Genomic DNA, 57,671 nt, shown 5'->3' with positions numbered 1-57,671 from the left:
AATTTCGTTCTAATATTAGCGTTGACCACAATATATAAAACAGGCAGCTGAATTCCCCACCTTGATAATAAATGAGATAAAAATAACTGGTGCCGGTATGCCTGGTCAAATGGATTTGGGAAATTTTCTATAATCCCCTCCTCGGTTTGACGTGCAAATTCATGAAATGCGGGTTTATAAAATAACGTACCGGAAATTTGTTTAACTTCGACAACGAGGAGAAATCTTGTCGTTATAATAAGGGCATCAATTTGATGAGAAAAACCCTTTTCATTTACACACTCAAAGTTATAAAAAATTTTATAGGGGCCAGGAAAATGATAATCTGCTAATGTTCTCTGCATTTTTAATTCGCCTGCAATTCCAGCTTGAACGCGATAATAAGCCTCCTGAATTGAAGTAAACTCTTCGTCGTTCGTTTGTAATCTGCTCACAAGCGCTTCTAAATACATAAAATTTTCAGATCGATACAATAAATCACCTCTACTCGGGCATTGAGACAAAAGCTCTATGACAGCAATTTATCCGAAAATCCCCTAGCGTGCAAATGACCTCGAAAAGTCATTTATTGCATAAATTCCTCTTCAAAAAGTAAAAATGAAACTAATCTTGTATACAAACCGTCTCATTAACGAAAAACTATAAATTTAGAGTTAATTTTCTTGTTGGGAAATAGTGTGATCTTGCCCTCGGGAATATCGTTTCAAACTGACATTATGCTATACTAAAAATACGAGTCATAACGCAGAACACATCTACTTCAGATGTGTTTTTCAAATGAAAAATGAAATAAGCCAAGCATACTCAAAACGCTTGATTCAAAGGATGAATGAATAAATGAAAATTGGTATTGTAGGAAATTACGGGAATGATAATAACGGAGATGAGGCGATTTTATTAAGTATTATTCGCCAGCTGCAGAAGGTATTTCAAATAGATACAAAAAATATTACGGTATTTAGTAATAATCCAAAACAAACTGCTGAACGTTATACTGTGCAAAGTTACCCTTTATACTACAAAAATGGTAATGCCGTGAAAACGTTCATGAAGACATACAAAGAGAATTCCAATGTCGTGAAAAACCTTGATTTTGTCGTAATCGGCGGCGGCGGTATTTTAATGGATCTTTATAAGCGTGAAGCACCACTATATGGTTCTTATGCGATGATGGCCAAAAATAATAATGTACCTTATGTTGTCTACGGCTGTGGTGCAGGTCCCCTTAACACAGGGTTAGGGAAATGGTTTATCCGCTATATGGCCAAGCATGCGCAAAACATTTCAGTGCGTGATCCGCAATCAGAACAGCTGCTTAAAACAATTGGTGTAAAACGTGATGTTCATGTTATTGGAGACCCGGCATTTAGTTTAGAAGTAGAACGTACAAATTATAGTGATAAACCTAAATCGGTTGGGGTTACAGCAGTCCCATACTATAATGCTTCATATTGGCCAACTGGCGATGAGGCAAAATACGAAAACTATATTGATGGTATGTCGAAAAACCTGGACCGTTTAATTGAAGAGCATAATGTAGATGTGACATTTTTTGCGACAAAATATCCGCAAGATGCTGATGTGACAAAGGATATTCAAGCTAAGATGAAGCATCCGGAAAACACAAAAATCATAGATGAAAACTTGCCGCCACAACGTATTTTACAAATTACGTCCACATTTGATGTGTTAATTGGTACAAGACTACATTCATTAATATTGGCAACGGATGCAAAAACGCCGATTATCGGTGTGTCGTATCATGTGAAGGTTAATGACTTTTTACAAATGGCAGGGCTTGGCAACTATTCATTGCCGATCGATTCGCTTCATGAATCAGACGAGAAGTTTGCAATGCTTTTTAACGATATGGCAGTAGATTGGAACGGTGCACAAAACTTAGCGGCTCGTACAAATGCGTCATTTAAAGAAAAATCAGCATTAGGAGAGCAGCTTTTAAAAGAAGGTGCTAAAAAGTAATGAAAAAAGTATTCGTCATTAGCAATATGTATCCATCTAAGGAACATTTAGCTTACGGCATTTTCGTAAAAAATCAGGTCGAGCAGCTGGAACGAGAAGGAATAGAGACAGTGCTCGCAGTTAATACGAATCCCGCGACAGGAAAGAAAAATGTTATTTTGAAATATTTAAAATGGGCGCAGCATTTTATGCGCGTTTTTCGTGCAAACAAGCGGAATATTTCGCTAACACATAGCCATTACGTTTTTCCGAGCGGGATGTTCAGCTACTATTTAAAAAAGCGTCACAATATCCCGTATATTGTGACAGCACATGGTGGCGATATTAATAAAATGGCCAAAAAGGGCGGGCAAATCCGTGAGTTTACGGAAAAAATTTTACAGTCTGCAGATCATGTCATTGCAGTAGGAGAAGAGCTTGCTACAACGATTGAAACAACATTCCATGTCAAAAGCGGTAAAATATCGGTGATGAGCATGGGGATTGATCGTACGGTTTTCAAAGAAGCGGAAGCTAAAAAACAACTTGCAAAAGAGTTGGGAATGGATCCTGATAAAACAAACTTTTTATTTGTAGGCAACATCATACGGGAAAAAGGCGTTACAGAACTTGTGCGTGCATTCAATAAAGTATCGGAATCTCTTCCGGAGCAAGCCGCTCTTTATTGTGTTGGTTCGACAAAAGATAGCAATTTTACTAGTAAAGTAAAAGAATTGGCTAAGGACAATACAGCAATTCACTTTATCGAACCGATGCCGCAGCAGGAGTTGGCAAGGTATTTCCAGGCGGCAGATGTTTTTGTACTGCCTTCTTATATTGAAGGACTGGGATTAGTAGCTTTAGAGGCAATGAGCTGCGGTACGCCGGTTATCGCGTCGGACGTCGGAGGACTGCATTATATGCTGGCGGATGGAGCGGGGGTATTAGTACCTCCTAAAGACGAGATTTTACTTCAGCTTGCACTTGAAAATGCAGTGAAAGACGGAATCGCAGTGAATGAAGCGCGTGTAGCCGAGCTGCTTCATACACATGATGCAAAAAATATTATTGTACGTTTAAAAGAGCTCTACACAACACATGCGAAATAAAGTAATTGTAATTAAAGGATTGTGATAAGCGTTGAAAGGAATTTTAAAAATAATAGGGGCCGTCGCGGTTATTAATATTTTAGCGCGTCTGGTCGGCTTTGCCCGTGAAACATATATCGGGATTGAATTTGGTACAACTGTATATTCAGATAGTATTATTAATGCTTATACAATTCCAAACTTTTTATATTTAGTCATTGGCGGAGCGTTTACGACGGCGTTTATATCCATTTACCATAAGACATCATCGAGTATCACTGAATATATACAGCGAACGTTTACAACAATTGTTGTTTCGATTACGCTCATTGTCATTTTATTTATGGCGTTGGCTGATCCGATATTAATGAAATTTTTTCAAGTTGAGGATCAGGCGGAATATGAAATGCTGCGCTCGCTATATTACTGGATGATGCCTTCGACGATTATGCTAGTTTTATCGACTTGGATGAGCGGTATTTTAAATGTCCAGGGCCGGTACCATTTATCCGCATTTTCGGTGCTTATTTATAACGGATCATTTTTAATCGTCTCGGTAATATTGTCTATTACGATGGGACCGATTGGAATGGGGATCGGGGCATTAGTCGGGGCAATTTGTATGTTCTTGTTCCTTGTATTCGGGGTTCGGAATGTGAAAGAAATGTCTTTCAAGCCGAACTTTAAACAGGCTGAAGATCAGAAAATGTTATGGAGAGTTGCGTTGCCGATTATGCTTGGCGGTGCGACTGCACAGCTTTATATTTTAATTCAGCGATTTTTCACGAATATGCTGGAAGCCGGTGTTCCGTCAGCGATGAACTACGCGACAAAAATGTCCCAATTCCCGCAGGCAATTTTAATGACTGCTGTAACGACCGTTATTTTCCCGTTACTCAGTAAAAAAGAGGGAGAAGGGGACACAGAGTCGGTAAAACAACTTTATGTTCGCGGGATGCGTTTATTATATTTACTCGTATTGCCTATTTCGGTGTTCTTTTACTTCCAGGCAGAAGGTGTTATTCGTATCGTCTTTGAATATAAAGAATTCAATGCCGAATCAACAGCGATTACAGCGCCATTGCTGCAAGTATTCAGTACAACGATGTTCTTCCTTGCCGCGAACACGTATATTACGCGTTTCTACTATGCAAAGGGCAATTCCGTATTACCGATGATTTTCAGTATTTTAACGGTATTCGGTGTAAATATTGCGGTCGTAATGGCGACTATTGATGAAATGGGCGCTAATGCGGTTGCTTTAGGGACATTAATCAGTGCCATCGTAAACTTCCTCTTGCTTGTCATTGTGCTGCAAAGTAAATATCAGTTAAAACTTTTGGACAAAAACATTGGTCAGCTATTTAAGTTAGTTATTATTGGATTAGTTTTTGTTGCCATTAACTGGGCGATTGCACAATGGATTGTAATTGATCAGAAATGGATTCATATAATTGTTACATTTATAGTTGCATCAATCAGCTATCTTGTATTGCTGTTTGCATTCAAAATGGATGAACTGCAGCAAATTACAGGTAAAGTAAAAGGAAAGATTTTTAGAAAAAAATAATATGATAAAGTGCGTATCCGGATTTAAAATTGGATACGCCTTTTTAATACATACTATTTAAACATAATATTAAAAAGAGAAATTTTCCCTTTTCGCTTATGTCCTTTATCCTTATAACAGGACAATTTAAGTGTAATGTTTTTTGATTATTGCTAAGTTATGTAAATTGGTTGCTGATATTAAGGAGAAATGTTAGTTATATGACAGAAAACTTTATTTTAAAAAAACTTTCCTATATAATCATAAGTGGAATAATTGGAATTTAATATATAATTTACTAAACATCTAAAATAGAGATAAGGGTGGAGAAGTATGGCAAGAGGACGACGTGTAAATTCGTGCGGTGAAAAAAGTAAAAAGTTATTATTGGAAAAAGCAATTGAGCTATTTTCTACATATGGTTATCATCAAACAAAAATCAGTGATATTGTGAAGTCGGCAAATTTAACACAACCGACATTTTATCTATACTTTCAAAGTAAAGAAACATTATTTAACGATTTAAATGAGAAATTCCACAATGAATTAACTGATATTTTTTCAAGTTCAGCAAATGACATAAATGAAGGTAAATTTGGAATCGATCTTATTCAGGGAAGTCTTACACATATTTTCAATTATTTTATCGAAAATCCTAACTTAACGAAAATCGGTTTTTATGAAGCAGAGCAGTCAACTGCCGTGAAGGAAATGCTCGTTTCTAAATTAATACATATTCTTAACACGCAATTAAAAGATTCCAACGTTGTAAAGCTGGTGGATGCTAATATTCTGGCAGAAAGTCTCGTTGGTTCGGTGGAACGACTAACATTGACAAATTTACTGACGAATAAATCGAATCCGGAACAGTTAGCAAAAGAGATTTGCATGATTTATTTTGCAACGGAGCTAAGTTTAGTACTTTCATAAAATTGAAATGAGACGATTGCCATTGTGCAAATCGTCTCATTTATGTTTACTGTTTTGTTGTTACATGTAAATAAACACCGGCTTTTAAATTTTTGCCTTTTTCGTTTTTTACTTTAGGATGAACGATAAGGGCATATTCTTTACCGGCCGTTAACTCTTTTGAAGGGGTAACAACTAGCTGTTGACCCGATAATTTGTACGTTGTTTTGACAGTATCCGCACCTAGCTCGACTAGTTCAACGGAAGAAGAAGCAAGCTCTTTCGCCAGTTTAGCAGAAAACTTGATCGTAAATGTTTTGTTTAATGGAACATTCTTTAATGCAGCAAGTTCTTTATAGTTTTTTAAGTTTGAAGCGATTGTATCGTAATGTGCTTTAAAGAGCGGTTCACTTACTGTTTTAATATGAGGTTTAACCCCAACTTCATTTATTTTCGTGCCGTTTGGACCATAAAAATGACCAACTGTTAATTTTAGAAAACTTCCATCTTCAAGCTCATAAAATGCCTGCATGGAACCTTTACCATAAGTTGTTTCCCCGTATAGCGTAACTGCTTTTTGATCAGCAAGGGCTGCTGCAGTCATTTCCGATGAACTTGCACTATATCTATTTACTAGCATTTTCGTATTTTCAGGGAATGTTGTCGATTGCTTCATCGAACGTACAATAGATGTCCCAGAAGTTTCCTTCAGCTTGTAGGCATAGGTGGCATTCGGGAACATACCGATAAGCTGTTCTGCTGCTGTTACATAGCCGCCTCCGTTATTTTGTAAATCGAAAATAAAAGATTTTGCCCCTTTATTTTTCAAATCACGAATGGCTTTTGATACGAGGCTTGCCGTGTCGTTTGAAAATGAATTCAACGAAATATAGCCCGTATTCCCGTATAAAAGCTTTGTTTCCACATTAGGCAATGAGAAAGCTTTACGTGTTAATTTTTTCGTTAATATTGTGCCATCTTCACGTGAAACCGTTATAGAAACCGTTGTATTTGCTGCTCCTTTTATACGGGTAGAAGCCTGGTCGATTGTCAGCCCTGCAACCGGTTTTCCATCGATCTCTGTTATGATATCGCCAACTTTTAAGCCTGCATTTTTTGCACTGCCCCCATCGATCAGCTCGGAAATTTGAATACCGCTTTCTACCTTTTCGATGACCACACCGATACCTACAGTAGTAAGGTCCACACCATTAATAAACTCATCGAATTCTTCCGGCGTAAAGTAAGCGGAATACGGATCAAGCATTTCTGCCAGTTGCTCGAGGCTTGTGGCCCGGTTGATGTCACCGTTAACATTCCCTACATAGTTTTCCTTAACAATCTGTTTTGCTTCATCTAAAGGAGCACCTAGTACCGTCAAAGGAACAGCCAGGCACATGATGAAAAACAGCATTGCTGATAAATGTTTTTTTAGCATGAGTCCACCTCATCAATTTTATTTTTCTATAATGTAATGCGTAATGCCATGATAGGGATATTACCATATTTTATCATGAAAGCTTCCCGAATTTATGGTAAGGATAAAAAATATTTTAAGCTATTTTTAGTCAATAAAAGAGGGTATATTACAAGTTTTTACACTTGTAACATACCCTCTTTAAAGTAATTAAACTTACTTCCGTTTTGCTAAATACATGATGTAGCCGATGACACCACCGACTAATGCAGGTACAACCCATGCGATGCCTTGCTCATAAAACGGGAAGACTGATAAAAATTTATCGTATGCTGCAATTTCAAAGCCGGCAGTTTTGATTCCGTCATAGATTGCAACAATACCTGTGAAAATTAAAGCCATACCATATACGCTCGGTGCGTGGTTGAATAAATTTCCGAATAGTGCAAAAATCATAAGCACGATTGCGAACGGATAAATTGCAACTAAAACAGGCAATGATAGATTAATTAAATCCGATAATCCAAAGTTTGAAACACCGAAGCTGAATAGCGCAAAAATTACTAAGTATACTTGGTAAGAAACTTTCGGGAAAATCTTATGGAAAAATGTTGCGTTTGCAGATAAGAGACCTACAGATGTTGTTAAACAAGCTAAAATGATAACGGCAGATAAAATAATCTTACCTGCTTGTCCATATAGTTGCTGTGCTGCTAAAGAGATAATTGTACCGCCATCTTCATGGAAGCCGATAGCTGATGTACTTGTTACCCCAATATAACCTAATGATACATAAACAAATGCTAAACCAATTGCAGCGACAATCCCTGCGAAAATTGTAATTTTAACTTGTTTTACTCTATCAGTTACGCCACGTGCAACTAATGATTGAACGATAACAATTCCGAAAACCAATGATGCGAGTACATCCATCGTTAAGTACCCTTGAATGAACGATTCACCAAAAGCATTATTAATATATGGACCCTGTGCTTCACCAGGTTCACCTAACGGAGTAATAACGGCTTTAATCGCAAGTAAACAAATAACGATTAAAAGAGCAGGTGTTAAAATTTTTCCGACACGGTCGACGATTTTTGTCGGGTTATAAGCTAAGTAGAATGTAATTCCGAAAAAGATAAGCGTTGTAATGAATAATGGAACCCAACTACCTTTCATTGCTTCTGTTAAAAACGGTTCCACACCGATTGAATAAGATACAGCGCCAGTACGCGGAATTGCGAAGAATGGTCCGATCGACAAGTAAATAATCGAAGTGAAAATTATACCGAAATATGGATTAATGCGGCCAGCCAATATTTCCAGGTCTCCGCCGTTCTTTGCAACGGCAATAATACCTAGTAGAGGCAAACCGACTCCTGTTATTAAAAATCCGATCATGGATATTACAATATTTTCCCCAGCCATTTGACCTAACTGTGGTGGGAATATGATATTACCTGCACCTAGAAATAATGCAAATAACATAAAACCTACCGCGATATTCTCACGAAAAAAACTTGACTTGCTATTCATGTTGATAAACTCCTTTAATTTGAAAATACAAAGTTTTCTAAAAATTTAAATCTTTTAACAAAAATTAATTCTATCATAAAATTATTAAAATACAAGCATATTTTCAGAAAACAATTATCGCTAAACCACTACCTGTGAAATGTTATTGAATTTCTATTACATGATATTAATATGTGAGTATAATATTAGGGAATAGATATAACCATCTGAAGAATTTTCTCATAAAAAGAGGGTTGTATACTCTATTGAAAATTAAGTAAAATAGAGTAAAAAATAGTTTCATTGAAATGGGGGAGTTTTCATATTGAATAATAAATGGAAGGTAGTGCTGACAAGTGCAACGTTTTCACTTGCACTATTCATCGCACCAGATGCCCAAGCATCCACCTATACGGTGAAACATGGCGATACGTTAACAAAAATTGCGAAAGCCCACAACACGACGATCAATCAGCTTAAACAATGGAACAAACTATCTCAAGATCGCATTTTTATCGCACAAAAACTTGTTATTGCGCCAGCAAAAAGTGCAGTAAGTGCAGTAAGTGCAGTGAGTAAATTACCGGTTGCAACTAAAACGACAGCAACGACCAAAACGACAGCTGTTTCAGTTGTTGAGGAAAAAGTCGAAAGCCCGCAAAATGCAGTTTCCCATACTGTTATTAAAGGGGATAATTTAACAAAGATCGCTAAAAAGTATAGTATATCGGTAGCGAGTATTAAACAGTTGAACAATTTGAAAACTGATGCAATTAAAGTTGGCCAAAAGCTGACAATTAGCCAGCAGTCGACTAAAGACTTAGCTGTTGAAGCTCCTTCTGCCAAAACAGTAGAAGCAGAAATTAATTTTAATCAAACAGCTGACGAAGAGATTGAAAAACAGTTAAAGAAGGAAGTTGCACTGCCAGGGAAAGTTTCGCAACAAACAGAGAGCCTCTATGGACAAGCTATCCAAGCGGCTAACGCAGTATTAGGTACTCCTTATAAATATGGCGGAACGACAATAGATGGATTTGACTGCAGCGGCTTTGTAAACTATATATTTAATTCTGTTGGTGTCCCAATGGATCGTAAAAGCAGTCTCATGTATTTCGAGCAAGATACGACGAAAGTAACGCAACCAGTACCGGGAGATTTAGTATTTTTCAAAAATACATTTATCCCTACGATTTCCCATATGGGCATCTACTTAGGAAACAATGAATTTATCCATGCTGGCTCAAAAGGGATTACAATTTCAAATATTGGGGAAAAGTATTGGTCGGAGCGCTTTGTCGCATATAAACGCATTAATAATTTAAAATAAAATATTGAAGAACTAATAAGTGTCGTTAAAAATCCGCTTATTAGTTCTTTTTTGTTACATAAATTCGTGATAATATTACAAATGTTACAATGAAAGCTATAAATATTGGTTAATATTACAATTAATAGCGGTAATTGTTTGGTCGATAGTTTAAAATCCCTATTTAAAATAGGTTCTTTGGCAATGTTTGAAGTTATTTGAAAGCGGGTAAATGTAACTTTGTTGTTACATAACTGTAATGTTATTAAATATAATCTCGTGTTAACCTAATATCAGTTAAGTTTTCAGAAAATTTATTGATTGGTTGGAGGAACACGATGGATTACTTGAAATTAATACGCAATATCGTACTAACTTTGGCAGCTGCCTTCGTAATTTTCTTCGCACCGGTGAATGAAAAGGAAGCTTCTGCAGAATCAGCTTACTCAATTGATGAGTTAAAAGAAGTCTCTTCAAAGTATTTAGGAGTTCGCTATTCATACGGCGGCACATCAGCAAAAGGCTTTGACTGCTCAGGATATGTACGTCACGTATTTAAAGAACTAGGCATCACATCACTGAATCGCACATCTTCAGAAATGTATACACAAGGTACGAAAGTTAAGAAAAGTGACCTTGAGCCAGGCGATTTAGTATTTTTCAACACATCAGGCAAACGCATCTCTCATGTAGGGATTTACATTGGTTCAGGAAAATTCATCCACGCTTCCACAAGCAAGGGTGTTATTAAAACAAGCATTAACGACAAATATTACTGGGGTAAAAAGTACGTAGGTGCTAAACGCATCGCTAACTTCTCAACGGCAGAAGCCCTAGTTGCAGACGCAGACGATTCAGATGTAGACAACACACCAGAAGAAGAATAATACATAGCTTATACACACTACTACATACTGCAAAATTCGTAATTACAATCTCTCACCATTTATAGGGTGGGGGATTTTTTAGTGCAGTTTGGGCAAGGGTATGGGGCTGAATGATAGTTTGGGTTTCTATTTTTGATATGGGGAAGCTAGGTTGTATGGGAGTTCTACTTTATGAGAAAAATGTTCTACATAAGTTTCGACGCCAACCACATTATGAACGCTTTATTCTACATTAGTGCTGAAATTTTCCACATTTGGCTTGGAACGTTCTATATTTACTGATTAAATGGTGAATAAAAAGTCGATGTTCTACTTTCTATGCGGAACTTTCTACATTCCAAGTGAACCGTTCTACATTGGCAGTGAAAGTTTCCACATTAGACCCGAAACATTCTACATTTCAAGACAGAATAGCGAATAAAGAATCGGCGTTTTACTTTTTAAACAAAACTTTCTACTTAAGCTCCGCAACATTCCTTTTTACCAGCGTTCCGTTCTACATTAGCAAAGAAACCTTTTACTTTTCCCAAAAAACCGGCAAAAAAGAAGCGTGCCCTGGATAAAAACGAGTGACACAAACAAAAAAACAGCACCCGAAAGTCAAAAATGATTCCGGATGCTGCATATTGAAACTATTGTGGTACGCGAGCTGTCCAGCGAGATAAATCAGCGCCATCAGCCGTTACTAATTCTTTAGGGAAGATGAATGTCCAAGGCTTTGTCGTATTAGGCTGTACAGTTAATACAGGGTCTAATTTGAACGATCCTTTTGCAACTAGGACATTGTGTGCATCCATAATTTCAAGTGGTAACTGTTCCAAGTTAATCGCTTTTTCGTGTCCATTACGGATGAAAATTGACGCGTGGAAGCTGCCGTCATCGTTTAATTTTGCTTGTAGTCCTGTGAAGTTTACTTCCGTTTTTCCTAACTTCGGTAAAGTTTTCACAATTTCAGCTAACTTTTCTTGCTGATCTTTCGGTAATTGTTTCTTCCATGTATCGTCCAAGTCTAATTGGTGCCCGCGTAATGAAAGTAAGTTAAATGAAATTTTCCAGCCTTCTTCAGGCACTTCGTCTGCTGTAATTGAAGATGCAGGGAATGTGAAAATCCATGGACGTGCACTTTCAGCAGGAATCACGCCTAGCTCTTTAAAATCAAAGTAATGTGAAGCAATGCGGTTATCATCTTTATCTAAAATTAATAGTTCGATTTCGCCTAATTCAATTGCTTCTGTTAATGAAGAACGGAAAAATGCTTTTACATTCCAAGAACCGTTTGCCATTGAAGGCTCAATATTAATTGCTGACAATGATAACTGATTTGGTTTCAATGGTGCCAAATCATTCGCAAGGAAGTTAAAAACATATTTTTGTTCCTGTGGTACATCCCATTCAGGATGGAACGATAATTTAGTAATTACGTCACGATTTGCACCTTTTTTAGAAGTATCACCAGATGTTTTTACGACTGATGAAGAATCAACAGCACTGTCTTTACCTACTTTGTCACCTTTTTTAAATAAATCGAATAAACCCATCTGCTATTCCTCCACGTTCATCGTAATGTTTTTCATAAATGTTACAAGTTCTTCTACTATTTTGCGGCGAAGTTCCTGATAGTTTTTACCGAATAATTCTAGTCCTTCACGTTGGTAAATACGCATTGGATCTTCCTGTTGGTAATGACGTAAACCAATACCTTCTTTTAAGTGAGCCATTTGTTCTAAATGTTTTATCCACATTTGATCGATGAAACTCAACATGACTTGCGGAATAATCGCCATAATTTGTTCGTTTTCTGCAAAGCCCTTGATAACTTCTGTTAATTCATTTACAGAAGGATCCATTGCGTCGAGCATTTTCTTCACTTTTGTTTCTTCACGGTTCACAGTAACAGGTGTTAAGAATAAAGAGTTTACTGTACGTTCCATTTTATCGAAATCCCACTCAAGCACATCTTTATCTTCCGGGGCATTTTCACGAACAGCAAAATCAACAGTTTCCTTCATCATCGTCACTAAATGTTCCAGAATATCTTCATTGCGTAATACTTTATCGCGTAAATCATAAACTACACGGCGTTGATCATTAATTACATCATCAAGTTTTAAGTTGTATTCACGCATAGAGAAATGAGCGCCTTCAACGATACGTTGTGTACGTTCAATCAGCTCTGACACTTCTTTGTTTTGAATGAGACCGATTTCGTCAGTTGTCATTTTCTTGCGGAATTTCTCTACATCATCTTTTGCGAAACGCTTGAACATATCGTCTTCAATCGAAAGGATGAATCGAGTTTCACCTACGTCACCTTGACGACCTGAACGTCCGCGTAACTGGTTATCGACACGACGACTTTCGTGCTTTTCAGTACCGATTACAAATAAACCGCCAAGATCTTCAACGCCTTCGCCTAAGACGATATCTGTACCACGTCCAGCCATGTTTGTTGCGACAGTTATACGATTTTTTTGTCCGGCTTCCGAGATTAACTCAACCTCTTGCTCGACTGTTTTCGCATTTAATAATTGGAATTGTAAGCCATGCTTTTTCAAGTAACTTGCTACTGTTTCTGATTGTAAAATAGAAGTTGTCCCGATTAATACCGGCTGTCCTTTTTCATGACGGCGCACTGCTTCCTGTGCCACATATTCGTATTTTTGCTCGATGTGTTCGAATACGATATCCGGCTGATCCAGACGTCGACGTGGACGGTTTGTCGGTATTTGAATAACACGCATACCGTAAACTTCTAAAATTTCTTTTTCCTGAGTTTTCGCAGTACCTGTCATCCCTGATAATGTCGGATACATACGGAAATAGTTTTGAATTGTAACTTGTGCCTGTGCTTTGTTTTCCTCGGTGATTGTTACGCCTTCTTTCGCTTCAATCGCCTGGTGTAAGCCATCAGAAAGTGAACGACCTTCCATAATGCGGCCTGTAAACATATCGACCAATTCAATTTTGTCATCACGAACGATGTAATCAACATCACGCTCAAACATCACGTGTGCACGTACTGCCTGAATTACGTAATGGTACAACGTTTGATGTTCCAAATCGTATAAGTTGTTGACACCGAATGCCGCTTCAACTTTCTCAATACCTTGATCTGTTAATGAAGTTGCTTTTGTTTCATCGTCGAAATCATAATCTTCTTCAGCTTTGAAACGCTTCGCAAGCATTGCAGCAATACGGTGCAGTTCTTCGTTTGCCCCCATTTTACCAGCAATGATTAACGGTGTTTTCGCTTCGTCAATTAAGACAGAATCTACTTCATCGATAATGGCAAAGTGATATGGTCGCTGAACTTTATCCCCAATTGTATGTGCCATATTATCACGTAAATAGTCGAAACCGAATTCCGTTCCAACACCGTATGTAATATCAGCATTGTACGCTTCCTTTTTATCTGCAGGTTCCATCATTGGAACATTCAATCCAACTGTTAACCCAAGGAAACGGTGGATTTGACCGATTAATTCGAAGTCACGTTTTGCAAGGTAATCGTTTACCGTAATAACGTGTACACCTTTACCTTCCAATGCACGAACGTAAGAAGGAAGTGAGGCAACAAGTGTTTTACCTTCACCAGTCGGCATTTCGGCAATATTACCTTCAGTCAGTACTAGACCGCCGATTAACTGCACATCAAAGTGGCGCATGTTTAATACACGTTTAGAAGCTTCACGGACAACAGCGAATGCATCAGGAATAATATCAACTAGCTGAGTTCCGTTTTCTAAACGCTCTTTAAATGTAAATGTCATATTTCGAAGTTCTTCGTCAGACATGGGACTATATGTTGCTTCGAGGCTATTAATTTGCTCTACCGTTTTGTAGTATCTTTTTAGCTCTCGAGCACTTGTTTGCTCTTTATTACGTTTGAAAATTGAGAACATTATTTTACTCTCCTTTGAAATTGGCTACTTTAATATAGTAGACACTCCGTTATTTTATCAAATAATGCACAAAAAGACTACTGACCAAAAGGGAATTCATAGGAACAATATAAATAAATTGGATGAGCTTTCTATTATATTAATAATTATTTGATAGGTTTGAAATATACTAGAAGAATGATAGATGTAAAATTTATGTGAGGTGAATAAATAGTGGAAGGAAATTAAGCTATATTTTATGTTTTGTTCATGCTATACTTATGGTGAATAAAAATGTAGAGTTTTTAATGAATCTCCAAAAGGCGATTTATTGTAATGCTTAATACTACAAAAATTAAGGAGGAGAGACATGATTTACGTGTCTTTAATCGTAGCTTTTATTGCTGCAATTATACTAACTCCGCTTGTGAAGCGATTGGCTTTTCGCCTTGGAGCTGTAGATGCCCCGAACTATCGTAAAGTGCATGCTCGCATTATGCCACGATTAGGCGGTTTAGCAATTTTTGGTGCGTTTATGATCGGGATATTACTTTTAAAATTTGTCACGAACTTCGAAAGTGACTACTTATACGCGATTTTAATTGCCGCGACAATTATCGTAGCAACAGGTATCGTCGATGATATGCGTGAAATTTCCGCTAAAGCTAAATTGCTTGGCCAAGTGATCGCTGCCTGTATTGTTGTATTTGTCGGCGGTATTCAAATTGACAATATTAACTTACCGTTTGGTGGGGAACTGGAATTCGGCTGGTTAGGAATTCCGTTCACAATTATTTGGATTGTAGGTATTACAAATGCAATTAACTTAATCGATGGTCTTGATGGACTAGCTGCAGGTGTATCAACAATTGCTTTAATGACATTGGCTGTAATGGCAATGATCATGGGGAATGGTATTGTTATCGCAATGGCTGCAATTTTGGCTGCTGCAACAATCGGTTTCCTGTTTTTCAACTTCCACCCTGCGAAAATTTTCATGGGGGACACAGGTGCACTGTTTTTAGGATTTATGATTTCGGTGCTCGCACTTTTAGGATTTAAGAACGTAGCGGTTATTTCGTTCGTTATCCCGGTTATTATGTTAGGAGTTCCAATTTCCGATACATTCTTCGCAATCGTGCGTCGTTTGCGTAGCGGTAAAAAGTGGTCAGATCCGGATAAATCGCATTTACACCACCGTTTATTGGATTTAGGATTCTCACATCGTCAAACCGTGACGATTATTTATGCGATGGCTGCAATGTTCGGTCTCGCTGCTGTCATCTTCTCGATGGCAAAAGTGTGGGGCGCAATTTTACTCATTGCCGTTATATTAGTAGCCATTGAGCTGTTCGTAGAAATTATCGGCCTCGCCGGCAAAAACTATAAACCTTTGCTTAACCTCGTAAGAATATTTAATAAGTGAAAAGATCGAAACAAGTAAATGGCATTGAGCTGTTTGCTTGTTTTTTTTATGTTGGGGAATTTTTGACCGATTTTAGGTGGAAAGTAGAAAGTTTGGCGGTTAAAGTGGAAACTGTTCGTAGAAATGTGGAACGGACCGGCTAAAAAGTAGCACGGGAGAATTTATTAGCAGATTAGCGGGAAAATTGGACCGGAATGAAGTGAAAGTAGAAAGTTCAGAAGCAAAAGTAGAAGCTTCTCATGGAAATGTAGAACGAATATCTGAAGAAGTAGAACCTGCGAATAGTATTAGCAGGTTTGCTAGGAAAAGTGGAACGAAATGAAGAGAAAGTAAAGAGTTCAGAAGCAAAAGTAGAAATTCCTCATGGAAATGTAGAACGAATCCCCGAAAAAGTAGAACCCGCAATTTTATTAGCAAATTCCTGGGGTAAAGTAGAACACCCGTTTATTATAGGTAGAAACCCCAAATAAAAAAACCAACCCCCGCATCATTCGCGGAGGTTGGCTCAACTTATTGTGTATCAGTATCTGTTCTTGTTGTATAAGCTGAATTTGATTGAGAGCTTGTGCCAGAAATATTTGTCGATTCCGGAGTAAGTCCTAAATGACTTTTTAAGATATGACTTGTTTCTGCAAGCGCTTCTTCATCAAGTTTGTAATAGTAAACACCTGTTGACATGTCGTCATAGCCTTCCAACGTCAATGTGTCAATTCGAGGCATGCCGTTTGTTAAATAGCTGAAGAAAGATTTCATTTCAGTGAACGTCATATCTGTCTTCATATTGTTTCCTACAGCAGATAAAATATCATCGTATTTTGAGATGGATGTAAATGATGCTGCTTTAGTTGCGATTGCCTGAATGATTTCCTGTTGGCGTTTACCGCGTTCAATATCATTGTCCTGTTTACGTGTACGGGCAAGGGCCAATGCTTCACGGCCACCTAATGTTTGCAATCCTGGCTGCAAGTTGACAGTATTGCGGTCGAACTCGTCTTTTTCAAGCATTGCGTAAGGAACTTCTGCTTCAATGCCGCCTAATGCATCGACAATATCGATGAAAGCATTGAAGTTTACACGTAAATAATAGTCAATTGGAATATCAAATAATTCTTCTACAGTTTCAATTGAAGCAAGTGTTCCACCGCGCGCATGCGCATGATTGATTTTATCGTTATATCCGATATGAGGGATGTAAACATATGAATCACGTGGAATACTTACTAGTTTAACTGTTTTTGTTTTATTGTTTAAAGTGGCAAGCAAAAGGGCATCTGTGCGGGAATTGTCTGCACCTTGATCGCGCTTTTCACTATCATCGACACCTAAAATTAAAATAGAAACATTATCTTGGGCAGGCTCAACTTTTACTTCTCGCTGGTCCGACATTTCTCGGTCCTCGATTACTTCATATGCACTGTCAGCAGCATGTTCGGCTTGCTTCGTCAAATAGACACCGTATGCTGTTGCACAAATTACGAGCGAAAGAGTCAGAAGCATCGAAACTTTAAGAAACAATCTGAATTTCGATGAGCCTTTCTTTTTATTTTGCCTTGTTTTCATAAAGATTCTCCTCTAGGTTAGGGATAGGTTACTATATTAACTGGTATATTATAGCTACTTTGTAATCTTATCTAATATACTACAATCTACTTTTGTCGTAAAGTAACGATATCGTGCTTTTTCATGACAAATATTTCGACACGATTACTTCGGAAATTCCATAAAAAGCGCGTCTTCATTTGTAATGACCGCCTGGCCGTTTGTCAGCTCAGTGATCCAGTCAATAAAAGTTTGCTCTTCCTCTTTTAAAACGTGTACATAAATTTCTACATTTTCAGCATACTGAATATCATGAAGAGGGTAGTGGGAACCGCGTATCTCATTTTCTAATTTCCCTAACCACACATAATCAATCCCGATTTTCATTAAATAATGCAGTTTTCGCTCAACAACTTGAGCAGCTGTAATACCTTCTGTTGTTGCTTTACTATAGGCGCGAATCAAACCGCCACCGCCAAGCTTAATCCCGCCGAAATAGCGAGTGACGACAACAACCGTATCTTTTAAACCTTGTTTTTTAAGTACTTCTAACATAGGGACGCCTGCAGTACCGCTTGGTTCCCCGTCATCATTCGCTTTTTGGATCTGATCATGCTCCCCGATCATATAGCAGGAGCAGTTATGGGTTGCCGATGCATGCATCTTTTTTATTTTATCAATAAAGAGAAACGCCTCTTCTTCTGTCTCAACGCGTTCTACATAAGTTAGAAAACGTGATTTGGATATGATGATTTCTGATTCTCCGTAACCTTTTACTGTAATGTAGTTATTTCTCATTATCGATTCTCCTTAATATTACAATTTGATTTCAAATTTGTGGTTATAATTTAACTTAAAAAATGATTTACTAATGATATAATATGTATGTACTATATTAGTAGGTTGCAAAGTAAAAAGATAGAGTAGTTCGCATTCTGACTAAGTAAGGTGGGGAAAAAGTGCTAGAAAACAATCAAATAGACATCGCCTCGCTTGATGTAATATTTAATCGAATGTTGGAAACTATTACAAGTTCGAAAGATGATGTATTTATTATAAGCGAACAAAGCCGCAGAAACTTTGAAGAGATGCAACAAGAGCTGGAAGTTGTGCGTCATGAAATTAAGATTATAATAGATGAAAGTGATAACTTGGAAAAGTTGCTTCAATTATCTAGACAGCGATTAGTCGTTGTAAGTAAAAGTTTCAATAATCATTCAGAAGAGCAAATACGTGCAGCTTATGAAAATACAAGTAATTTACAATTAAAGGTTTCTCTTTGCCGAGAGCGTGAAAAGCAGCTAAGAGATAAGCGTGACGATTTGGAAAGACGCCTGCGCACACTTTATGATACGATTGAAAGAGCGGATCATATCGTGAACCAAGTGAATGTTGTTATTAACTTTTTGACGACCGATCTGAAAAATGTCGGGGCAGCACTTGAACAGGCTAAGATCAAACAGGATTTTGGTATACGTATTATCGCAGCCCAGGAAGAAGAACGGAAGCGTTTATCGCGTGAAATTCATGATGGGCCTGCACAAATGATGGCGAATGTGCTGATGCGTTCTAATTTAATTGACCGCACTTTCCGAGAAAAGGGAGCCGACGCCGCTTTAAAAGAAATTCATGACTTGAAAATAAGCGTTCGCAACGCCTTATCCGAAGTACGCCGCATTATTTATGATTTACGTCCAATGGCACTCGATGACCTAGGTATTGATCCGACATTGAAAAAGTATTTATCTACGATTATGGAATATAATCCGGGTGTTGAGATTCAGTTCCTTTCATATAATAACGAGCGCAGAATCCCTTCAGATTATGAGGTGGCTGTTTTCCGTTTAGTGCAGGAAAGTGTAAACAATGCATTGAAACACGGAAAACCAAACCTGATTATTGTTAAACTTGAGTGGTTATGTGACGAAATTAATGTTGTAGTAAAAGATAACGGAGTTGGATTTGATACAGAAAGCGTTCGTGAAGGATCTTTCGGTATTATAGGGATGAAAGAAAGAATTGATCTGCTGAAAGGTTCTTTGAAAATTAGCAGCAGCATCGGTAAAGGAACAACTATTTTAATGAAAATTCCATTGCCGACAAAAGATGAAGAGATAAGATAGCAGAATTCCAGGGGGTTTCAAAATGACAAAAATTATTATTGTAGACGATCACCAATTATTCCGTGAAGGGGTAAAACGTATTTTAGATTTTGAAGACACATTCGAGGTTGTTGCTGAAGGTGATGACGGCACAGATATCGTAAACTTATATGAACAAAACGAACCGGATGTTGTATTAATGGATATTAATATGCCGGGCAGAAACGGTGTAGAGGCGACAGCTGATTTAATTGCTGTACATCCGGATGCAAAAGTAATGGTTTTATCGATTCATGATGATGAATCATATGTAACACACGCATTAAAATCAGGTGCACTTGGCTATATGCTGAAAGAAATGGATGCCGATGAAATCGTTGAAGCGATCAAAGTTGTTTCTAACGGTGGTTCTTACCTGCACCCGAAAGTAACGAAAAATTTAGTTGCGGAATTTCGTCGTCTATCAGAGCACGAAAACAAAGGTAATTTCCATCAAACAGAAATTCGCCGTCCATTCCACTTATTAACGAAGCGTGAATGTGAAGTGCTTCAATTATTAACAGATGGCCAATCAAACCGTACAATCGGGGAGACATTATTCATCTCGGAAAAAACGGTTAAAAACCATGTATCAAGTATCTTACAAAAAATGAATGTTAATGACCGTACACAAGCAGTAGTAACAGCAATCAAAAACGGCTGGGTAGAAGTACGTTAATTACATATTAAACGTTAAAACAAGGATTCGATTTTCGTATCCTTGTTTTTATTTTTACATAATATTACCGATTAATAAATAGTTTTAGCCATGTATTCTATGAAACATCTGTGAACAAGTTTCGTCCTAATGTTTTGAAGGCGATAGCAAATAATTCGAATATCGAATTTTATGTTGATAAGGAAATTATCGGTCTTTAATGATATTTGTATAAGAAAAAACATCATCACATGCTAATTTGTACGAGATGGGTTTTTCCAATATTGTGTGCTAAAATGTTTTGCGGGAGGTTGTAAAATGATGAAAAAATGGTTGGTAGCTGTACTTACGGTTTTTGTACTGGCAGCTTGCGGGGATAAACAAGAAGCTTCACCTGAAAATCTGCAGAAAACGATCGACGAAGGTACTGTAGGCTTTGAAATGATGGGTGATTCAATTCAGGAAGAGGCAGATGTCCCGGAAGCAGAAAAAAATAATATTATATCTGCTTTTAATGAATATATTGCAGCCTTTAATGAAAAAGATTTAGAACGTTATAAAAATATAATATCAAAAAATGCGACAGGTTTTAATTATGATGAAGATATCGAAGCGGTTTCCGACGTGTTTAATCAATATGATGTGAAACGCACGGCTGAAGATATTACGATTGTAAAATATAGTGGTGATGAAGCCCAAGTATTTTCCAATTTAACAACAGAAACGAAAGAAATCGATACAGGTGCAGAACTATCCGGTGTTGGCCGCCAAGTAACGGTATTGAAGAAGGAAGACGGTTGGAAAGTTTCGAGCATCTATTATATCGGCAGTGAATAAAAACTTATCTTCTATAATATATAGTAAAAACATCTTGCATAAATTGATGCCAAGATGTTTTTTTCATATAGCGATGAGGGCGTGAAAGTGCGGAGTTCCCTATAAGAAAGGCAAATTACCGTTCACAATTATAGTGAGTTCATGTAAACTAGTGAACATAGGAGAGTGGGAGAGCGATGAAAACAGCAATTGTTACAGATAGTACAGCCTATTTAACACTTGAAGAACGAAATTCGTACAATGTCCATATGATTCCTCTAAGTGTTAACATTGAAGGAACATTTTACGATGAAGAAATTGATATTACAGCTTCAGAATTTTACGATCGTGTGCGCGGTGCAGCGGAGTTTCCGAAAACAACGCAACCGTCTGTCGGAAAATTTGTCGAGCTTTTTGAAACTTTAGGAAAAGATTATGAAGAAATTGTAACGATTCACCTATCAAGCGGAATCAGCGGAACTTTCCAAGGTGCTGTCCAAGCGGGCGCAATGGTGGAAGGCGTAAACGTTCACGCATTTGATTCAGAAGTTGCCGCCTATTTGCAAGGATTCTATGTAAAAGAAGCAGCGAAACTAGCTTCGGAAGGCGCTTCAGGCGAGCAGATAATGGCGCACTTGAACGATCTGAAAAATACAATGGATGATTACATTATTGTAGACGATCTACAGCATCTGCAGCGCGGCGGTCGCTTATCAGCAGCAGCAGCATTAATCGGCGGATTACTTCAAGTAAAACCGATTTTAACATTCAAGAACAAAGTCATCGTGCCATTCGAAAAAATTCGTACACGCAAAAAAGCATTACGCCGAGTAGAAGAGCAACTCGCTTCAGCAGTCGAAAAACACGGTAATCTTCAAGCAACAGTTATTCACGCCAACTGTGAGGAAGAAGCACGCGAATGGATGAAGTCTCTGGAAGCAGCTTACCCAACAGTCGATTTCACACTAAGCTACTTCGGTCCGGTCATCGGTACACACCTAGGTGAAGGTGCAATGGCGATGGGATGGATTAAAAAATAATTTTTTAGGCTTAACAGTCACTACTTCTGAGGGAGTTAGTGGCTTTTTTTGATTGTGGAGAGGTAGGGTGGCAATTAGAAGTTCGTGGTTGGAAAGTAGATCGTGGGCGGTGAAAAGTAGAAAGTACTGGGCGGAAAGTGGAACATGAACAGGGAAAAGTAGAAAGTTTCGAGTGATAAGTAGAAGTGAATGTAGTTATTAGAAGTTCGTGACTAGAATGTAGAACGAGAGCCTCTGAAAGTAGAAAGTTCTGGGCAGAAAGTGGAATATAAACAGGGGAAAGTAGAAAGTTTCGAGTGATAAGTAGAAGTGAATGTAGTTATTAGAAGTTCGTGACTAGAATGTAGAACGAGAGCCTCTGAAAGTAGAAAGTCCTGAGCAGAAAGTGGAATATAAACAGGGAAAAGTAGAAAGTTTCGAGTGTAAGTAGAAGTGGGTGTAGTTATTAGAAGTTCGTGACTAGAATGTATAACGAAAGCCTCTGAAAGTAGAAAGTTCTGGGCGAAAAGTGGAACATGAACAGGGAAATGTAGAACCTATTGTAATAAAAGTAGAATAGTCCGCGGTTACTTCATTAGCCCATTTAATTTCGAAGATCAGCAACAACTTTTAAAGATAAAAATTAAATAAAGGAGCGAAGATTATGTTAACAACAACTTCAAAAAACAAACGTTATCGACTTCTCAAGTCCTTGGTCCCAAAAGACTCAGATATACTCAATTATACAACTCATACCCGCTACACCGGATTCATCCCCGAACCGGCAATTGTAAATTTCTTCAACGGCCGAATATGGTCGCGTCTTCACACACCATTTCCGCAGCAAAAAATTGACACTTATATCAACCGAGGCTATTTTGAAACAACATCCGCTGTCAATACAGCCCCCAAGTTGATTTGCCGTCGTTGTCTAAATGAACAACCACATAAATTCGTTTCTTTTCACTGTGCGAAGTGTCAAAAAGTCTGTCACTATTGCCGGCATTGTATTACTATGGGACGAATGTGTAGCTGTGATGAATTGATTCTCTGGAAGGGAACGGAAACTCGAAAATTCAAATCTCAAGTTAAGTTTGCATGGGCCGGTAACCTTACACCTTACCAGAAAAAAGCGGCGGATGAACTCGCCCACAGTATTTCACAAAACAGAAATCACCTATTGGAAGCAGTTTGTGGTGCTGGAAAAACTGAGATTCTTTTCACCGCAATACAAGAATCACTTAAAGCAGGAAAGAGGGTTTGTGTGGCAACACCTAGAACAGATGTTGTCTTAGAGCTGTATCCTCGTTTTCAGCAAGTGTTCCAAAAGATTACTATCCATGCGCTTTACGGCGGCGCAGAAAATAACGCCGAGTTTGCACAGCTTGTCCTGGCTACAACACATCAGCTGTACCGGTTTGAGCATGCATTCGATGCCATGATTGTCGATGAAGCTGATGCCTTCCCCTACACTTATGATGAGGCGTTGCAGCGTGCAGTACTGAAAACGAAAAAACCGGATGCCCCTATTGCATTCGTTACAGCCACTCCGTCGAACAAATTACTCCTTCAGCAAAAAACAGAAAACTGGGGATACTCATTTATTGCAAGAAGATTCCATGGTCATCCTTTACCAGTTCCGAGGTTCCAGTCGCTTTGGAATTATGAAAAAGCACTTCAGAAAAATAAAATCCCACAAAAACTCCAAGTCTGGCTCTACCAAAGACTTCAACAGAACGAACCTTTCCTCATTTTCTTCCCGACAATCGAACTAATGGAACTAGCAACACCCCTGTTTCAAAAAATAGAATCTACTATAGAAAGTGTCCATTCCGAAGACCCCGAACGGAAAGAAAAAGTTCTGCAATTGCGCAATGAACAACGGAAAGGTCTATTAACTACGACTATACTGGAACGCGGAATCACAATTAAAAATGTCCAGGTAGCCGTAGTCGGTGCGGAAAATCCTGTTTTCACATCGAGTGCGCTTATTCAAATTAGCGGGAGAGTCGGACGAAATATACAGTACCCTACTGGGGATATCGTATTTTTCCACCATGGCATCACGATGGAAATGGACCAGGCGCGCAATAAAATATTGGAGATGAACCGCCATGAATAAGCCGATCCAGAGCTGCCTCTTATGTGACCGTGAGCTTCAGCAAAACATTGGCTGGAAAGAACTTCTGCTAAAAACATTGCCGCAAACCATTTGCGCTCGCTGTGAACAAGGCTTTCAACGAATCGAGATGCAACAGGAAGGGGGAGTCGTATCTTTATTTCATTATAATGAAGCAATGAAAGATTATTTGCATCGCTATAAGTTTCTTCACGATATACTCCTTGCCAAAGTATTCAATAAAACTCTCCACGAACAGCTCAAAAATGAAACCCGTCTCATTATCCCGATTCCGATGCATCCCGAAAACTTGCGACTAAGGACATTCGCACATATCGATGAATTGCTAAAAGCAGCAAATATTCCGTTTGCTCATCATTTAACCAAGGTTTCGACTGAGCAGCAATCACTTAAAACAAGAGAAGAACGTCTAAAAACCCCGCAACTTTTTGAAGTCATCAACTCGACTGCAATAAAAGATGAAAATTTACTTATAGTTGACGATATTTATACTACAGGGACAACATTAAACCATGCGAAAAAGGCGCTGCTCGATGCGGGCGCAAAAACAGTGGATGGATTCACATTAATTCATGGGTAAAAATAGAACCTATTATTTAATAAAAATCAATAAAGCATTTAAAAAGAGAATGAATGAGGAGGGCTCAAATGGCTGAATTAAGAAATTGCCCGACGTGTAACGGTTTTTTTAACTATACAGGTATGAGGGAAGTTTGCCATAACTGTGCACAAAAAGAAGAGGATCAATATCAGGAAGTGTATCGTTTCCTGCGTAAGCGTGAAAACCGTGCTGCGAATGTCGACCGGATTGTAGAGGCGACGGGTGTTGAGCGCGACTTGCTTTATAAATGGGTACGGAAAGGACGTCTGCACCCGGCAATGTTTCCAAACCTTGGCTACCCGTGTGACAACTGTGGACGTTTGACAACTACAGGAAAGCTATGTGAAAAATGTCAAAATGAATTAAAATCAGAGTTACGTACATTGGAAGCAGCACAGGAATTCCGTGATGAGATGAATCGTCAAAATCGTGGGACATATCTCTCTGAAAAAAAATAAATTCGTAAAACGAAGTCGTTTGAATAGGACTTCGTTTTTATTTTTCGTAAAATGAGCATAATAAAATACTACATAAGTCCAGTTTTTTGTGATAAAGCATAAACAATTGGGTAAAGCAGTCGAAATATATAGTAGACATAGCTTTTAATTTGAGAGGAGGTCTATAAAGATGAAGATTAATCCAATCGGTTTGCAGGCGGTCAATCCGTACAACAAACAGGCACGCGCCGTAAAGAGTGCAGAAACACAAAAAACTTTTGCAGACCAGATCGAAATTTCAAGTAAAGCAAAAGAGATGCAGGCGAATTCGACCTATGCAAATGAGCGTGCAGAGCGTGTGAAAAAGATTAAGGAAGATATTGATTCTGGAAACTACAAAGTAGACGCAAAGCAGGTTGCTGAAGACATGCTGAAATTCTACCGAGACTAATAACAGAAATTTTACAAGCAAGGGAGCGCTAAATACATGTCAATTGCCACGATTGTCGTCACGCTGGAGAAGCTAGAGAAAATGCATAAAAGTCTGCTGGAACTAGCGCTTGCGAAAACGGAATACATTAAGCAAGGTGATATGGAAAAGCTTGACCAGCTCATCAAAAATGAGCAGGCACATGTAGCGGCGATTAACACACTTGAACAACAGCGTCAGTCGATGGTAACGGATTACCTCCGAGCAAAAGGAATTGCTCTCACTGACACGCCGTCTGTTGCGGATGTGATAACGGCTGCTGAAAACAGCGAATCCACAGAAAAATTGGTCAGTGTGCGCGAGCGATTAATCGCGCTCTTGAATCAATTAAAGATGCAAAATGATTTGAATCAGAAATTGGTCATGAACTCATTGCAGTTTATTAACATTACATTGGATGCAATGCGCCCGCAACGTACCGAACAGTTCAATTATTCCGGTGCAGAAGTGCGCGGAAATGCAGAATTAACGAAACGTTCTTTCAATGAATTTAAAGCCTAATCGCATGTAAGCTTCCGCATGCTGCGGGAGCTATACATGCTTTTTTTATGGGAAGAATATCAAAAATTAGAGGTAAACACACTTAAAAGGGAGGTCCTACAATGCGTTCAACATTTATGGGACTTGAAGCAAGCAAGCGTGGTCTCTTCACGCAGCAATCAGCGCTTTACACAACAGGACATAATATTTCAAATGCCAATACAGATGGCTATTCTCGCCAACGCGTTAACATGGAAACAACACCGGGATTTCCAAGTCCGGGTTTAAATACAGGTAAATCGGCGGGGCATATCGGAACAGGGGTACAGGCACATTCTGTACAGCGAATTAGAGATAGTTTTGTTGATCAGCAATACAGACAGGAAACACATAAACTTGGTTACTGGCAGACAAGATCTCATTCTATTAGTCAGCTAGAAGATGTGTTGAATGAGCCATCAGATTACGGTCTGGCGGAATCGTTGAATGAGTTATGGAATTCATTGCAGGATTTAAATGTCCGTCCGGAAAATGGTGGAACACGTGCAGTTGTCGTACAGCGCGGTATTGCAGTAGCAGATTCTTTCCATTACATGTATAACTCGATTAAAAAAATCCAGGACAATGCAGGTGCGGAACTCGGAATTCAATTAAGAGATGCAAACTCGATTTTGAAACAAATTGGCGATCTGAATGCCCAAATTCAAACAATCGAACCGAATGGCTATATGCCGAACGATTTATATGATACACGGGATAGTTTAATAGATGAGCTTGCAACACATTTCCCAATTGAAGTGAAGCGCTCTGAAAAAGGTTCAGGCGGGAACTCTTTAGCGATTGCGGAGGGACCGGTTACTGTAAGTCTTCTATTGAAAGACGGCTCAAAGCTTAAACTAGTAGACGGAAAAGATTATGCGCAGTTCCGTACAGATGGAGCAGATGACGGTGTCACACCAGTTGGCAATATGACGGGGATATCACTTGTGAAATTAGACAGTGACGGAAAAGATACTGATCTTCCGGCTGACTGGTCTCAAACAGGTACTAATGTTGATATCAACGACTTTAGCGATCTTGGGAAGTTTAAGTCTTTAGTCAATTCTTATGGTTATACAAATGATAACAATGAGACAACAGGGCTCTTCCCGGAAATGATCAATAAATTAAACGACATGGCCAAAGCTTTTGCTGAAAAGTTCAATGAAATTCATAAGAGCGGAACAGACTTGAAAGGAAATCCAGGAGAAAATTTCTTTATTTCAAATGATCCGCTAGCAACGGGCATTACAGCAGAAAATATTTATGTATCGGATACAATTATAAAAAATCCGAACACAATTGTAGCCTCAGATTCTGATCCGGGTAATGCAGAAGCAGGAAACGGTAAAAATGCACTTCTTTTGGCAAATATGAAATTTGTAGCGCTAGAAGATTTAGATAATCTGAGTGTTCAAACATACTTCGAAGGCTTAATCGGACAGCTTGGTGTAGATGGTCAGCAGGCAGCGCGTCTTGAATATAATGCAGGGACACTTCAGCAGGCGGTAAAAGAGCGCCGTGACTCGGTAAGTTCTGTATCGCTCGATGAGGAAATGACAAATATGATTACATTCCAGCAGGCTTACAATGCTAATGCACGAATGATTACTGTAATAGATGAAACACTAGATAAAATAATCAACGGCATGGGTCGCGCCGGATTATAGGAGGTAGACCAAAATGCGTGTGACACAATCAATGCTTTCAGGCAATATGTTGCGTAATTTATCAAACAGCTATGAAAAAATGGGGAAACTTCAGGAGCAGGTGAACACAGGGAAAAAGGTTAACCGTCCATCAGATGATCCCGTTACTGCTATGAAAGGTATTAACTACCGTGCCGAGCTAAACAATGTGGAGCAATTTGCCCGCAATATCGGAGAAGCACATAACTGGCTTGATACGACAGATGACACATTCGATAAAATCGGCTCATCGATTCAACGAGCAAATGAACTGATGGTACAGGCTTCATCTGATACTAATACGATAGATGACCGTAAAAAAATCGACAGTGAACTTCAGCAGATAAGAGAACATATTCAAAACTTGGCGAATACGAAAATTGGTGACCGCTATATTTTCAGCGGAACAAAAACTACGACACCACCATTTGATGGGGAAAATTATGTAGACGATCCAGCATTTGCAAAACCAATTGAAATTGAAGTGTTCAGCGGAATTATGTTGCCGATTAATAGTACCCCAATCGATGTATTTAAAGATATCGATAAAATGTTTGAAGACATCAGCACAGCGATTGAAGGCGGTGCAACAGGCAGTGAGCTTTCAGAACATATATCTACAATTGATAAAAATATGAACAAGCTACTTGAAACAAGAGCTGGAATCGGTGCACTTCAAAACCGTGTGGAATTAATGGACACACGTCTGCAGTCGCAGGAAGTAATCGCAACAAAGCGCATGTCTGAAAATGAAGACATCGACTATGAAAAAACAATTACTCAAATGATTACACAGGAATCGATTCACCGTGCCGCCTTATCGGTAGGGGCAAAAATCATTCAACCGACATTAGCAGACTTTTTAAGATAATGAAAAAGCGTTTGGACACATTGTGCCAAGCGCTTTCTTTAAAGGGAGGGACAACATGAATATCCCACAAATTCAATTGCAGACAACAAGAGGACAAATCGGATTAACAACACAAAGGCCGGTCCAGCAGATTGAACAGCCGAAAGCCGATTTGGATCTTCAGCAACCAAAAACTGAAATGTCAATCCGTTCAACGAAATCGGAGCTATCCATTGATTCGGTTGAGATGCGAGAAAGCCTTGATTTAAAAAGTTCACGCAGCCGAACAGCCGAAGTTGCCCAGTACAGTAAGCAAACAGCAATGGAAGGACTGGCAAGAAGGGTACAAGAAGGCATCGAACTCATGGAAATTGAAAATGGTGGAAATCCTCTTGCCGAACAGGCAAAAAGAACTGGAAGACAGCCGTATTCAAGCTTAGGAATTAAATTTATTCCGCAAGCCGATAGCGTTAATATAAATTTCACACCTGGTTCAGCAGATATTCAAGTAGAACCGCAAAAGGTGATTAATAATACAAAAATAAACAAACCAATCCATAATTACACACCAGGGAAAGTGAATGTGGAAATACAGCAATACCCGTCTTTGAAAATTGATTGGCTTGTATAAAGGAGAATATGATGAAAATTACAACTGCTTATATGGGGGAAGTCGAAATCAACCCATCCCAAATCATCAAATTTGAGCATGGTTTACCCGGTTTTGAAGACGAAAAGGAATTTATTCAGCTGCCATTATCGGAGGCAAGTGCCTACCAAGTATTGCAATCAGTAAATACATCAGGGCTAGCATTTATTATTACAAGCCCATACGCAATATTTGCTGAATATAGCTTTGAAATGGATAAATCAGTTATTCAAGCACTAGATATTAAAAATGATAATGAAGTCGCGGTATTTGTTATTGTGTCATTAAAGGATACGCTGGAGAATTCCACAGTAAATATGAAAGCACCAATTGTGTTGAACATTGAAAACAATTTAGCTAAGCAAATTATTTTAGAAGAAGATTATGCAATCCGCCATCAGTTAGCTGTAGAGAAGAAGGAGGTATAAACCACATGCTTGTATTAACACGGAAAGTAGGCGAAACAATCTGGATCGATGAAGAGATTGAAATTGTCATAACGGAAGTCAAGGGTGACCAGGTGAAAGTAGGTATACGTGCACCTCGGCATGTGGACATCATCCGAGGTGAACTTAGAAAGGATATTTCCGATTCGAATGCAGAGGCAGCAATTAAGGATTTGTCGCTGTTTAATAAGTTGAAATAAAAAAGAAAAAAAGATTAGAAAACTATTAAACAAAAAATAGTTCGTCCGATAATAATAATGTCAGCAAGAGAAGCCAGACCGGCCGGCTAACTTCTCTTCTACATAAAACAAAATTTGCCCACAAGGATGTGGGTCCAACATTCCAGGGAGGAAATAATAATGAGAATTAATCACAATATCGCAGCACTTAACACACACCGTCAGTTGAATAGTGCAGCAGCTGGACAATCTAAATCAATGGAGAAATTATCTTCAGGTCTTCGTATTAACCGTGCTGGAGATGACGCAGCTGGTCTTGCAATTTCTGAAAAAATGCGTGCACAAGTACGTGGTTTAGACCAAGCTTCTAAAAACGCTCAAGATGGTATCTCTATGATCCAAACAGCTGAGGGTGCATTAAACGAAACTCACTCAATTTTACAACGTATGCGTGAACTTGCTACTCAAGCATCAAACGATACTAACGTTACTGTAGACCGTGGTGAAATTCAAAAAGAGATCAACCAATTAACTTCTGAAATTAACCGTATCGGTAATACTACTGAGTTCAATACTCAAAGCCTTTTAAAAGGTGATGGAAAAACTAATCTTAAAGAAACAGGATTAACTGATGTATCTGGAAGTTTAGGTCTTGCTGCAACAGGTACTGTTGGACAAGATGCAACAAAAACTCAAGCAACTCAAACGACTACTCTAACTGCTGCTGCAGAAGCAGGAGATACAGCAGAGTTCACTCTAAATGGTATTAACTTAACAGTAACATTTACTGCTAGTGCTTCTAATGGAACTGCAGCGGGAGATAATCAGGGGTATAATGTTGATGCAACTTCTGCAGATGTTGCTATAGATGCAGGTCCTTCTGCAGCAAACTCAGCAGCTGGTTTAAGAGATGCCCTTACAAAGATGATTAATGAAAATGATCAATTAAAAGGAAATTATGAAGTTTCTGGTACAGGTGCAGATATTACAATTAAAGCTGTAAAAGGTGGAGCTTTTGATGGTGCTACTGGAGTAATTGGAGCTGCTACCTTAACTGCTAATGATGTTGATAATGATGCTACTGGAGGTATTGCTAATACAGGTGGAGCAGCTACTAACGGTACAAATATTGCAGCAATTGCAGCTACAAGAGAAATCGACTTTGCATCATTAAATGGAGCAGGTACTACTACTGGTGACACTACAACAGATGCTAATATCAAAGCTTTAGTTGGCACTGGAATGACAATTAATGGTCAACAAATTGAATTCTATAATGCAAATGACGGTGCTTATACTGGTAATGCTATTGGTGTTAATATTAGTACGGCATTAGCAAATCCAGAAACTAGTGACGGCGATAAAGTAGCAGAACTTGTTAAAAATATAGCTACACAAGCAGGTGCAAAACTTGATGGAGTTAAACTAGTACAAGACAGTGGTACGGCTACACAATTAAACATTACTGCGGCTACAGCTGGTGCTGCAGGTAACAAGATTGAAGTTAAAGACGGTGGAGTACAAGAAAACTTCGAAGCTACTTTCCAAGTAGGTGCAAATAAAGGTCAAAGTATGACTATTTCAATTGAAGATATGCGTTCAAGTGCTTTAAAACTTACTGGAAAAGCTGGAGATACTGGTTTCACATCTCAAAATGTTGTTACAGATGGTACTAATAACACTGTTAAAGAATCAGCACTTGATGTTTCAAATCATAAAAATGCGTCTTCAGCTATTGAAGTAATTAATAATGCTATTGAAAAAGTATCATCTCAACGTTCTAACCTTGGTGCATTCCAAAACCGTTTAGAACACACAATTAACAACTTAGGTACATCTTCTGAAAACTTAACTGCAGCGGAATCTCGTATCCGTGACGTAGATTATGCTTTAGCTGCTTAAGCAGTAACAAGCACAGTCGTCCTAGCTGGTAACGGCTAGAGATAATTATCGGGTGAATTGCTGGAAACCCCTAAAACTAACTTCCCTACAACGTAGCTGGAAACGGCAAGCGTGAATGGTTGAAAAGAAGAGAGATTGGGCAATCAGCAGCCAAGCTCCTGTCTCGAAAGAGTGGAGAAGGTTCAACGACTAGGATAGACCATCTAAGGCGAAAGCTATGGTGATGAAATCCATAGGTGAAACAATGTCCATCAGCATTGTGAATCCGAAGTGCCCGACCCCTAACAAATCATGTTGAGGGTGAAGATATAGTCTAGTCATTTATGAAAGTAAATGTTCGCACGATGGCGAAAGAAATGATGGAACAAACTAAGAATTCAATTCTTTCTCAAGCTGCTCAAGCTATGTTAGCTCAAGCAAATCAACAACCACAAGGCGTATTACAATTATTACGTTAATTTTTATTACAAAAAAGACTCTAGCAATGCTAGGGTCTTTTTTAATTATCTATTTAAGAAGTCCTTAAAGTGTTCAATATATAGTTATTTTTCATTAATCAATATAAAAACAGTATTCAACAAGTTTACTAACGGACAAACCTGTTTGTTGGCGAAATTTCCCTAAAGCTAGTCTATGATTATCTTGAAGAATAATTTGATAACTTTTTAAATGTTGATTCGTTTTTAAAAATGGTTTAAAGGCATTAAAAATAAGATTAGGACAAATGGTACCAGTATCTTCGTATAACAGGCTATTTAGTAAATGGAGTTTATCAATAATTTCAAGAGTGGGTTTTTGTAATTTAAAATTTGTAGGTAAATATATTGTCGTTCTTTTTGCTATTGGTCTAAAACGCTATTCAGGCAATTTTTTTCTATCCATTGATCCATGAAGCCATGGTGAAATAAGGTTCAGGAAATAGATTATTTGAAATTGGTCATATAAAATGAGACGATTTTGGCCATCTCTAAGAAATTTTAAGTGAAATTTACGGAACAGATAATCAGAGAGCCATGTGTTTTCTTCTTTCGTAAAACCGTCTGTCGATAAAATAATTTTTTGTGCTACGTTGTTCACAATTTTTAAATGACCATCATCCTGATACCTCCAAGCAAGCGCTTGCTCGTTTAAATATTGTTCAAGAAAATCAGTCGGTAATTTTTTTTGGCCTTTTGGATACCATTGTTCATAGATTGATGTAATAACAGAACTTGTTTTAGATTGCACTACATAGCTTTCTGAAAATCCTTTTTTAAGGCGCAGATCAATTACTTTTCTATAAACAGGTGGATTGAGAGGAAGGTAAGGCTTTAATATTTCATAGCAATGATTGGTCCATTCGAAATCCTCAACCCTATGCATAAACTGGAACCTAGGTTTTCTACCTGTCTGTTTAGTAATACAGCCATCTCCTAATAACTTTCCACATATAAAATAGTGAGATTCATTTTCATTCCTCAAATTTCCACCACCATTAAACGAACATATATTCCTATTTTATCATGGAGTTTAGAATATTAACATCAAAGCTAATTGTATTTTTGTTATAGTAAATAAAACAAATTTGAACGGAGAATCTCATGACAAATGAAAAGGAAGAGCAGGCATTTTTAGAAGCCCAGCTGCAGTGGGTAAAACAGCGTGATGACCTACTCGCACAAGTCGAAGAGAAATTATATGAAATGAAACATATAGCTGAACAAGTAGCATTAGATGATACTTCTATGCTTGAAAATCAAAAGCTTAGACTAAATGAACGATTTCTACAGTTGAAGAATGAGGTGGCTGAATTAGAAAATCAGCTACGAATTTTTTACAATTAACGAACTCTAGCAAAATTTCTTTCATCATCTGTCCATCGACCATAAAAAAAACAAATCTCCAGCCGATAAAATACATAACAAGGAAAGTCAACGGAGGGGTATAAATGCGAATTGATGGAACGAGTATTTCAATGCCAAACATGACACAGCAGTCGGCAGAAGGACAAGCGCCGCGTCCTGTACAGACAGATGTCATTGCCCAACAAAAAAATCAACCGATAGTAGATGAAAAAGATACAAAAGAAAAACTGGAGCAGGCGATTGATTCTTTAAATGAGTTTTTTACAATTAATAACAGTGAACTGAAATTTGTATTCCATGAAGGTTTGGATACGTATTACGCACAGCTTGTGAATTCAGAAACAGATGAGGTAATTCGTGAAATTCCTTCCAAAAAAGTGCTTGATGTATTTTATGAAATGCAAAAGCTTGTAGGAATGATTGTCGATAAAAAAATTTAGTGCCAGCCGTAATATTGCTGGGCAAAATTGATGGATAAGTAGTTTGGAGGAGATTATATGTCAACGATGCGTATTGGCGGTTTAGCATCAGGTATGGATATAGATAGTATTGTAGAAAAATTAATGGTCGCTGAGCGAATGCCGATGGACAAGCTCGAACAGCAAAAGCAAATTTATGAATGGCAGCGAGATGCCTACCGTGATGTCAACAAAAAGATGACTACACTCGATACGTACATTGCGGATAATTTTATTTTAAAAAGTTTAAATACGAAGACGGCGACAAGTTCAAACTCGGATTTGGTATCGGCTGTTGCGACTGGTTCGGCATCGGGATCCCTATCAATTGAAGGCGTGTCACAGCTGGCGAAAGCGGCGCGGGGCATCGGCGGACCGATCAATGCAACGGGCAGTTCAAAGGTGAGCTCCCTGTTTGACGATCCGACAAAAATGCCGAAGTCGTTTACGCTGAGTGCCATCGATAGCAATGGGAAAATGGGTGAAGCCATTTCCATCGGGATTGATGAAAATACAACGATCAACGAACTTATTACGAAAATAAACGGCAGTAATGCTGGGGTATCGGCATTATTTGAAAAAGGCAGACTCTCCCTGACAGCGAAAAACACGGGGCAGGAAATAGACGGCAAAGCAGCGATGGAAACGAATGATACAGGGAAAGAGCTGTTTGCCGCACTGGGTCTTACGGAGCTTGTTACAGAATCCGGGCAAAATGCAAAATTCCAAGTAAACGGTATTGCCACTGAGCGCACAACGAATTCCTTTTCGCTGAACGGCTACAATATTACGCTGAAGTCGGTGTTCAATGAGGGAACGGCTGCAAAAAGCGCATTGACAGCTGCGGAGGATGCAGAAAAATTTGCCAAAGATAACCTGACGAATAAGCTTGAAGCGCTTGAAAAAGTGTATGGAGCTGCTACAGCAGATTCACTGAAAGATAAGGTTGAAGGGATGCAGGCGGAAATTGCGACACAAGTAGCAGCGCTTCAAATCAAAGCGGATGAGGCAACGGCTGCCTTGGCTAGTGCCGAGGAAGTAAAAGTCGACGCCGATGGGAAAAAAGCGGGTGAGCTGTACAAAGAGTTATCGGTGGAAGCCAAAACAGCTCTTGGTAAGGCTGCAAATTATGATGAACTTATAGATGGAAAGTCAGAGGAAGAACTGGCCGCATTGACAGCACTTAGCCAGGATAATTTCGATGCACTGAAAGAGGTGCATACGAAAATGGTGGAAGCAGATACTGAAAAGAAAGCACTAAACGTTGCACAGGCAGATAAAAATTCCCTGGGAGCACTTTATAGTACTTACACAAATGCGCAGACCTCAGTAGAAGATGCTCAGATAGCTGTTACAGCTGCTGAGAAAGATGGTACGGCAATCGACAAAGGACCGGTCACAATGACAGCGTCCACAAACGTCGACGAAATCATGACCAAAGTAAAAGAATTCGTTTCAACATACAATGGCTTCATTAAAGATTTAACCGATCAAACAAAACAGCCGAAATACCGTGACTATCAGCCATTGACAGAGCTACAAAAGAAAGAAATGGATACAAAAGATATTGAGAACTGGGAAACTCGCGCGAAAAGCGGTTTGTTGCGAAATGATTCCATTATTACTAGCGGCCTTTCTTCACTTCGTGGCCTTGTATACCAAACAAATCATGCAGTAACAAATCAGAAGTACAATGCCCTCTACACGATCGGTATCGGTACTTCGAAAGACTACAACAGCGGTGGTACGCTTGAAATCGATGAAACGAAATTGCGTAAAGCATTGGAAGAAGATCCGGATGCTGTTGTTCAGTTGCTGACAATGAGCGGTGAAAAATCTGCTACTGTAACAAAAGCTGACGGCACAACAGTTCAAAGCGATACACGCGGCTTCATGCGTAAAATCCGTGATGAGATGGATGCGATCGAGAAGAAAATCGATGAGCGTGCAGGCCGTGGTTCGATGACGGAAACGCAATATACATTAGGGAAATATTTGCGTAATGTCAACCAAAGTCTAGATGCGTGGAAAGATAAATTGATATCGATTGAAGACCGCTACTGGAAGCAGTTCGGTGCGATGGAAGCGATGATCAACAAAGCAAACAGTCAATCGGCATCATTAATGAGTCAGTATTACTAAAAGAGCGGAGGCGAAAACATGGCGGTAGAACAACAATTACTTCAAGTTTCCGCAAAGCTTTTTAAACAACTTGGAGAAGTGGGGCAAACAGAAGACCGTGATGCGCTTTTAAAAACGGTTGATGAGCTGCTGGAAGAGCGCGGCCGGCTCATTGTCTCCCTTCAACAGGAAAATATTCAGCTGTCCAAAACAAACCCGCAGCATGCGCTGTTACAAGAGCTCGACAAAGGGATACAGGAACGTCTGGCATCGCTCATGGGCGAAATCAGACAGGATATGAAAAATGTCCAGACAGCAAAGAAAAGCGAAGTGCAGTATAATAACCCGTATGCGTCCGTTCGTGTCATGGACGGGAAGTACTACGATCAAAAGAAATAACAACGTGCTGGTACGCGCGTTTTAACTATAGAGGAGTGTGTATAATGACAGTTCAAACAGCAGCTGCTTTTAATGCATATAAACAAAACAGTGTGACAACGGCGTCACCGGGTGAGCTTACATTAATGCTTTATAATGGCTGCCTGAAATTTTTAACGAGAGCAAAAAAAGCGATTGAAGAAAAAAATATTGAAGAAAAAAACACAAACATTCAAAAGGCACAGGCGATTATTTCGGAGCTTATGTCGACTTTAAATGCGGATTTTGAAGTGTCCAAGCAAATGATTCCATTATACGACTATATGAACCGCCGTTTAATGGAAGCAAATATCAACAACGACTCTACTATTATTGTAGAAGTCGAAGGCCTCGTAACAGAATTCCGCGACACTTGGAAAGAAGTTATCAAAATTACACGTCAGCAGCAATATGGTACAGCTGGACAAGTATAAAATATAGAAGCCGTTGTGAGAAAAATACAATCTTTTCGCAACGGCTTTTTATATGTAACTTTTCTCTCTATTTCGACTTCTTTATTTATAAAATTTAAAATAATCAAAATAGTATTGATTATATTGTACTATTTTGTATAATGTAAATAATTAGCAAATATCACTTAAAAACATCTAGTTTAGATTAACCTTACATAACCGATAGACCTACATTAATCTAAAATCATCCTACGACCGTCAGCATCCATAAATTAATATTCGCCACTTAGTAAATAGAAAACGGTAATATTAAACCCTCGAAATGCAACTACATCCCATGAATTCAAAAATTTCATCCGTTTTCCAATACATAATAAATCGATTTGTTATCTATCACAATTCCGTTCCATTGCGGTATTGTTTTTGGCTGGAAAAATTCTATTACTTTTATTCATCGAAGAAAGCGGTTACCAGATCTTGTTAACCGGTAAGGGGGTGAGTGAGTATGTGAACGGCAAAATAAAAAACCCCAAGTGAGCATCCTGCATAGATATCACCTGAGGTTTGGTTGGTCGGAGTATACCGACATATAGTTAGTATACTCCTTTTTACTAAAAATAATAACTATAAATTGGAAGGAGTATAGAAAATGTATAGAAATTCCTTGTTAGATGCGTGTGTACTAAAACCTCAATTTGATCAGTTCAATAATCTTTATACGCTTATGATTACTCCGAATGGTTATAAAAAAGTCCCATATACACCGATGCAATTCCTGGATATGGAGCTGAAACAACATGGGTCAAGCTTAAAAGGGGCGAAGGAATCGGCAAAAGCGGTCCTTAAGTCCAATTCGGTCAACCCGATTATGATTCCCAGGTCTCCGCTTGTTCATATTTGGTTTCCGACAGAGGCGATGCGCAATAGTGGGCATTGTATGTACTTTGCATTGCATCATGTCGAAGATGTTAAACCGTATATGGAAAATCGTTCTATTGCCGTTTTAACGAATTACGAAGAAATAAAAGTTCCTGTACCGCACAGTAAACTAAAAAAACAATGGAGTAAGGCGAAAGATTACTTATCGACTGCCTTATTAAAACAATTTTACAAGGATCCTTTATATTCTAAAGCCGAGCAACAAATTATGTTGAAATGCGCAGAAATAAATGAAGAGTATGTAATCAATTAGCAAGCATAGAGTTTTACGCAACGGAGCAACCCATGTGTGAAACTCTTTTTGTTTCTCAATTTTTTATCGATTGCACAATCTTTTATTGCAATAAAATAAAATACTGGTTCATTGGTAATGAGTTTGAAGTCACAAATTCTCCTTAAATTAGCAATTAAGCACATAGACATTTAATCGTGTATTGCATCATAATGTGGGTATATAAATTGTAGCACTGAATGGCTAGGGGGAACAGTTATGGCGTTTAAACGCACAGAAGGATTTCGCTTTACTTTTGGGGTCCCGATCGAAGCAAATTTTACCGAATTGATTAATGGAAAACAGGAACAATTAGAAGTAGTAAAATACCCTTGTGAAATCATCGATGTGAGCCCGCATGGAATGAAAATGTTTTCTTCTCGGGAAATTGGTGAAAATAATAATAACCTGGTGCAGTTGGAACTGGAATTCGTTTTAGACGAAGTATTGATTAAGGCCATTGGAGACATCGTATGGAAGAAGAAGTACGGCGGTAAGTTTCAATATGGTTTGATCTTCGAAAATCAGCCAGGTATTGAAGAACTGATCGTCAGTGAATTAAAAGTTCGTCGCAAAAAAGAAGTCGGACGTAATTAAATTGGTTGGTTACCATTGATTCTATATAACGATACGGTGTCTTTCTTATCAATATGTAGGACAACTTGTCGAAAAATGAAAAAAGTTTCAAGTCGTAACAGGATTTTATTGATGTATGTAGAATTAGATTAGTAAGAGCAGTAATGAAGGAGGAGTTCACATGCTAAAGTTTAACATTCGTGGTGAAAATATTGAGGTAACTCCAGCGATTCGTGATTACGTGGAGAACAAAATTGAAAAGGTAGAACGCTATTTCAATGAAGATCTTAACGCGAACGCTAACGTCAATTTGAAGGTTTATAATGATAAACAAACAAAAGTAGAAGTGACGATTCCGATGAAAAATTTAACGCTGCGTGCCGAAGAGCGTCATAACGACATGTATGCGGCTGTTGACTTAATTGTCGACAAGCTTGAGCGCCAAATCCGTAAACATAAAACAAAAGTAAACCGTAAATTCCGTGATCGCGAAGGTACAGGTATCTATTTTGCCAATGTGACATCCCAAATGGAAGCGAACGCTGAATCTTCAGAGGATGAATATACAATCGTTCGTACGAAGCAATTTGATCTGAAACCGATGGATCAGGAAGAAGCCGTTCTACAAATGAACATGCTAGGCCATGATTTCTATATCTTCACAGATGCAGAAACAGATGGCACAAACATCGTTTACAAACGTAAAGACGGTAAGTACGGTTTAATCGAAACAAACTAAATGATTGATTTACAAGCGGATTGCCTGAGATAGGCAGTCCGTTTTTGAGTTGGATCGTTCCTAAAATTACCATTTTGTATCAGTCCATTTGCACCACCGGTATATATAATGCTAAAATATACTTTGAGACTATTTATTGGGAAGTGACCAATTCGATGGCAAACATATTAAATAAATTATTTGATTTCAATAAAAAAGAAGTAAAGCGTTTAGAAAAGATTGCAGATAAAGTAGAAGCATTGGCAGGGCAGTTTGAAAGCTTGTCTGATGATGCATTAAAAGCGAAAACAGAAGAATTTAAAAACCGTTATCAAAATGGCGAAACAGTGGACGCATTGTTGCCTGAAGCATTTGCGACAATTCGTGAAGCATCTCGCCGTGTGCTTGGCATGTTCCCGTTCCGCGTTCAGATTATGGGGGCGGCTGCATTAAATGAGGGTAATATCGCGGAGATGAAAACCGGTGAAGGTAAAACTTTAACGTCGACAATGTCCGTTTATTTAAATGCCCTTACTGGTAAAGGTGTTCATGTCGTAACGGTCAACGAATATTTAGCAAGCCGTGATGCGACTGAAATGGGAGAGTTATATAATTGGTTAGGCTTAACGGTTGGTTTGAACCTGAACAGCCTGTCAAAAGAAGAAAAGCGTGAAGCATATGCTGCGGATATTACATATTCGACGAACAATGAGCTTGGTTTTGACTATTTACGTGACAATATGGTGCTTTACAAAGAAGACCGTGTACAGCGTCCGCTTTATTATGCGGTAATCGATGAGGTTGACTCAATTTTAATCGATGAAGCACGTACACCGTTAATCATTTCCGGACAAGCAGGGAAATCTGCACAGCTATATGTACAGTCAAATGCATTTGCCCGTATGTTAAAGCAGGATGAAGACTACAACTATGAAGAATCAACAAAAGGCGTAACGCTGACAGAGCAAGGGATCGAAAAGGCGGAACGTGCATTTGGCATCGACAACTTATTCGATTTAGCACATGTTCGTTTAAACCATGCGATCAACCAAAGCTTAAAAGCACATGCATCAATGCATAATGATGTCGACTATGTTGTGCAGGATGGGGAAGTTGTAATCGTTGACGGCTTTACTGGTCGTCTAATGAAAGGACGTCGCTATTCAGATGGTCTACACCAGGCGATTGAAGCAAAAGAAGGTCTTGAGATTCAAAATGAATCGATGACAATGGCGACCGTTACATTCCAAAACTATTTCCGTATGTACGAGAAACTTTCTGGTATGACAGGTACAGCAAAAACAGAGGAAGAGGAATTCCGCAACATCTACAATATGCAGGTTGTAGCGATTCCTACGAATAAGCCGATTGCCCGTGATGACCGTCCTGATCTAATTTTCGCAACGATGGAAGGCAAGTTCAAAGCAGTTGCGGAAGACATTGCAGAGCGTCACCGTTTAGGTCAGCCGGTACTGGTTGGTACGGTTGCAATCGAAACATCAGAAATCATTTCAAAATATTTAACGAAATTTAAAATTCCACATAACGTTTTAAATGCGAAAAACCATGAACGTGAAGCGGAAATTATTTTAAATGCCGGTCAAAAAGGTGCCGTTACGATTGCGACAAACATGGCGGGTCGTGGTACAGATATTAAACCGGGTGAAGGTGTACTTGAAATTGGCGGTTTAGCGGTAATTGGTACGGAGCGTCATGAATCACGCCGTATCGATAATCAGCTTCGTGGTCGTTCTGGTCGTCAAGGGAACCCGGGGGTAACGCAATTCTATCTTTCCTTAGAAGATGAGTTAATGCGTCGCTTCGGATCGGATAAAATGAAGTCGATGATGACAAGACTTGGTATGGACGATACACAGCCAATTCAATCAGGCATGGTTTCAAAAGCAGTAGAATCAGCACAAAAACGTGTTGAAGGTAATAACTTCGATGCGCGTAAACGTCTATTACAATACGATGATGTACTTCGTCAGCAACGTGAAGTGATTTACAAAGAGCGTGAAGAAGTATTGGATTCGGAAAATATGCGTGCATTAGTAGAATCAATGATTTCTCAGGCAATCGAAAATCAAGTGGCCCTTCATACACAAGGTGAAAAGGAAAACTGGACACTGGATGCGTTAGTTGACTATATCGCGGCAAATCTACTGGATGAGGGCGATATTACAAAAGAGCATCTTGAAAACAAATCACCAGAAGAAATGATTGCGTTCATCTCTGAAAAAGTGACAACTCGCTATGATGAAAAAGAAGAAGCGATGACACCGGAGCGAATGCGTGAATTTGAAAAGGTTATTTTACTGCGTTCAATCGACTCGAAATGGATTGATCATATCGATGCAATGGACCAGTTGCGTCAAGGGATTCACTTACGAGCTTACGGTCAAAACGATCCATTACGCGAATACCAGCAGGAAGGTTTCGCAATGTTCGAGGACATGGTCGCAGCAGTACGTGAAGATGTGGCGAAGTATGCATTAAAAGCGGAAATCCGCAGTAACCTGCAACGTGAAGAAGTAGCAAAAGGCCAGGCTGTTAACCCGAAAGAAGAAGGCGTAGCCAAACCGAAAAAACTGCCAACACGCAAAGCCGAAAACATCGGACGCAACGACCCATGCCCATGCGGCAGCGGCAAGAAATACAAATCATGCCACGGCGTAGGCCAATAAAAGCAATAAAACCGAGGTCATTGAAACTATGCTCAATGACCCGGTTTGTTTTTATTATAAATTTTGATTGTAGCTATTTAACAACGAATTTATCTTATTCTTAAACGACACTAGTTGATTGGAGTGGAGGCGGCGACTTCTGCGGGAAAAGCGGGACAGCCGATACACCGCAGGAGCGTAGCGACGAGGAGGATTGGCGCCCGCCCGCGAAACGCGTCCGCCGCAACGGAAATCAACGTTATGAGAAGACCAAACTTTAACACCCAAATACGGAGGAAAATATATGATGGAATTAGCAGATGTGCGTAATGCACTCGAAAATACAGCTACAAAACTAGCGGACTTCAGGGGGTCTCTTTGACTTAGAAAACAAAGAGGCTCGTATCCAGGAACTAGATGAACTTATGCTTGAACCGGAATTCTGGAATGACCAGAACGGTGCACAGGCAATTATTAACGAAAGCAACGGCATTAAAGCAGTTGTCAACGAATACAAAGAATTAGTCGACACACAGGAAAACCTTGAAATGACGCTCGAGCTTTTACGTGAAGAACCAGACACAGAATTGCAGGAAGAACTAGGCAAAGAACTTACTGAATTCCAATCAAAAATGGAAGATTTCGAACTGCAAATGCTGTTATCTGAACCATACGATAAAAACAATGCCATTTTAGAACTGCATCCAGGTGCTGGTGGTACTGAGTCACAGGACTGGGGCTCGATGCTATTACGTATGTATACACGCTGGGCAGAGAAGCGCGGTTTTAAAGTTACGACAATCGACTACTTGCCTGGTGATGAAGCCGGCATCAAATCGGTTACATTACAAATTTCAGGTCATAATGCGTACGGCTATTTAAAAGCGGAAAAAGGCGTACACCGACTAGTACGAATTTCACCGTTCGATTCTTCAGGCCGCCGTCATACATCGTTCGTTTCATGTGATGTTATGCCGGAGTTCAATGATGAAATCGAAATCGATATTCGAACAGAAGATTTAAAAGTCGATACGTACCGTGCAACTGGTGCCGGTGGTCAGCACATTAACACGACTGACTCTGCTGTACGTATTACCCATCTTCCAACAGGTGTCGTTGTACAATGTCAGTCAGAACGTTCACAAATTAAAAACCGTGATGCAGCAATGAAAATGCTGAAATCGAAGCTGTATCAGCTGGAAATTGAAAAGCAGCAGGCACAGTTGGATGAAATTCGTGGTGAGCAGAAGGAAATTGGCTGGGGCTCGCAAATTCGTTCATATGTGTTCCATCCGTATTCAATGGTAAAAGATCACCGTACAAGTGCAGAAACAGGGAATGTAGGCGCCGTAATGGACGGCGATCTCGATGTGTTCATTACTGCCTATTTACGATCAAAAATCTCATATTAAAATCTTTCAGCGATCATCTGGTTGAAAAATTGAAAGCCGTGCCTTAGTAAAAAGCTAAGGCACGGTTTTTTTAGTGAAATTTAAGCTAAGTAATAATTTTCCTCTTGTCAGATTTTAAAAAATATGTGAAAATACATATACGAACAAACGTTCTTATTAATTGGAGGTATTCGGATGCTGCAAATTCCTTCTAAAACGATTCCGTATTATGAGGCTGGGATTTATTTGCCGTTGCTGTTAATTATTCTTGGGAAGGATTACTCAATAGTGGAGCAAAGTCCGTTCAAATTTAAAAATCCCTATTTGCAATTAATCGATGCTGTACGTATCAAAATAGAGCATGACTTAAAAGAAACGAAGGACTATTTTAAACTTCATCAGATGCGCTTAGTGAGAGGCAAGACGGATGATTTGTTTACCGAGTATCATTTTTACTTTGGGGGAATCATGGAGTGTAGAAGATATTCGAATATTCGCCTTCGTAATCAAAGTGAGTTACTTCTTGCTGAATATTTTCAAAAAAACTGATGCTCTTATAAGATCCTATTGCGCTGTAAAAGCAGATATTTATAATACATTGCAGCGCGTACATATTGCTGGTTGAATGATTTCATATTGATATCCAGACTAATCTCAGTATTATCCACAAAAGTTACGAGCGTTTTATCACCGTCTTCACTAATATTAATAATAGGATTCAAGGATAACCAAATATTTTGAGGTGAAAACGGTGAAAATAGCGGGAATAAAATGCACGGATCCCCGAAGTCATAGGCCACCATTATCGGTAACTTATGTTTATTCTCTCCGAAAAAGCTTCTCGCCTGATATTTGCTGGCGTCATAGGAACTTCCATGCAGACGACACGTATCTCGAATAATTTTTAAAGGTTTATACGGAGATGTAGATTGGCCGTATTTGTCCAAAATGGCAGTGTGAATTTTATCTCGATGCTGATAGGACCTCAAACAGAAGGTAGAGTTAGAAATAATGTAATTGGATTTTTGTGTTAAATTACTAATCATTTTGTATCCCCTATCTTTCCTACTTTTTTAATCGCTTAAATTTTCACTATACATCTAAACTACTGCATAATTTGCTAAAAATCAACATTATATTTAGAAAATTCTGTCATATGATAATTTTTCAGAATATATTGCAAATTGTATGATTTTTAACTTATAATGGTTAAAAGAGGTCGAGGTGATATCGATGGATAAATATTATTCGTATACAGACTTTTTAAAAGCGGTTAGTCAGCAGTCCACTGAACATCATGCAGAGAAGCTATTGAATGAAATTTATTTAGATTTATTTATTAGTCGGTTGCAGCGGATGCAACGTATTGAACAATTAAAGCTACTTATCGATACATCGTTAGATCAAAAGAACGAACAAGCATTTCACAGCTATACTACAGAGTTAAAAGAGTTATTGGAAACTGTTTCTTAAAGGCCAACCTATTCAGGTGGCTTTTTTTTATGGGCAAGCAGCGGGTTCCGGTTGTTTTCTAATAAGTGAAAGAAAGTTTCCAATAAAATTAAAATAGTTCTAATAAATTGGTTAGTTTCTAATAAAAAGGATAATTCTTCTAATAAGTGCTAGAGATTTTCGAATAACTGGTCCCAACCTTCAAATAAATCACCAAACTTTTCTAATACCCGCCACCAAAGTTCTAATAAAACCAGCCCATCCAAAAAGACACATAACTGCATTAAATTCGAATGTACGTTCGCAATTTTATCGTAAATTAAAAACGGGTATGTTAAAATAGAAGATAATATAAGCGACAGAAAGGACAATCTGAATATGACAGAAACATTTACAATACAGTCCGCCTATCAGCCTGCCGGGGATCAGCCGGAAGCGATTAAACAGCTCATACAAGGGGTTAAAGAAGGCAAGCGTCACCAGACATTGCTTGGGGCGACAGGTACGGGTAAAACATTTACGATATCCAATGTAATTAAAGAAGTGAATAAACCGACGCTCGTGATGGCCCACAATAAAACACTGGCCGGCCAATTATATAGTGAGTTTAAAGAATTTTTCCCGGACAATGCGGTTGAATACTTCGTCAGCTATTATGACTATTTCCAGCCGGAAGCGTATGTGCCGCAAACCGATACGTACATTGAAAAAGATTCAAGTATTAATGAAGAAATCGATAAATTACGCCACTCGGCAACGACTGCGTTATTTGAACGGAAAGACGTCATTATTATTGCGTCCGTATCGTGTATTTACGGTCTCGGTAATCCGGAAGAATATCGTGAAATGGTCGTTTCCATTCGAACAGGGATGGAAATCGAGCGCAATCAGCTATTGCGGAAACTGGTCGACATTCAATATGAACGGAATGATATTAACTTTACACGCGGTACGTTCCGAGTACGCGGGGATGTTGTCGAAATTTTCCCGGCATCACGTGATGAGCACTGTATCCGTATTGAGTTTTTTGGTGATGAAGTCGACCGGATCCGTGAAGTGGATGCACTGACAGGCGAAATTTTAGGGGATCGTCAGCATGTAGCCATTTTCCCGGCATCCCACTTCGTAACACGCGAAGAAAAAATGAAAGTTGCCATTGAAAATATCGAAAAAGAGTTGGAGGAGCGTCTTGCCGTCCTGCGTTCGGAAGACCGTTTACTGGAAGCGCAACGCTTGGAGCAACGGACAAACTATGATTTGGAAATGATGAAGGAAATGGGCTTCTGCTCAGGTATCGAAAACTATTCGCGCCATCTGACATTGCGTGAAGCAGGGGCAACGCCGTACACATTATTGGATTACTTCCCGGAAGACTTTTTGCTTGTCGTTGATGAAAGCCATGTTACATTACCGCAAGTACGTGGTATGTATAATGGAGACCAGGCACGTAAAGGGGTACTGGTCGAGCATGGCTTCCGTCTCCCGTCTGCCCTGGATAACCGTCCGCTCATGTTTGACGAATTTCAATCGAAAGTAAGCCAGGCGATTTATGTATCGGCAACACCAGGTCCATACGAATTGGAGCATACACCGGACATGGTGGAGCAGATTATTCGTCCGACAGGGCTGCTTGATCCGACAATTGATATCCGTCCTATTGAAGGGCAGATTGATGACCTGATTGATGAAATTCATGAGCGCATCAGTCGTAATGAACGAACACTCGTCACGACATTAACGAAGAAAATGTCCGAAGATTTGTCGAGCTATTTAAAAGAAATGGGCTTGAAAGTCGAATACTTGCACTCGGAAATCAAAACGCTGGAGCGGATTGAGATTATCCGGGAGCTTCGTAAAGGAACATATGATGTGCTGATCGGCATTAACTTATTACGGGAAGGTCTTGATATTCCGGAAGTATCCCTTGTCGCAATTTTGGATGCGGACAAGGAAGGGTTCCTCCGTTCCGAACGTTCACTCATTCAAACAATTGGACGTGCTGCACGTAACTCGAACGGACATGTCATTATGTATGCCAATAATATGACAGATTCGATGACAAAAGCGATCGGTGAAACGAAACGCCGTCGTGAAACTCAAATGGCATACAATGAAAAACATGGTATTACACCGAAAACTATTATTAAAAAGATTCCTGAAATTATCCGTGCTACACAAGCTGCGGAAGGGGAAGAAACATATATTACAAAAGTGACAGGCGGCAAAAAGCTGACGAAAAAAGAGTTGGAGAAGCTTGTTGAGACATTGCAAGTTGAAATGAAAGAAGCCGCAAAAGCGCTTGACTTTGAACGCGCGGCTGAATTACGTGACATGATATTTGAATTGAAAGCAGAAGGGTGAACAATGTGAAAAATACAGAAATTGTCGTACAAGGTGCACGAGCGCATAATTTAAAAAATATTGATGTCACAATTCCACGCGATAAAATTGTCGTTGTGACAGGGCTTTCAGGTTCCGGTAAATCATCACTGGCATTCGATACGATTTATGCGGAAGGGCAGCGTCGTTATGTCGAATCATTGTCTGCATATGCACGACAGTTTTTAGGGCAGATGGACAAGCCGGATGTCGATACAATTGAAGGTTTGTCACCGGCAATCTCGATTGACCAGAAGACGACGAGCCGTAACCCGCGCTCGACTGTCGGGACAGTAACGGAAATTTACGATTATTTGCGCCTGCTTTTTGCGCGTATTGGAAAACCGTATTGCCCGACACATGGGATTGAAATTACATCACAGACGGTTGAACAGATGGTTGACCGCTTGATGGAATATCCGGAGCGCACGAAAATGCAGCTGCTTGCTCCTGTTATTGAAGGGAAAAAAGGAACGCATGTAAAACTGCTGGAAGACTTGAAAAAACAAGGCTTTGTGCGTATCCGTGTAAACGGGGAACTGCGTGATCTCGATGACAATATCGAGCTGGATAAAAATAAAAAGCACACAATTGAAGTAGTTGTGGACCGTGTTGTCGTAAAAGAAGGCAATGAAACACGTTTAAGTGATTCCCTTGAAGCAGCGCTTAGAATTGCGGATGGCCGCGTTCTAGTCGATGTGATCGATCATGAGGAGCTGTTATTCAGTGAGCATCATGCATGTCCGCTTTGCGGCTTTTCGATTGGTGAACTGGAGCCGCGCATGTTTTCATTCAACAGTCCATTCGGGGCCTGCCCTACATGTGACGGGCTTGGAAGTAAGGCAAAGGCCGATATCGACTTAGTCATTCACAACTGGGACTTAACGTTACTTGAAAATGCGATTGCACCATGGGAATCCGTATCGTCCAACTACTACCCGCAGCTGTTGGCATCTGTTTGTAAGCATTACAATATTCCAATGGATGTGCCGGTAAAAGATATTCCTAAAGAGAAAATGGATAAAATTTTATACGGTTCGGGTAAAGAGAAAATTTTATTCGAATATACGAATGACTATGGTAGTGTGCATAAGAAAAATATCGAATTTGAAGGTGTCATCGCGAATATCGAGCGCCGCTTTACAGATTCTTCTTCGGACTATGTTCGTGAATCGATGCAAAAGTACATGACCGAACAGCCTTGTGCTACTTGTAAAGGGCATCGTCTAAAAAAGGAAACATTGGCCGTAAAAATTAAAGACCAGAACATTTCGGAAGCGACACGCCACTCCATTCAGGAAATGTATGAGTTCTTTAGTTCAGTAGAATTAACGGAAAAAGAACGCCAGATTGCGAATTTAATTATTCGTGAAGTTATTGAACGACTGAAGTTCTTATTGGACGTTGGTTTAAATTATTTAACACTTGCACGGTCTGCTGGAACATTATCCGGCGGGGAAGCACAGCGTATTCGACTGGCAACTCAGATCGGCTCCCGTTTAACAGGCGTCCTTTACATTTTGGACGAGCCGTCAATCGGGTTGCACCAGCGTGACAATGACCGGTTAATTAATACGCTTGTAAATATGCGTGACCTCGGTAATACGTTAATTATCGTCGAACATGATGAAGATACGATGATGGCAGCGGATCACTTAATCGATATCGGTCCGGGTGCCGGTGTACATGGCGGTCAAGTCATTGCACAAGGGACACCGAAGCAAGTAATGAAAAACAAAGAGTCGATTACCGGCCAATATTTAAGCGGAAAGAAATTTATTCCGCTGCCGCTTGAACGCCGTAAATCAGATGGCCGAAAAATAAAGATTAAAGGTGCTTCTGAAAATAACTTGAAAAATGTCAGTGTCGATATTCCATTAGGGCAGTTCATCGCCGTTACAGGTGTGTCGGGTTCCGGGAAATCAACATTGGTAAATGAAATCTTATATAAGTCGCTCGCATCAAAACTGAACCGGGCAAAAGTGAAACCGGGTAAGCATAAAACAATAGAAGGTTTAGAACAGCTGGAGAAAGTAATCGATGTGGACCAATCGCCAATCGGCCGTACTCCGCGTTCAAACCCGGCAACGTATATTGGCGTATTCGATGATATTCGTGATGTTTTTGCGATGACGAATGAAGCAAAAGTACGTGGCTATAAAAAAGGTCGTTTTTCGTTCAACGTAAAAGGCGGACGTTGTGAAGCCTGCCGCGGGGATGGCATTATTAAGATCGAAATGCACTTCTTGCCAGATGTTTATGTGCCGTGTGAAGTTTGTCATGGGAAGCGTTATAACCGTGAAACACTGGAAGTGAAATATAAAGATAAAAATATTTCCGATATTTTGGAGATGACGGTAGAAGATGCGTTGGAGTTTTTCGGAAACTTGCCAAAAATCCAGCGTAAACTGCAAACGATTGTCGATGTCGGTCTTGGGTATGTGAAGCTTGGTCAGCCGGCAACAACATTATCCGGCGGTGAAGCACAACGTGTGAAATTGGCATCGGAATTGCATCGTCGTTCAACCGGCAAGTCATTTTATATTTTGGATGAGCCAACGACCGGTTTGCATGCCGATGATATTTCCCGTTTATTGATTGTACTGCAGCGTTTAGTTGAAAACGGGGAGACCGTGCTTGTTATTGAGCATAATCTTGATGTTATCAAAACTGCCGACCATATTATTGATTTAGGTCCTGAAGGCGGCGAAGGTGGCGGTACAATTTTAGCGACAGGTACACCGGAAAAAATTGCCGAAGTGAAAGAAAGTTATACAGGACGTTACTTAAAACCAATTCTGGAACGTGATCGTGAGCGTATGGAATCAAGAATTAAAGAAGCGCAAAATAAATAGATTGAAAAACTAAGAGCGCAAACGAAACTTTTCGTCCTCCCTCCCCGTATAATAACTATATACGAAGCAGAGGGAGGAATTTTTTTATGCAAGAAGAACGTAAACGCATTTTGAAATTAGTTGAAAGCGGTACAATTACGGCAGAAGAGGCGATTGTATTACTGGAAAAATTGTCGTCGGAAAAGGAATCCACTCCATCACAAGCAGCACCAATCGAGCAACCGGTTTTAGAAAAAAAGTATGAGGAAGAGCCGCATAAGGCAGAACCGGTATTTGAAGAACAAAAAGAAAAACGTAAAACATCAGGATTTGAAGATATTTTCGGCAAGTCATTTAACGATAAAGAATTCAATAAAAAAATGGACGAGTTTATGGGCGATATTAAGCAGGATTTATCGCAATTCAGCACACGCATGACAGGATTAGTCGGTGCAGCTTTGTCGAAGTTTAAAGAGCTTGATATCGATACACCGTTCGGAGAAAAAGTAGAATTCACAAAAACGTATGCTTACCCTGTAGCTGATGTTAAAGGGGTAGAGTTGGAAATCGCAAATGGTAAAGTCGATATTGTACGTGCTACGGATGATTTAGTTACTGTGAATGTGACAGGGAAAACACCGTTAAAAGGTACTGAGGAAGAAACGATTGCACAGGCAACGGAAAACATGTCGAAGCTGACAAATGACAAATTATTTATTCAGTCAACAAATAAATTTGCACAAGTGAAAGTACAAGTTGCTATTCCAGAAAAACATTATGATGTAGTCATTGCGAAATTATTAACAGGTAGCGTTTCAATCGAACATATCGACGCGAAGCTTGTTAAAGCGCGTACGCATAACGGTTTAATCCGTCTGGAAAATGCAACATTTGATCATGCAGAACTGCAAACGAGCAATGGTGCAGTAGAAGCCCGTCATATTAAAGGTGAAGATTTGGAAATTGGTACAGCCAATGGACGTATTTACGTTGATGGCGAATTAAATGAAGTCGAAGCTGAATCGATGAATGGACATGTTGTTATCACAACAACAAGTGCAGAAGCGCATAAAATCAAGGCACGTGCACTAGCAGGTTCAGTAGAAATTTATGTTCCGAAAACAGTCGCACTGGATGGTCAGGTTTTCTCAAACTTCGGAAAAGCAGATATCGGTTTAAGTGATGTACTGGTTACAGAAGAAGAGGAGCAATTCCTGTCAAAATCAGTCCGTTTCACAAAAGAACTGGAAGGTGCGAAACTCCTGAAGTTAGTAGGGGAATCTCGCACAGGAACAGTACTAGTACGTTATACACTGCAATAGGGGTAGGATTTACCAGGGTTTCGGTAAACTCAAAGCAACAACAAACGCATTAATAAAATCAGGCATCCATCTTCTTATAAAGAATTTGGATGCTTTTAATTTTGTTTTCCGCCAAATCTCCAATTAAAAGTCACAAACTGCCGCATTCCTACATAGAAAAATGTAATTTCTAAAAAACCACCTATAAATACCATAATAATCCAAATACTGAGAAGGGTTTTCACTGAAAACGTCGAATAATTAAAAATAGTGTAGAGTATTTTATTATATTAAGAACATTTCATACTTTAACAAATACATTACGAAAACCAAAAAATAAGTGTATTTCTATGAAAATTTAGCGACAATTGATTTCTTTTAATGTTGTCATGGCGGTGCAGAGAGTTTGAAAACGAGGCGGGGCTTACATTGAAAAGAAAATGTAATAAAATTTGAGCCTGAAAATGCTATAATGGGTAAGACTAAAATTTAAAATACTAGATATTGAGCTTAGGTGGTTTCGTGAATGATTGAAATGAATAATGTAGTGAAGAAGTATCCTAATGGGGTCGTCGCCGCAAACGGGATTACGGTTCATATAAAAAAGGGTGAATTTGTGTATATAGTTGGCCCGAGTGGAGCAGGTAAATCGACATTTATTAAATTGATGTACCGTGAAGAAAAACCGACTTCCGGCGATGTCATCATTAATGGCATTAACTTGAGAACGCTAAAAAATAATCGCGTACCTCATTTACGCCGTCATCTTGGTGTCGTCTTCCAGGACTTTAAATTATTGCCGCGCTTAACAGTATATGAAAATGTAGCGTTCGCGATGGAAGTAATTGAAGAACAGCCAAGTGTCATTCGTAAACGGGTAATGGAAGTACTCGAACTGGTGGGGTTAAAGCATAAAGTGCGAATGCTGCCGAATGAGCTGTCAGGTGGAGAACAGCAACGTGTTGCAATTGCCCGCTCGATTGTGAACCGTCCGAAAGTGATGATTGCGGACGAGCCTACAGGAAATTTAGACCCGGAAACATCGTGGGAAATTATGAATATTTTTGAGGAAATCAATCGCCAAGGTACGACGATTTTAATGGCAACACATAACCGTGAAATCGTAAATACTGTGCGTAAAAGAGTTATTGCCATTGAAGGCGGAATGATCGTCCGTGATGAGTACGGAGGTGACTACGGCTATGAAAACTAGAACAATTGCCCGTCATTTCCGTGAAAGTTTTAAATCATTAGGCCGTAACAGCTGGATGACACTCGCTTCAATCAGTGCTGTAACGGTCACATTATTATTGGTCGGTGTATTTGCAGCGATTATGATGAATTTAAACAAAGTCGCTTCCGATTTGGAAAACGATGTTGAAATTCGTGTCATGATCGATATTATTCCGGAAGCGGAAGAAGCGAAACTGGCAGAAGAACAGCTTCTTGACGAGATTCATAATATGCCGGATGTCGAGGAAGTTACATATTCTTCAAAAGAACAAGAATTAAGCAAGTTAATCAAAGATTTTGGCGATGAATTAAGTTTATTCGAACAGAACAACCCGTTATACAATGTATTGTATGTCAAAGCTGTCGATCCTTTGAAAACAGCTGATGTCGCAAAACAGATTGATAGCTTAGACAATACTTTTGAAGTAAAATATGGCGAGGGTAAAGTAGAAAAACTATTTAACTTCTTAGAAATCGCTCGTAATGTTGGACTCGTATTGATTTTAGGACTGCTGTTCACAGCGATGTTCTTAATCTCTAATACAATTCGCATTACGATTATTGCACGTAAAGATGAAATTGAAATTATGAAGCTTGTAGGGGCTACAAATTCTTTCGTCCGCATTCCATTTGTATTGGAAGGAATGTGGCTTGGTTTGATTGGATCTATTATTCCAGTCGCAGCCGTTACAATTGCTTATTACAATATTTATGATTTATTGGCACCTCGATTAAAAGGGGAATTATTCCAATTGTTAGAAGTAACACCACTTATGTACCAGGTGAATGGTTTAATTATTTTCATCGGGATGTTCATCGGTATATGGGGAAGTTTCATGTCAGTTCGTAAGTTTTTAAAAGTATAACTTCTTTCAGCGACTGTCACACATTGCCAAGGCAAAATTGACAATGACGAAAATAGTGGGAAGTGGCTCGTTTTGAGACAAAAAGAGCCACTCTTACCCATGCATTTAGGGGGAAAAGTTTTTGAAGAAGCTAACGACGCGTTCATTTAAAACCATTGCAGCAATACTTGCGCTAGTGCTATTTGTTCAAATACCGGCAGCATCTGCAGCAACATTAGATGAACTGAAAAAAGAGCGCAGTCAACTCGAAGCAGAAAAGAAATCTATAAATAAATCACTTGAACAAAAATCGAATGAGATTCAAACAAACCAAAACAGACAGCAAAAAATCATTTCACAACTAGAGCAACTTGGTGCAGAAATTAATGAAACGAACCATAAAATTGCCGTTGTCGAATTGGATATTGAAATTGCAAACGAAGAAATTTCTATTTTAGAAGATGAAATCGCAGAATTAAAAGAGAAGATCGAACAGCGAAATGAGCTATTGCGTGAACGTGCTCGCGCGATTCAGTCATCAGGTACAGTAAGTTACCTTGACGTATTGCTTGGAGCAAATAGTTTCGTAGACTTTATCGATCGTTTTTCTGCTGTAAGCACACTTATGGACGCTGACCGTCAAATTATGCGTGAGCAAAAAGAAGACCAGGAAAAGCTTGAAGTTCAAAAGCTGGAGCTTGTGAAGAAAAAAGAAAACCTTGAAGCGAATAAAGCGAAATTAAAAAGTTTGATGGCTTCATTAAATCAACAAAAGAAAGAAAAGAAAAAATTAGTAGCAGAGCTTGAAAAAGAAGAAGCGAAACTACGATCTGAGAAAACAGAACTTAAAGCTGAATACGATGATAAAGTAGAATTAAGTAAAGAGCTGGAAGAGAAGTTTCTTAAAGAACAGCGCCGATTAGCGGAAGTTGCCCGTCAAAAGGCATTGGAAGCTGCGGCTACTAAAAAGAAAAAACAAAACAGCAGTAGCAATAGTGCTGTAAGTTCCGGAAACTTGCCGGTTGTTTCGGCAGGAAATTGGACAAGACCTGCAGCAGGCCGTTTTACATCAGGGTTCGGCAGACGTGATATTGGTCCAATCGGAAGTAAAAATCACTTAGGAATTGACATTGCCAACTCAATCGGTACACCGGTTGTTGCAGCAGCTGATGGTGTTGTTTCGTATGTTGGTTCGATGAATGGTTACGGTAACGTAGTAATGGTTACTCACTCGATTGAAGGACAATTATTCACAACAACGTATGCCCATTTAAGCGGATTTAACACGAGTGTTGGGGCATCAGTTTCAAAAGGTCAGCAAATTGCACGACTTGGGAATTCAGGTAACTCAACAGGACCTCATGTACACTTTGAGATCCATGTCGGTGAATGGAACGGCAGTCGTTCAAACGCCGTAAACCCATTAAATTATATTTCACTGTAACATAGAGAAAAGACCAAACTTAAATTAAAGTTTGGTCTTTTTATTTGTGTACGAAGAAGGGTTGGGAGAGTTACCGTTATATAATTTATAGCAATTTTTCCCGCTTTCTTTAGCCTCGTATAGGGCAATATCTGCTTTTTTTATTAAACTGGATTCAGTAAAATTCAATTGACTAGATGCCGTTGCGATTCCCATGCTTGTTGTAACCGTTAAGGTATGCCCGTTCAGTTTCCATGGCTGCTGGATAGCGTGGTTGATTCTTTCTGCAATTTCTATTGCATTATAGCTTTGAATGTTTGAGAGTAGAATAACAAATTCATCTCCGCCTAATCTTGCTACCATGTCATGATCACGGATAGTTGATTTAATACGAAAACCAAATTCTTTAATAACCGCATCTCCTGTATCATGGCCATAAGTATCGTTAATCAGTTTAAAATGGTCAATATCTAAAAGTATTAGAGCAAGAGGTGTATTATTTGTTAGAAACTGCTCTTTTGCAAACGCAAATTGTTCTTTAAAAAATAAACGATTTGGAAGATCTGATAAACTATCGTGATAAGCAAAATATTTCAATTTGGATTCATATTCTCTTCTTAAGGTAATGTCTCTAGTGAGTACAACCAGATGCTGAAAAGTATTTTTTTGGTTGAACACGGGATTTCCGATGGATTCACACCAAATCATATCTCCTTTAGCATTTTTTTGTCTAAATTGAATAGTAAAAGGTTCACCTGAACTGATCGAATTACGGACAGTTTCTACTAAACGTTCTTGATCATCTGTATGGACATTATGAAGGAAACTTTTCTTAAGATATTCCTGATGGTAGTAACCTAATATATTTTTATAAGATGGGGAAACATATGTAATTTCTCCATCTTTATTAACAAGTGTAATTAAGTCATGAGCATTCTCTGCAATAATACGAAAACGTTTTTCACTTTCTTCCAGCTTGTTAATGCTCTGTAACTGTTCAGTGATATCTTTCAAAATTCCGTATAATCCAATGATTTTCTCATCGATCAAAAGCGGAATGATTTTAAAAATGATGTTAATTTGCTCGCCATTTTTATTTTTAAAGATTAAATCTCCACTTTGATTAGTTCCTTTAAGTGCTTCGCTTATCAAATTATCAAAGTTGCCGGTATCTTCTTTGTCTAATAACTCTTTAAGTGGTTTTCCAAATAATTCTTTTATTTTATAACCGGTAATATGTTCAGTCGCTTCATTTCCATCTGTAATATAACCCATTTTATTTAAAATAAAAATGCCGTCTGTATTATGGAAAAATAAAGAATGATAACGCTCATTACTTTCAGCCAGTCCACTTATCATTTCCATTGCATCTGAAAGCGCATTTCTTTCATGTGTAATATCGCGTACAACCGCTATGATTCGATCAACTTTACCTTTTTCATCATAAAAGGGGCTTAAATCGGTTTCGGCATAATACTTTTTACCATTCTCTTCGTAAACATCTTCATAAGTATAGCTTTTTTGACTTTCAACAACTTTGCTGTATTGCTTATATAAAAATATTGCCTTTTCCTTTGGTTCAATATCCATAATGCTTGAGCCAATAATCTGGTTAGACAAATTTAAACGTTTCATTGCAGCGGTATTAATAAACTGAAAACGAAAATCATTGTTTACAACTTTAAGAATAAAGACCATATCTTTAATACCGTTCATTAAAACTTCTTGATAAAATTTCTCCATAAAAGTTCCCCTTGTTTTAACTGGACTAAAATTTATTTCTTCTGAAGTAAGTATGGGCATCTTCATAGATAAATTCAGTGTTTGGAATTTTTTCATTATTCCTAATTATGGTACTTAATTTATTAATAATAGAAGCTAATCGATTTTCCGTCAATTGATTCACTTTAATGGGTACTCCGTAAGAATAGACTTCCGCAAACTCTTCATTTATCCATCTTAACTCGCTATTTAATTCAAATTCCTCATCCAGAAGGGTGAAACTAATATGAAATTTCATATCCATATTGATGGGAAGTTTTAAATTTGATAATATATTCAAACCGCCAAGGCTTATATTTCTAATCAAAATAGGAGTTTTACCTAATTGGACCGGTTTACCGTTCAGTTCAACTATAGATAAGTTACCCGGTATAGGAAACGGGAATTCCAGTCGGAAAAACTTTCTTCGCTCTTCAATAATTTGCGTAGTATTTGATTTTAGCGGTTTTAAATAGCCACTTACTAGAATTTTTTCAAATTGATCGATTTTAACGGGTTTTGAAAATAGGTAACCTTGAATAATGTCACAATCAATTTGTTTCAGGAAATTTAATTGTTCAAGTTCTTCTACACCTTCAGCAACGATATTTAATTCCA

At 38.8% G+C, this 57,671-nt stretch carries 51 protein-coding genes and 1 pseudogene (2 of these 52 running past the window's edge); 41 read left to right on the top strand and 11 right to left on the bottom strand.

Annotation, left to right across the window (positions count from 1 at the left end; genetic code table 11):
• Positions 1–452: the start of a nuclease-related domain-containing protein gene (locus ACQKN3_RS10810; RefSeq protein WP_427711301.1), read on the bottom strand. 472 nt of this gene lie to the left of the window's left edge; the window shows 452 of its 924 coding nt (coding positions 1–452); it begins with the start codon at positions 450–452; its stop codon lies beyond the left edge, outside the window.
• A gap of 385 nt (positions 453–837) precedes the next feature.
• Between ACQKN3_RS10810 and ACQKN3_RS10805 the strand changes: the two genes are divergently transcribed.
• The 4 genes from ACQKN3_RS10805 to ACQKN3_RS10790 all read left to right on the top strand — a co-directional run bounded on the left by ACQKN3_RS10805 (position 838) and on the right by ACQKN3_RS10790 (position 5,526).
• Positions 838–1,980, top strand: a complete 1,143-nt coding sequence (locus ACQKN3_RS10805) for a polysaccharide pyruvyl transferase family protein (RefSeq protein WP_427711299.1) — start codon at positions 838–840, stop codon at positions 1,978–1,980.
• Positions 1,980–3,068: a glycosyltransferase gene (locus ACQKN3_RS10800; protein ID WP_427711297.1), complete on the top strand. Its 1,089-nt coding sequence runs from the start codon at positions 1,980–1,982 to the stop codon at positions 3,066–3,068. Before ACQKN3_RS10805 ends, ACQKN3_RS10800 begins: the two co-directional genes overlap by 1 nt.
• Positions 3,069–3,099: 31 nt before the next feature.
• Positions 3,100–4,617 carry a murein biosynthesis integral membrane protein MurJ gene (murJ, locus tag ACQKN3_RS10795; RefSeq protein ID WP_427711295.1) on the top strand — a complete coding sequence of 506 codons (1,518 nt, stop codon included), beginning with the start codon at positions 3,100–3,102 and terminating at the stop codon, positions 4,615–4,617.
• Between the two features lie 312 nt (positions 4,618–4,929).
• On the top strand, positions 4,930–5,526 hold the full coding sequence (locus tag ACQKN3_RS10790; protein WP_427711293.1) for a TetR/AcrR family transcriptional regulator: 597 nt from the start codon (positions 4,930–4,932) through the stop codon (positions 5,524–5,526).
• Between the two features lie 46 nt (positions 5,527–5,572).
• On the opposite strand, the gene ACQKN3_RS10785 is transcribed toward ACQKN3_RS10790, so the two are convergent.
• Both ACQKN3_RS10785 and brnQ read right to left on the bottom strand, forming a co-directional pair.
• Complete coding sequence (locus tag ACQKN3_RS10785; RefSeq protein WP_427711291.1) at positions 5,573–6,943, bottom strand: S41 family peptidase; 1,371 nt, start codon at positions 6,941–6,943, stop codon at positions 5,573–5,575.
• Between the two features lie 195 nt (positions 6,944–7,138).
• Complete coding sequence (gene brnQ, locus ACQKN3_RS10780) at positions 7,139–8,458, bottom strand: branched-chain amino acid transport system II carrier protein (RefSeq protein ID WP_427711289.1); 1,320 nt, start codon at positions 8,456–8,458, stop codon at positions 7,139–7,141.
• Positions 8,459–8,762: 304 nt separating this feature from the next.
• Here brnQ and ACQKN3_RS10775 point away from each other — a divergent pair, with 304 nt between their 5' ends.
• Complete coding sequence (locus ACQKN3_RS10775; RefSeq protein WP_427711287.1) at positions 8,763–9,764, top strand: LysM peptidoglycan-binding domain-containing protein; 1,002 nt, start codon at positions 8,763–8,765, stop codon at positions 9,762–9,764.
• A gap of 317 nt (positions 9,765–10,081) precedes the next feature.
• A complete protein-coding gene (locus ACQKN3_RS10770; RefSeq protein WP_427711286.1) occupies positions 10,082–10,630 on the top strand; it encodes a C40 family peptidase in 549 nt (182 codons plus the stop codon).
• Between the two features lie 632 nt (positions 10,631–11,262).
• Here the strand turns inward: ACQKN3_RS10770 and ACQKN3_RS10765 are convergent.
• Both ACQKN3_RS10765 and secA2 read right to left on the bottom strand, forming a co-directional pair.
• Positions 11,263–12,168 carry an accessory Sec system S-layer assembly protein gene (locus ACQKN3_RS10765; RefSeq protein WP_427711284.1) on the bottom strand — a complete coding sequence of 302 codons (906 nt, stop codon included), beginning with the start codon at positions 12,166–12,168 and terminating at the stop codon, positions 11,263–11,265.
• 3 nt (positions 12,169–12,171) lie between these two features.
• Positions 12,172–14,532, bottom strand: a complete 2,361-nt coding sequence (secA2, locus tag ACQKN3_RS10760; protein ID WP_427711282.1) for an accessory Sec system translocase SecA2 — start codon at positions 14,530–14,532, stop codon at positions 12,172–12,174.
• Positions 14,533–14,881: 349 nt separating this feature from the next.
• Here secA2 and ACQKN3_RS10755 point away from each other — a divergent pair, with 349 nt between their 5' ends.
• Positions 14,882–15,937 (top strand): glycosyltransferase family 4 protein, encoded by a 1,056-nt coding sequence (locus ACQKN3_RS10755; RefSeq protein WP_251689785.1) that lies wholly within the window; start codon positions 14,882–14,884, stop codon positions 15,935–15,937.
• Between the two features lie 510 nt (positions 15,938–16,447).
• Here the strand turns inward: ACQKN3_RS10755 and ACQKN3_RS10750 are convergent.
• Positions 16,448–17,497, bottom strand: coding sequence for an LCP family protein (locus ACQKN3_RS10750; protein WP_251689783.1), 1,050 nt, complete (start codon positions 17,495–17,497; stop codon positions 16,448–16,450).
• A 144-nt stretch (positions 17,498–17,641) separates the two neighbouring features.
• A complete protein-coding gene (locus tag ACQKN3_RS10745; RefSeq protein ID WP_427711279.1) occupies positions 17,642–18,274 on the bottom strand; it encodes a YigZ family protein in 633 nt (210 codons plus the stop codon).
• A gap of 161 nt (positions 18,275–18,435) precedes the next feature.
• On the opposite strand from ACQKN3_RS10745, the gene ACQKN3_RS10740 reads away from it, so the two are divergent.
• From ACQKN3_RS10740 to ACQKN3_RS10665, 16 genes and pseudogenes are all read left to right on the top strand, one after another.
• On the top strand, positions 18,436–19,599 hold the full coding sequence (locus ACQKN3_RS10740; protein WP_427711277.1) for a sensor histidine kinase: 1,164 nt from the start codon (positions 18,436–18,438) through the stop codon (positions 19,597–19,599).
• A gap of 22 nt (positions 19,600–19,621) precedes the next feature.
• Positions 19,622–20,296 carry a response regulator gene (locus ACQKN3_RS10735; RefSeq protein ID WP_427711275.1) on the top strand — a complete coding sequence of 225 codons (675 nt, stop codon included), beginning with the start codon at positions 19,622–19,624 and terminating at the stop codon, positions 20,294–20,296.
• Positions 20,297–20,593: 297 nt separating this feature from the next.
• A complete protein-coding gene (locus ACQKN3_RS10730; RefSeq protein ID WP_427711273.1) occupies positions 20,594–21,112 on the top strand; it encodes a DUF4440 domain-containing protein in 519 nt (172 codons plus the stop codon).
• A gap of 176 nt (positions 21,113–21,288) precedes the next feature.
• Positions 21,289–22,131, top strand: coding sequence for a DegV family protein (locus tag ACQKN3_RS10725; protein ID WP_427711271.1), 843 nt, complete (start codon positions 21,289–21,291; stop codon positions 22,129–22,131).
• Positions 22,132–22,774: 643 nt separating this feature from the next.
• On the top strand, positions 22,775–24,232 hold the full coding sequence (locus ACQKN3_RS10720; RefSeq protein WP_427711269.1) for a DEAD/DEAH box helicase: 1,458 nt from the start codon (positions 22,775–22,777) through the stop codon (positions 24,230–24,232).
• Positions 24,225–24,830, top strand: coding sequence for a ComF family protein (locus ACQKN3_RS10715; protein WP_427711267.1), 606 nt, complete (start codon positions 24,225–24,227; stop codon positions 24,828–24,830). The genes ACQKN3_RS10720 and ACQKN3_RS10715 overlap by 8 nt, the downstream gene beginning before the upstream one ends.
• Positions 24,831–24,898: 68 nt before the next feature.
• Positions 24,899–25,309, top strand: coding sequence for a TIGR03826 family flagellar region protein (locus tag ACQKN3_RS10710; protein WP_427711266.1), 411 nt, complete (start codon positions 24,899–24,901; stop codon positions 25,307–25,309).
• 169 nt (positions 25,310–25,478) lie between these two features.
• Positions 25,479–25,739, top strand: a complete 261-nt coding sequence (gene flgM, locus ACQKN3_RS10705; RefSeq protein WP_427711264.1) for a flagellar biosynthesis anti-sigma factor FlgM — start codon at positions 25,479–25,481, stop codon at positions 25,737–25,739.
• Between the two features lie 36 nt (positions 25,740–25,775).
• A complete protein-coding gene (locus tag ACQKN3_RS10700; RefSeq protein WP_427711262.1) occupies positions 25,776–26,279 on the top strand; it encodes a flagellar protein FlgN in 504 nt (167 codons plus the stop codon).
• Positions 26,280–26,380: 101 nt separating this feature from the next.
• A complete protein-coding gene (flgK, locus tag ACQKN3_RS10695) occupies positions 26,381–27,967 on the top strand; it encodes a flagellar hook-associated protein FlgK (protein ID WP_427711260.1) in 1,587 nt (528 codons plus the stop codon).
• 13 nt (positions 27,968–27,980) lie between these two features.
• The gene (gene flgL / locus ACQKN3_RS10690) at positions 27,981–28,856 is read left to right on the top strand and encodes a flagellar hook-associated protein FlgL (protein WP_427711258.1); all 876 of its coding nucleotides are present in this window, start codon (positions 27,981–27,983) and stop codon (positions 28,854–28,856) included.
• A gap of 55 nt (positions 28,857–28,911) precedes the next feature.
• The gene (locus tag ACQKN3_RS10685) at positions 28,912–29,466 is read left to right on the top strand and encodes a DUF6470 family protein (RefSeq protein ID WP_427711256.1); all 555 of its coding nucleotides are present in this window, start codon (positions 28,912–28,914) and stop codon (positions 29,464–29,466) included.
• An 11-nt stretch (positions 29,467–29,477) separates the two neighbouring features.
• A complete protein-coding gene (fliW, locus tag ACQKN3_RS10680; protein ID WP_427711254.1) occupies positions 29,478–29,912 on the top strand; it encodes a flagellar assembly protein FliW in 435 nt (144 codons plus the stop codon).
• A gap of 5 nt (positions 29,913–29,917) precedes the next feature.
• Positions 29,918–30,130: a carbon storage regulator CsrA gene (csrA, locus tag ACQKN3_RS10675; RefSeq protein ID WP_427711252.1), complete on the top strand. Its 213-nt coding sequence runs from the start codon at positions 29,918–29,920 to the stop codon at positions 30,128–30,130.
• Between the two features lie 159 nt (positions 30,131–30,289).
• Positions 30,290–32,011, top strand: a complete 1,722-nt coding sequence (locus ACQKN3_RS10670) for a flagellin (protein ID WP_427711250.1) — start codon at positions 30,290–30,292, stop codon at positions 32,009–32,011.
• 344 nt (positions 32,012–32,355) lie between these two features.
• A pseudogene (locus ACQKN3_RS10665) lies at positions 32,356–32,469 on the top strand (flagellin); the annotation flags it as partial.
• Positions 32,470–32,866: 397 nt separating this feature from the next.
• On the opposite strand, the gene ACQKN3_RS10660 reads toward ACQKN3_RS10665, so the two are convergent.
• Positions 32,867–33,472 (bottom strand): hypothetical protein, encoded by a 606-nt coding sequence (locus ACQKN3_RS10660; protein WP_427711248.1) that lies wholly within the window; start codon positions 33,470–33,472, stop codon positions 32,867–32,869.
• Positions 33,473–33,591: 119 nt separating this feature from the next.
• Between ACQKN3_RS10660 and ACQKN3_RS10655 the strand changes: the two genes are divergently transcribed.
• The 11 genes from ACQKN3_RS10655 to ACQKN3_RS10605 all read left to right on the top strand — a co-directional run bounded on the left by ACQKN3_RS10655 (position 33,592) and on the right by ACQKN3_RS10605 (position 44,374).
• Positions 33,592–33,834, top strand: a complete 243-nt coding sequence (locus tag ACQKN3_RS10655) for a hypothetical protein (RefSeq protein ID WP_427711246.1) — start codon at positions 33,592–33,594, stop codon at positions 33,832–33,834.
• Between the two features lie 104 nt (positions 33,835–33,938).
• Positions 33,939–34,295 carry a flagellar protein FlaG gene (locus tag ACQKN3_RS10650; protein ID WP_427711244.1) on the top strand — a complete coding sequence of 119 codons (357 nt, stop codon included), beginning with the start codon at positions 33,939–33,941 and terminating at the stop codon, positions 34,293–34,295.
• Positions 34,296–34,352: 57 nt separating this feature from the next.
• Positions 34,353–36,455 carry a flagellar filament capping protein FliD gene (fliD, locus tag ACQKN3_RS10645; protein ID WP_427711242.1) on the top strand — a complete coding sequence of 701 codons (2,103 nt, stop codon included), beginning with the start codon at positions 34,353–34,355 and terminating at the stop codon, positions 36,453–36,455.
• Between the two features lie 18 nt (positions 36,456–36,473).
• The gene (locus ACQKN3_RS10640; protein WP_427711240.1) at positions 36,474–36,833 is read left to right on the top strand and encodes a flagellar protein FliT; all 360 of its coding nucleotides are present in this window, start codon (positions 36,474–36,476) and stop codon (positions 36,831–36,833) included.
• Positions 36,834–36,877: 44 nt separating this feature from the next.
• A complete protein-coding gene (fliS, locus tag ACQKN3_RS10635) occupies positions 36,878–37,285 on the top strand; it encodes a flagellar export chaperone FliS (protein ID WP_427711238.1) in 408 nt (135 codons plus the stop codon).
• Positions 37,286–37,913: 628 nt separating this feature from the next.
• Positions 37,914–38,456, top strand: coding sequence for a competence protein ComK (locus tag ACQKN3_RS10630; protein ID WP_427711236.1), 543 nt, complete (start codon positions 37,914–37,916; stop codon positions 38,454–38,456).
• Between the two features lie 237 nt (positions 38,457–38,693).
• Positions 38,694–39,071: a PilZ domain-containing protein gene (locus ACQKN3_RS10625; RefSeq protein ID WP_427711234.1), complete on the top strand. Its 378-nt coding sequence runs from the start codon at positions 38,694–38,696 to the stop codon at positions 39,069–39,071.
• Between the two features lie 160 nt (positions 39,072–39,231).
• Entirely contained in the window at positions 39,232–39,789 is a 558-nt protein-coding gene (gene hpf, locus ACQKN3_RS10620) for a ribosome hibernation-promoting factor, HPF/YfiA family (protein WP_079524740.1), read from the top strand.
• Positions 39,790–39,944: 155 nt separating this feature from the next.
• Entirely contained in the window at positions 39,945–42,455 is a 2,511-nt protein-coding gene (gene secA, locus ACQKN3_RS10615) for a preprotein translocase subunit SecA (RefSeq protein ID WP_427711231.1), read from the top strand.
• A 286-nt stretch (positions 42,456–42,741) separates the two neighbouring features.
• Positions 42,742–43,846, top strand: a protein-coding gene (gene prfB / locus ACQKN3_RS10610) for a peptide chain release factor 2 (protein ID WP_427711655.1) whose coding sequence is annotated in 2 segments (ribosomal slippage) — positions 42,742–42,813 and positions 42,815–43,846 — 1,104 coding nt in all. Because the reading frame shifts where the segments join, the coding sequence is not laid out codon by codon here.
• A gap of 174 nt (positions 43,847–44,020) precedes the next feature.
• Positions 44,021–44,374: a hypothetical protein gene (locus ACQKN3_RS10605; RefSeq protein ID WP_427711229.1), complete on the top strand. Its 354-nt coding sequence runs from the start codon at positions 44,021–44,023 to the stop codon at positions 44,372–44,374.
• Positions 44,375–44,379: 5 nt separating this feature from the next.
• On the opposite strand, the gene ACQKN3_RS10600 is transcribed toward ACQKN3_RS10605, so the two are convergent.
• Positions 44,380–44,871: a competence protein ComK gene (locus ACQKN3_RS10600; protein ID WP_427711227.1), complete on the bottom strand. Its 492-nt coding sequence runs from the start codon at positions 44,869–44,871 to the stop codon at positions 44,380–44,382.
• A gap of 187 nt (positions 44,872–45,058) precedes the next feature.
• Between ACQKN3_RS10600 and ACQKN3_RS10595 the strand changes: the two genes are divergently transcribed.
• From ACQKN3_RS10595 to ACQKN3_RS10565, 7 genes are all read left to right on the top strand, one after another.
• A complete protein-coding gene (locus ACQKN3_RS10595; protein WP_079524745.1) occupies positions 45,059–45,298 on the top strand; it encodes an IDEAL domain-containing protein in 240 nt (79 codons plus the stop codon).
• Positions 45,299–45,655: 357 nt separating this feature from the next.
• Positions 45,656–47,638: an excinuclease ABC subunit UvrB gene (gene uvrB / locus ACQKN3_RS10590; protein ID WP_427711225.1), complete on the top strand. Its 1,983-nt coding sequence runs from the start codon at positions 45,656–45,658 to the stop codon at positions 47,636–47,638.
• Positions 47,639–47,643: 5 nt separating this feature from the next.
• Positions 47,644–50,511, top strand: coding sequence for an excinuclease ABC subunit UvrA (uvrA, locus tag ACQKN3_RS10585; RefSeq protein ID WP_427711223.1), 2,868 nt, complete (start codon positions 47,644–47,646; stop codon positions 50,509–50,511).
• Between the two features lie 86 nt (positions 50,512–50,597).
• Positions 50,598–51,812 (top strand): DUF4097 family beta strand repeat-containing protein, encoded by a 1,215-nt coding sequence (locus ACQKN3_RS10580; protein ID WP_427711221.1) that lies wholly within the window; start codon positions 50,598–50,600, stop codon positions 51,810–51,812.
• 505 nt (positions 51,813–52,317) lie between these two features.
• Positions 52,318–53,004 carry a cell division ATP-binding protein FtsE gene (gene ftsE / locus ACQKN3_RS10575; protein ID WP_008403596.1) on the top strand — a complete coding sequence of 229 codons (687 nt, stop codon included), beginning with the start codon at positions 52,318–52,320 and terminating at the stop codon, positions 53,002–53,004.
• On the top strand, positions 52,994–53,890 hold the full coding sequence (gene ftsX, locus ACQKN3_RS10570) for a permease-like cell division protein FtsX (protein ID WP_251689746.1): 897 nt from the start codon (positions 52,994–52,996) through the stop codon (positions 53,888–53,890). Before ftsE ends, ftsX begins: the two co-directional genes overlap by 11 nt.
• Positions 53,891–54,011: 121 nt before the next feature.
• Positions 54,012–55,313, top strand: coding sequence for a murein hydrolase activator EnvC family protein (locus ACQKN3_RS10565; RefSeq protein ID WP_427711218.1), 1,302 nt, complete (start codon positions 54,012–54,014; stop codon positions 55,311–55,313).
• Between the two features lie 24 nt (positions 55,314–55,337).
• Here the strand turns inward: ACQKN3_RS10565 and ACQKN3_RS10560 are convergent, their stop codons facing one another.
• Both ACQKN3_RS10560 and ACQKN3_RS10555 read right to left on the bottom strand, forming a co-directional pair.
• Entirely contained in the window at positions 55,338–57,035 is a 1,698-nt protein-coding gene (locus tag ACQKN3_RS10560; protein ID WP_427711216.1) for a sensor domain-containing diguanylate cyclase, read from the bottom strand.
• A gap of 25 nt (positions 57,036–57,060) precedes the next feature.
• On the bottom strand, positions 57,061–57,671 hold the 3' end of the coding sequence (locus tag ACQKN3_RS10555) for an EAL domain-containing protein (protein ID WP_427711214.1). The gene runs 2,359 nt beyond the window's last position; only the last 611 of its 2,970 coding nucleotides appear in the window; the start codon falls outside the window, past its right edge; its stop codon occupies positions 57,061–57,063.

The organism is Solibacillus sp. NPDC093137 (assembly GCF_050280445.1).
Classification (GTDB): Bacteria; Bacillota; Bacilli; order Bacillales_A; family Planococcaceae; genus Solibacillus; species Solibacillus isronensis_B.
The sequence above is the reverse complement of the archived record's forward strand: the minus strand, read 5'-3'. Positions and strand labels throughout refer to the sequence as shown.

Bases quoted from the DNA above. Each gene is read 5' to 3' on its own strand.
- ACQKN3_RS10805 (WP_427711299.1), top strand. From the start codon at position 838: ATGAAAATTGGTATTGTAGGAAATTACGGGAATGATAATAACGGAGAT.
- ACQKN3_RS10800 (WP_427711297.1), top strand. From the start codon at position 1,980: ATGAAAAAAGTATTCGTCATTAGCAATATGTATCCATCTAAGGAACAT.
- ACQKN3_RS10790 (WP_427711293.1), top strand. From the start codon at position 4,930: ATGGCAAGAGGACGACGTGTAAATTCGTGCGGTGAAAAAAGTAAAAAG.
- ACQKN3_RS10785 (WP_427711291.1), bottom strand. From the start codon at position 6,943: ATGCTAAAAAAACATTTATCAGCAATGCTGTTTTTCATCATGTGCCTG.
- brnQ (WP_427711289.1), bottom strand. From the start codon at position 8,458: ATGAATAGCAAGTCAAGTTTTTTTCGTGAGAATATCGCGGTAGGTTTT.
- ACQKN3_RS10770 (WP_427711286.1), top strand. From the start codon at position 10,082: ATGGATTACTTGAAATTAATACGCAATATCGTACTAACTTTGGCAGCT.
- ACQKN3_RS10765 (WP_427711284.1), bottom strand. From the start codon at position 12,168: ATGGGTTTATTCGATTTATTTAAAAAAGGTGACAAAGTAGGTAAAGAC.
- secA2 (WP_427711282.1), bottom strand. From the start codon at position 14,532: ATGTTCTCAATTTTCAAACGTAATAAAGAGCAAACAAGTGCTCGAGAG.
- ACQKN3_RS10755 (WP_251689785.1), top strand. From the start codon at position 14,882: ATGATTTACGTGTCTTTAATCGTAGCTTTTATTGCTGCAATTATACTA.
- ACQKN3_RS10750 (WP_251689783.1), bottom strand. From the start codon at position 17,497: ATGAAAACAAGGCAAAATAAAAAGAAAGGCTCATCGAAATTCAGATTG.
- ACQKN3_RS10745 (WP_427711279.1), bottom strand. From the start codon at position 18,274: ATGAGAAATAACTACATTACAGTAAAAGGTTACGGAGAATCAGAAATC.
- ACQKN3_RS10735 (WP_427711275.1), top strand. From the start codon at position 19,622: ATGACAAAAATTATTATTGTAGACGATCACCAATTATTCCGTGAAGGG.
- ACQKN3_RS10730 (WP_427711273.1), top strand. From the start codon at position 20,594: ATGATGAAAAAATGGTTGGTAGCTGTACTTACGGTTTTTGTACTGGCA.
- ACQKN3_RS10725 (WP_427711271.1), top strand. From the start codon at position 21,289: ATGAAAACAGCAATTGTTACAGATAGTACAGCCTATTTAACACTTGAA.
- ACQKN3_RS10720 (WP_427711269.1), top strand. From the start codon at position 22,775: ATGTTAACAACAACTTCAAAAAACAAACGTTATCGACTTCTCAAGTCC.
- ACQKN3_RS10715 (WP_427711267.1), top strand. From the start codon at position 24,225: ATGAATAAGCCGATCCAGAGCTGCCTCTTATGTGACCGTGAGCTTCAG.
- ACQKN3_RS10710 (WP_427711266.1), top strand. From the start codon at position 24,899: ATGGCTGAATTAAGAAATTGCCCGACGTGTAACGGTTTTTTTAACTAT.
- flgM (WP_427711264.1), top strand. From the start codon at position 25,479: ATGAAGATTAATCCAATCGGTTTGCAGGCGGTCAATCCGTACAACAAA.
- ACQKN3_RS10700 (WP_427711262.1), top strand. From the start codon at position 25,776: ATGTCAATTGCCACGATTGTCGTCACGCTGGAGAAGCTAGAGAAAATG.
- flgK (WP_427711260.1), top strand. From the start codon at position 26,381: ATGCGTTCAACATTTATGGGACTTGAAGCAAGCAAGCGTGGTCTCTTC.
- flgL (WP_427711258.1), top strand. From the start codon at position 27,981: ATGCGTGTGACACAATCAATGCTTTCAGGCAATATGTTGCGTAATTTA.
- ACQKN3_RS10685 (WP_427711256.1), top strand. From the start codon at position 28,912: ATGAATATCCCACAAATTCAATTGCAGACAACAAGAGGACAAATCGGA.
- fliW (WP_427711254.1), top strand. From the start codon at position 29,478: ATGAAAATTACAACTGCTTATATGGGGGAAGTCGAAATCAACCCATCC.
- csrA (WP_427711252.1), top strand. From the start codon at position 29,918: ATGCTTGTATTAACACGGAAAGTAGGCGAAACAATCTGGATCGATGAA.
- ACQKN3_RS10670 (WP_427711250.1), top strand. From the start codon at position 30,290: ATGAGAATTAATCACAATATCGCAGCACTTAACACACACCGTCAGTTG.
- ACQKN3_RS10655 (WP_427711246.1), top strand. From the start codon at position 33,592: ATGACAAATGAAAAGGAAGAGCAGGCATTTTTAGAAGCCCAGCTGCAG.
- ACQKN3_RS10650 (WP_427711244.1), top strand. From the start codon at position 33,939: ATGCGAATTGATGGAACGAGTATTTCAATGCCAAACATGACACAGCAG.
- fliD (WP_427711242.1), top strand. From the start codon at position 34,353: ATGTCAACGATGCGTATTGGCGGTTTAGCATCAGGTATGGATATAGAT.
- ACQKN3_RS10640 (WP_427711240.1), top strand. From the start codon at position 36,474: ATGGCGGTAGAACAACAATTACTTCAAGTTTCCGCAAAGCTTTTTAAA.
- fliS (WP_427711238.1), top strand. From the start codon at position 36,878: ATGACAGTTCAAACAGCAGCTGCTTTTAATGCATATAAACAAAACAGT.
- ACQKN3_RS10630 (WP_427711236.1), top strand. From the start codon at position 37,914: ATGTATAGAAATTCCTTGTTAGATGCGTGTGTACTAAAACCTCAATTT.
- ACQKN3_RS10625 (WP_427711234.1), top strand. From the start codon at position 38,694: ATGGCGTTTAAACGCACAGAAGGATTTCGCTTTACTTTTGGGGTCCCG.
- hpf (WP_079524740.1), top strand. From the start codon at position 39,232: ATGCTAAAGTTTAACATTCGTGGTGAAAATATTGAGGTAACTCCAGCG.
- secA (WP_427711231.1), top strand. From the start codon at position 39,945: ATGGCAAACATATTAAATAAATTATTTGATTTCAATAAAAAAGAAGTA.
- ACQKN3_RS10605 (WP_427711229.1), top strand. From the start codon at position 44,021: ATGCTGCAAATTCCTTCTAAAACGATTCCGTATTATGAGGCTGGGATT.
- ACQKN3_RS10600 (WP_427711227.1), bottom strand. From the start codon at position 44,871: ATGATTAGTAATTTAACACAAAAATCCAATTACATTATTTCTAACTCT.
- ACQKN3_RS10595 (WP_079524745.1), top strand. From the start codon at position 45,059: ATGGATAAATATTATTCGTATACAGACTTTTTAAAAGCGGTTAGTCAG.
- uvrB (WP_427711225.1), top strand. From the start codon at position 45,656: ATGACAGAAACATTTACAATACAGTCCGCCTATCAGCCTGCCGGGGAT.
- ACQKN3_RS10580 (WP_427711221.1), top strand. From the start codon at position 50,598: ATGCAAGAAGAACGTAAACGCATTTTGAAATTAGTTGAAAGCGGTACA.
- ftsE (WP_008403596.1), top strand. From the start codon at position 52,318: ATGATTGAAATGAATAATGTAGTGAAGAAGTATCCTAATGGGGTCGTC.
- ftsX (WP_251689746.1), top strand. From the start codon at position 52,994: ATGAAAACTAGAACAATTGCCCGTCATTTCCGTGAAAGTTTTAAATCA.
- ACQKN3_RS10560 (WP_427711216.1), bottom strand. From the start codon at position 57,035: ATGGAGAAATTTTATCAAGAAGTTTTAATGAACGGTATTAAAGATATG.